Origin of the sequence: Aeromonas sp. 600276 (assembly GCF_049175815.1) — a bacterium.
Lineage (GTDB): Bacteria > Pseudomonadota > Gammaproteobacteria > Enterobacterales > Aeromonadaceae > Aeromonas > Aeromonas dhakensis.
The window spans coordinates 57,672-115,342 of the sequence record NZ_JAAKVU010000010.1 but is presented as its reverse complement, the minus strand read 5'-3'; the positions used below and the strand labels follow the sequence as shown (position 1 = coordinate 115,342).

The following is a 57,671-nucleotide window of genomic DNA, read 5'->3' as shown; positions in this document are numbered from 1 at the left end:
AGCGGTCGTCGTTGATGCCGAGTTTGGCCAGTTCGACAAATTTCTGATCTTGCGGCTTGTCGAGTTTCTCGGCGCGGGAGATGCGGGTGTATTTATGCTGACGGGTCGTGATGGCGCTGTTGTCGGCATTGTTCCAGGCGAGCTGGACTTCGCTGACCAGATCATTACTGGCCTTGATCCCGGCAGGCTGATTGAATCTTGGGTACTGCACCTTGATGGTGGAGTTGGCGATGCGCAGTCTAAGGCTGGTCAATGAGTCGAAGGAGGCAATGTTGTTGCCGCACAGCGAGAGATATTTCGGCATCGCCTTGTCATATTTCGGCTGATCCTGCCCATCGTAAAAATGCATCGAGAGCTGGGTATTGCCGCTGGAGTAAGAGGTCGCTCGCTCGATGTTCTTGCGCTGGGACAACATGAAGTTGTCGGGTGAGCTGCTGGCCCCGACGGAGAGGGTCATAAAGGTATAAGAGTCGCTGGTGGAGGGCTGATAGAGATTATTGGTGCCCCGCAGGGAGTAACTGCGATATTTCGGGTCCGAATACATGTAGGAGTAGAGATCCATGGTACCAGCAGAGGCGCCTCCTTCCGCATTGACGCCGGTGTCATTGAAGTTGTGCCCGAACAGCAGGGTGGCGCCTTGCGGGGTATTGAGGCGATACATCTGGCAGCCATCGATGATCCGCTGGTATTCCAGTGTGGCGAAGTGGTGGGCAATGGTCTGTTCGGCCATGGCAGGTGCAGCCAGCATGGTCAGAGCGGCGAAGAAAGCGCGTTTCATATTGTCGAGTCCCGAATAAAAAAGAGCGCACAGTCTAGATCAAGTCAGTCATCAATTGTGCTCCATATGGGTATTGAATTGCCTCTCTCGACTGGTTTTCATACGAGGCTTTTTGTGGGTGAAAATTCAGCGGCATAGCTGCGTGAACCCGGTCATGTCGGTTGACCTGCCCGCATACGTCGGGTTAGCCTCTTGGCTCTTCTGATATATGAGTACTTCCTCCGATGCGCATTTAACCTGTCCGCACCCCGCTGTTGATTCCTCTCCCGCCAGGGAGAACGGGTGCGTCTTACCGTGACAGGTTGATGCTGATTCCTCTGCTGTTTTCCCACTTGTGGACACGTGTCCCTGTCATTTGGCTTGGCTCTTGGCCTGCGGCTCCCGCATTGGCCCACAGGAGTTCAGATGACCCATATCGCATGTCATATCAACGCCTTGCAGCTGCCCTTCGGCGCTTGCACTGTGCCCCTTACCTTTACTTTGCCCGCTGCGGGCTGCACCCTCATCGGCCGCAACGGCATCGGCAAGAGCCTGCTGCTGGAACTGCTGGCGGGCCAGCTCCGCGCGGCTTCTGGCAAGGTCGAGTGGTTGACCCCCATCAGCTGGTTGTCCCAGTTTGCGCCCGCGCAGGATTATGCCGACGGAGCCAGCGTGGCCGACGTGATCGGCTGGGGCGAGCCGCTGCGGGCCCTTGAGCGCATCGAGCAGGGGAGCTGCGCCCTGGACGATTTTGAGCGGCTGGCTGATCGCTGGCACCTGCGCAGCGATCTTGCCGACCTGCTGGCAGAGGCGGGCCTCAGACTCGATGCCCATGCCCCGGTCAGCACCCTGAGCGGCGGCCAGCTCACCCGTTTGCGCCTGCTGGCGCTGTTTGCGAGATCTGCTCACTTTCTGCTGCTCGATGAGCCGGACAACCACCTGGATGCCAGTGGCATCGCGTGGCTGAGCCAGCGATTGGCCAGCCACAGTGGTGGTTATCTGCTGGTAAGTCACGACCGGCGCCTGTTCAATCAAGGGAGCCAGATACTGGAGCTGAGCGAGCAGGGGCTGCAGAGTGCCAGCCTCTCGTTTGAGGCATTTGTGGCGCAGCAGGCCGAGCTGCATGCTGCCCGCAGCGCCCGGCTGGCGCAGGCGGAGCGCCGTGAAAAGGCGGCGGCGCGCAGTGTGCAAAAGGTGCGCGAGCAGGCGGCCAGACGGGCCAGCCAGGGGCGGCGCGAGCGCGGCTCCCAGGCCAAGATCCTGCTCGACTTCAAAGCGGAACAGGCGGGCAAATCCCTTGGCAAGGTGCTGGAACGCCATGAGCGAGGCCACAGTGCCCAGGTGGAGGCGCGCGCCGAAGCGGCGGCCGCGCTGGCGGCGGTGCAGCCGCTTGTCATGCAGTGGCCGGAGGGCGGCGATCGCAAGGGGGCGGCCCAACCGCTGGCGATCACGGCGGCGCGCCACAGGCGCTGGCATGATCAGCAGGTGAACCTGGTGTTGCAACGTGGGGCTCGCTGTCTCTTGGCCGGTGGCAACGGCAGCGGCAAATCGAGCCTGCTGCAGATGCTGCGCGGGGAGCTGGCACCCGAGGCGGGCAGCTTTCGCATCAATGGCCGGCTGGCGTGTCTTGATCAGGGGCTGAGCCTGATTGCGCGAGACCTCAGCCCGCTGGCCAACCTGCTGGCAGTGGCGCCGACACTCTCCGAAAGCGAGGCGAGAACCCGGCTGGCGGGTATCGCACTGCGCGGCGATCGCGCCCTGATGCCCTGCCATGGGCTGAGCGGTGGCGAGCGGCTAAAACTGGGCCTCTTGATGGTACTGGCGCAACTGCCCGACCTGCTGCTGCTGGACGAGCCGGACAACCATCTGGATCACCCCTCGCGTCAGTTGCTTATTCAGGTGCTGGCCGACTATCCGGGCACCTTGCTGCTGGTTTCCCACGATCCCGAGTTTGTAGCCGGGGTAGGGGTTGAAAGGGAGTATTGGTTGGAGGGGGAGAAGCAGACGCTGAAAAGCGTATAAGCCTCTGCACAAGTTCAAGGTGTCGGTGGACGAGATCCTGGAGCTGGGCGTGCCGCTGCCCGGCCCGCTCGCCAAGCACGCCGTGCTGCCGCTGCTCTCTGTTAATTTGCCTGCGGAGTTTACCCGGTTAAGATCGTTTTTGGTGGGCTAACTGCCGTGTCGAGATAACCGAAATAAATAAAAATCCCCCGGTAACGGGGGATTTTTATTTTTTGCATAAGGAGGGGGCTCAACCCCGATCCGCTGTTTGTTCAGGTGTTGGTCGACTACCCATGCACTCTGCTGCAGATCTCCCACGATCTCTAGTTTGTAGCTGGGATGTAGACTGAAAGTGTGTATTGGTTGGTAGGGAAATTGGGTGAGGCTGCGAGCCAGCTGAGAGTGGCTCGATCAAAAGGTGGTAGTGTTGGATTCTTATTTTAAATTAATGGCAACGAAATCTCGGATAATGGAATAGTCTCCTGGTATATTTTGCGTGATAGTCCTGTCGCATAATATTTTAAACCCATGAGTAGATGTGGTGGTTGTTAACTCAATAGATGCAGCGTCAATTCGCATTAATAGCATCCATATCGAGTCTTGTGATGTTGGGTTTATTGGATAGTGTGCAAAGCATGTACAGTGGGCTATGTTTATTTTTAATTTATTGAACCCGGTCCCAACTTTATTAGCAAATGCTTTTGATGCTTTTCCTGATGTGAGGTCTAGAGCTATTGATGCAGTCTTAGGTGGTGAGGTGAATGTTGAATGCAAATCCTTTAAATATTGATTTATAAATATTTGTGGTGGGTTGTCAGAAAGGCATAGAAAATATCTTGCCGATGAGGTTTTTGAATTTGCCTTATTATTGTAAGCATCTGGTTCGGGTGGTAATGATATAAGTCTAATAAGGTCCGCAACAATTTCTGCAGAGTTTGATGAAGCGCATGTGTCTTGACCCGCACCTGTTTTTTTGTAAGATTTTAAAAATTTTGCCTCAACATAGTTTCTGTAACGCCAGCCATAGTTCGATAATGCTTTGGAACCGATTTTAGAACCACCATAATCGAGAAAAATATCGCAATGTCTATTAGTGCCATTGGGCGGTAGTGGAACTGTTGCTGATGCAAAATTTTTTTCCATCTGTATTCTCTGTATTGGGTCAACAATATTTTTAGAGTGTAATGCATTTAGAAGGGAAAAAGAAAAACTACCAACAGCATTGGCTTCACGTTTCACTTTTTGAAAGCCATAACCTGCAACAGTTTCTGGTAGGATTGAAAATGCACTTTCTATGAGCATAGAGGTGGTACCCTGATAGTTCTTTGTGGAATTTAAGAGTGATTATGCAGCTACTGATAAATAAAGCTACAAGTTCATATAGACAATCAAAGTTGTTTTAATGTCCATATTTTTATAGGATGGTTATCATCAGTAATAATATTCATAATAGGAGTTTTTTGTTTGCATTAGAAAATTATTACCTTTGTAGTAATTCCTAAGTGTAGATATGTAGCTAAAATCACCGTATAAAACCTAATGTCATTAGTGACTAAATAATATGGCCTGAAAGCATAAATAGCATGTAATACATCATATATTTTTCCAGTTAATGTAGCTTCATTACTTTTACCTTCTTGATGATGACTTTTTTAGTTAGTCCAGAGGGGTATCAAAGTTCAGCCCCTATTTAATGAAGCACGCTCTGTACAAAACTAATAAAGTTACTGTGTTTAAATGTATTCTCTGGCTCTATGTTTGACAATCGTCTTGGACCAAGATTTTATTTTTTGATGTATCTATTTTTTTTGAAAGTTTCCCTCTAGTATTTTGTTATTTATTAGTCCAAGATGGAAAACATCATTTCTTTTTGCAAAGTCGGTTAAATCTAGATATCTAATGACATATTGTAAACAATCATGTCTCATTCTTTTTTAAGGGGAGGGGGGAGCATAAGTTTCTTCTCGTTAAAGCGAAAGGATAAGGCGTGTAATGCCTCAGTTGTTTTGTCATGTTGACCTAGTAAACAGAGATGGCACATCCAAATCAATGCTACCGCCCCTGGATTACAGCTTCCAATGCGCTCCATCAACCAGTGGTCGGGGCCCGGATGGTACTGTAGGCGCCGAATGACCAGCATATCCTCAAGCCTCATACGCAGACCAGTCAAAAATTGACGTAACTATCAGGAATATCTACGTTTTATGCGCTGGCTCAAGAAATCGCTGTGGTAGGGAACAGGATTCCCATGGCCCTTGATTTTATTGGGGGCGGCGGGCGTGGCGGGGACAAGAGTGGCTGGCTTGCCGTTAAGGAGGGGCTGGTTGGGGAGAATCCCGCTTAGCCAATCGGCGCTATAGTGCGGCTATGGTGCCCTGTGTTCCGTGGTCTTTGCTGGCGAGGCGGGGGATCTGCGGCAACAATCAGCTGTTGTCATAACAGTTGCTTGCAATCAGATCATCATGCAAACAGGTCACCATGCCAACACATCACAATAAGGAACGTCATATGAAGCGTATTGCCATCCTGTTCGGCCTGCTCTGCGGCAGCGTGCTGCTGGCCAATCCGGTCTTTGCCAACGACGCAGCCCAGTTGCAGTGCGAGGCGCAGGCCGCGGCCAAAAAGCTTAACGGCGCCGCCAAGACCAGCTTTGTCGGCAAGTGTGTGAAAGATGCCGCTGGCGCCGCAACCGGCGCGTGCGAGAAGGCGGCCGCCGACAAGAAGCTGGCCGGTGCGGCCAAGAACAGCTTTATCCAGAAGTGCGTGAAGACGGGCGCGGCAGTGGATCCGGCAGCCAAGTGCGAGAAGGCGGCGGCCGACAAGAAGCTGGCTGGCGCGGCCAAGAACAGTTTTGTCCAGAAGTGTGTGAAGGATAGCGCCGCCAAGTAAGGCATTTTCTCATCCGGTGTGTTTGCGGGGGGCCATCAGGCCCCCCGCGCTTTTTGGGGGGCAGGGGCGTTATCGCTGGGCGAGTGACGGCTCGCTTGCCGCAAGGGCAGGGCTGATTAAGGGCGGAACAGCGGCGGCGCAGGGGGGGCATGCGGGGCGGCCCTGGAGAAGTTGCCGGAACTGGGATCTCGATCGGGGCAACAGGACTTTTGTCCTGCAAGGGGCGAGGGGGCGGGGGCTAGGATGCCCTCATCCACACGAGTCAAACTGGAGCACAACAACAATGACCGCTCATATCAATGCCAACCCGGGCGATTTCGCCGAGACCGTCATCATGCCGGGGGACCCGCTGCGGGCCCGCTATATCGCCGAGACCTTTCTGACCGATGCGCGCGAGGTGACCAATGTGCGCAATATGCTGGGCTACACCGGCTACTACAACGGCCAGCGCATTTCGGTGATGGGCCACGGCATGGGGATCCCCTCCATGGTGCTCTATGCCCACGAGCTGGTGAACGACTTCGGGGTCAAGCGGATCATCCGCATCGGCAGTCTGGGGGCGACCCAGCGCCACGTGCAGATGCGTGACGTCATTCTGGCGCAGGCGGCGGGCACCGACTCCCCGACCAATGCCAAGCGCAGCGCCGGTTACCAGATGGCCACCTCGGCCGACTTCGCCCTGCTGCACAAGGCGTTCACCAAGGCGCAGGAGAAGGCGATTCCGGTCAAGGTGGGCAATATCTTCACCGGCGATCTCTATTACGATCCGGACGACAACCTCATTCCGGCGCTGGAGAAGTTCGGCGTGCTCGGCATCGACATGGAGGTGGCCGGTCTCTACGGGCTGGCCCATCAGCAGGGGATCGAGGCGCTCGCCATCCTGACTGTCTCCGACCACTGCCTGACCGGTGAAGAGACCACTGCCGAGGAGCGGCAGCTCTCTTTCAACCAGATGATCGAGCTGGCGCTGCACACCGCGCTGTAAGCGCCGCAGCCCGCCCAACCCTGCACGCACCCTGACCCCCAAGAGAGATCCAATATGAACAATAAGCTCTCCCTCACTGCCATCAGCTTCCTGGCCAACTTCGTGATGGCCGGTTTTGCGACCCAGTTCGGCATGCTGATCGACCCCATCGCCGCCAAGTTCGGCGCCGACGTCAATCAGGTGGCCTCCATCTTCTCCCTGCTCAACGGCGGGGCGCTGGCGGGCACCATTGCCGCCTTCTTCCTCATCGAGAAGGTGGGCCTCAAGCGGATGACGCTGCTCTGCTACGGCCTGATCGCGCTGGCGGCGGCCTCGCTCCATCTGACCGGCTCGCTCTATGTGGTGATGGCGGCCATGACGGTGATCGGCCTGTGTGGCGGGGTGGGGCTCTGCATTGCGGGGACTCTGGTGGTGAGCGTCTGGCAGGCGCGGATGCAGAGCACCATGCTGGTGGTGCAGGATGCCACCTTCAACGTGGCCGGGGTGGTCTTTCCTCTTGTCACTACCTACACCCTGACTCACGCCATGGCGTGGAGCTGGAGCTATCTGGCGGTGGGGGTGGTGGCGCTGGCGACCATGCTGGTGGCGGTGCTGACCAACTTCCGCAGCTGCGAGGCGGGCGGCGAGAGCGCCGGCAACGAACACTCGGAGTGGAACCTCGGCATCATCAGCGGCGGGCTGGGGCTTTTTCTCGGCATGCTGGCGCTCTACACCTTCCTCACCTGGGCGCCCATGTTCGTGAAGAACAAGTTCGGCATCCCCTTCGAGGAGGCGGGCAACATCATCACCCAATACTGGACGGCGGCCCTGCTCGGTGCACTGGTCTCCACCGCCATCGTGACCCGCATTGCGATCCGCACCTTCCTGCTGGTGATCATCACGCTGGCGATGGGGATGACGGCGCTCATCGTCACCACCGACAACCTGAGCCAGCTGCCTTACCTCACCTACGGTTACGGATTTGTCTGCGCCGCGCTCTACAACGCCTTTATCGCCTACGGGGTGTCGTTTGTGCGCCAGGCATCGAGCAAAAATGTCTCTTATATCCTCATCAGCGGCAGCGCGGGGGCCATGTTCAGCCCGGCCATCAGCGCCCTGTTCGAGCAGGTGATCGGCCTGCAGGCGGTGATGTACGCCATCCCGCTTATCTATGGCGTGATCCTCGCCATGCTGGTGGCGTCGCTGCGCATGGCCCGGCCCCAGCCCTGTCTCGCCTGAGCGGGGGAGTAAACAGCAAGAGGGGCGGTATAAACCGCCCCTCTTTTTTGTCTTTAACCGGCGACTGATGCCTGCGATTTATGGCTGCTCCAGAAAGGCCCTGAGCCCAGCCAGATCGCGGATCTGCAACCCCTCCTCACCTCGCTCTACCAATCCTTTATCCATCAACTCTTTCACCGCCCGCCGGTAGACCCGGTCCGTGGTGCCGAAGCGTTCCGCCTCCTGATACCCCTTGCGAAAGCCGCTCACCGGGTTGTGGTGGCAGTGGCTGTGATAGAGGTCGAGGGCGATGTTGTAGCTGATGGGGTAGAGCATGCGGCAGGTGAAGATATCCACCGTGTCCTGATAGTCGATGGCAATGGCGGTGGCAAAGAAGAGCGCCACCTTGGGGTGGGCGACCAGCGCCTGCTCCAGCTGCTCGCCGTCGATGCGGGCCACCTCCAGCGGCTCCTCGGCGATGATGTCGAGCTGGCAGCGGTAGCCGGTGAAGAACTCCATCTCGCCAAACAGCTGGTGGTCGCACTCCAGGGTGCCGAGCTGAAAGCGGCGGCCATTCATGGCGGTGTGGCCCATGGCGATGCGGCCGCTCTTGACCAGCACCAGATCCCGCAGCGGTTCACCCTGGCGCATCAGGGGCTCTCCCTCGGGGATGAGACGCCGCTCCGTGATGCAGGAGCTGACCACCTGTTCGATGAGATCGTGGCCGGCTTGCCAGTGGGGCTGAAAGCGCCCCTTGAGAAGGGGTTTGAGTTGCATGGGGTTCCGGGTCGTCGCCAAACACAAACGGCTATTACACACCCTGCCGCAAGCAGACTCCAGTCCGAAGGCGCTGAGGGCCGGCGCGAGCATGCGAGGGTGTGACGGAGATCGGGCTGGCAGGACTGGGGTGGACACGGCTGGAGCGGATACGGTTGGAGCACTGCCCCGCGCCATCCGGCCCAGATAATCAGACCGGGCTCAGGGCGCCGGCATTGGTCTGCTCGAGGCTGGCGAGGGCAGTGCGCAGCCGGGCCAGGCCGATGGGCTTGTAGAGGCAGTCGTCCATGCCGGCGGCCAGGCAGAGTTCCCGCTCGCGCGCTGTGGCGTGGGCGGTGAAGCCCCAGATAAGCTGCGTGTAACCGCGGGCGCGCAGGCGGCGGGTCAGCTCGAAGCCATCCATCAGCGGCATCTGGCAGTCGGTGATGACGAGATCGAAGGGCTGGCTCTGGCTGGCCTGCAGCGCCTCGGCGCCGTTGCCGCGCACGCTCACCTCGTGGCCCAGATACTTGAGCTGCTGGCGCAGCAGCACCTGGTTGGCGTGGTTGTCGTCCACCACCAGCACCCGCAGCCGGGTTGCCGCAACCGGCCGGGGGGAGGGCACAAGCAGTGGCCCGGCCGGCGGCGACGCGGCGTCGAGGGGCTCGAGGGGGGCGGCCAGCGGGGTGAGTGGCAGCCGGATCCTGAGCTCGGTGCCGCTGCCAAGCTCGCTGCTGACCGCTATCTTGCCCCCCATCAGCTGGCACAGCATGCGGGCGATATTGAGGCCAAGGCCGGTGCCGGCGAACTGGTAGGGGTCGTGGGCGCGGTAGAAGGGGCTGAACAGCCCGGGTAGCTTGTCGGGGGCGATGCCCACCCCGCTGTCGCGGATGATGAGGTGCAGCAGCGGCTGCTCCGCACTCCCCGTGAGGCTGGCCTGCAGGCTCACCTCCCCCCGCTCGGTGAACTTGATGGCGTTGCCGAGCAGGTTGAAGACGATTTGGCGCAGGCGCAGCGGGTCGATGAGCACCCGCGGCAGGGGGGGCAGCTCGACCCGGAAGCCAAGCCCCTTCTGCTCGGCCATCCCCTTGCAGGCGCGGGCCACCGAGTGGAGCAGGGGGGCCAGCTCGCACGGCTCGGGGGCCAGGGTCAGCTGGCCCGCTTCGATGCTAGAGATGTCCAGCACGTCGCCGATGAGATCGAGCAGGCCGTTGGCGGATTCGGAGGCGATGCGCAGCTGCTCGCCGGTGTGGCGGGCGAGGGCGGGGTCCTGGCTCGCCAGCTCCAGCATGCCGAGAATGGCGTTCATGGGGGTGCGGATCTCGTGGCTCATGGTGGCCAGAAAGTCGCTCTTGGCCCGGCTGGCGCGGTCGGCCTGCTCCTTGGCGCGGCGCAGCGCCTCCTCCATGGTCTTGCGCTCGGTGATGTCGATCCAGCCGTTGATCACCCCGCTGATGGCGCCGCGGTAGTCAAAGTAGGGCACCATCCAGTGGTAGACGAACTGGCGCGGGCCGCGCTGGCTGAAGATGCGATCCGACAGTATGGGGCTGCCGCTTCGCAGCACCTGCTGAAAATCCTGCTCCAGGGCGGCGATGGCCTCGGCGCCAAGCAGCCCCTTGAGCCCCTCGGCAAACGAGGTGCCGAGCACCCGCTCGATGGGGGCGTTGAGGGTGGCCAGGTACTTGCTGTTGCAGAGGATCACCTTGCCGCTCTTGTCGCGCACGACGATGGGGTGGGGCAGGCTCTCGCCGAGCGCCTCGATGAAACGCACGTGCTCCTCCAGCTGGCGGCGGGAGGCCTGCTCCGAGCGGGCCAGCCGGTTGAGCATGCGGTTGCGGTAAAACAGCAGCAGGGCGACGGCGCACAGCCCCGCCAGCAACAGGTAGAAGTAGGGGGCGTTGCGCTCCATGAAGGTGGGGGCCGGCAGTTTGCGGTTGCGCCACTGGTAACTCATCATCGCCAGCTCGTTGGGAGCGATGGAGAGGATGGTCTTGTCGATGATGTCCATCAGCATCCGGTTGGCGGGCAGGCCTGCAAAGCCCATCCGGATCGGCTGGTCGTCGGCGGGGCCGGCGATGCGGATCTGCTGAAGCCTGCCCCCCTCCACCGCATGCTGGGCAAAATAGAGCGGCACGATGGCGGCATCGAGGCGTCCCTCGTTGACCGCCTCCATCGCCTCGTCGGCGCTCTCCAGAAAGCTCACCTGGCTGTCGCCAAGCCCTTTGGCGATGGGGTTGTAGATGGTGCTGCCCACCCGCTTGCCGGCGAGCTGTGCCAGATCGCCGCTTAAGGCATCCCCCTTGCGGGCCACCAGCACATAGATGTCGTCGGTGGCGTAGGGCAGGGAGGGGCGCAGCCGGTAGCCCTCGGCCACCGGGCGGGAGATGGCACCGATGAGATCCAGCTCCCCCCTGAGCAGGGCCTCCTTGCGCGCCTGCTCCGAGCCGTAACTGACGAACTCGAAGCGCAGGCCGGAGCGCTTGCTGATCTTCTCCAGCATCTCCACCGACATGCCGGTGAGCTGGTTGTCATAGTCGCGCACCCCGTAGGGGTAGAGGTCGTCCATCAGCCACACCTTCACCGGGCCGGCGCTGGCGAGCCAGGCGCGCTCCTCGCGGCTGTAGAGATCGCTGGGGCGCTCGACGATGTCGCGGATGGGGCCGTTCCACTGGTTGAAGATGAGGCTGCGGGTGACGTCGCTCACCCCCTCCAGGGTCTGGTCGAGCAGGGCCAGCAAGCCGGGGTGAGCGGCCGACACCGCGAAGCGAAAGCCGTCCGCCGCAATGGCGGGCTGCGCCTGGCTGCGCTGGCGGATCTTGTCGAAGCGCTCGCTGTTGAGGTAGTGCAGAGAGTGGGGGTCGCTTAGCAGCAGCGGCTCGTGGCCGAAGAAGACCGCATCGAAGGCTGCCACGTTGGAGGGGTAGTTGACCAGCACCAGATCCGGGTAGTAGCGCTTGAAGGCGGCCTCGTTCACATAGCCCCGCACGGTGGCGACCCGCTGGCCCGGCAGCAGCAGCGGCCCCTGTTCGGCGGCGAGGGCCGAGAAGACGGGGGCACTGCTGAAATAGCGCCGGCTGAGGGCGATGCCCGCCTGTTCGGCCGCGCCGAGGTTGAGGTTGCCGAGGTTGACGAGGTCGAGATCCCCGGCCCGCAGCGCCGCCAGCGCGCTGCGCGTGTCGTTGAATGCCCGCAGTTTCACCGGTTTTTGCAGCGCCCTGGCCAGGATGTCGAGGTAGTCGGCGGCGATCCCCTCGAAGTGATCATCGGGCCCGATCATGGCGAACGGGCGATAGTCGTGGCGCAGCACGCCGACTCGCAGCGCCGTCATTTCGGCGAGCCAGGGCTGGTCAGCCGTGCTGGCGGGCGCCGGGGGGCTTTGCAGGTAGGGGCGACTGTGCAGGGTGAGCGCCTGGGCGCAGAGGGGCAGCAGCAGGCAGAGCAGCAGCAGGGGTCGGATCAGGTTCATTGCCAGATTGTGCCCCTCCCGCCGGTTGGATGGTGATCGAAAGCGGCGATTCTACCGAAGAGCGGCGCACAATGAACCTTTAATCAGCAGTTTGTCAGTGCAAACGGCAAGGCCGCTGGCGGGACGGGACTCGCCAGCGGCCTGCTCTTACTCCTGATTTGGACTGGGGCAGGCACGGCTGAGGACTCATCCCCCCTCGCCATCGGCGGCGACTCTGGCCCGTCCTGCCTCTTTGGCCCGGTAGAGCTGGCGGTCGGCCGCCTCCAGCAGCTGTTGCGGCGTGCCGGTCTGGCTGGGGATGGCACAGACCACGCCAAGGGAGATGGTCACCACCCTGGCCACCTCGGAGGCGAGGTGCTCGATGGCCAGCTCGCGCACGGCGCTGCACATGCTGTCGGCGAGATGGACGGCGCTGGCCAGGGGGGTGTTGGGCAGCACGCAGGCAAACTCCTCACCGCCGTAGCGGGCCACCAGATCGTGCGGCCTGCCCAGCCGCTCGGCCAGCACGGCGGCGATGGCCTGCAGGCAGTGATCGCCGGCCTGATGGCCATAGCGGTCGTTGTAGCGCTTGAAGTAATCGACATCGAGCATGATGAGGGAGAGGGGGGTGTTGTCCCGGCAACCCTGGCGCCACTGCCGCATCAGCTCATCATCGAACTGGCGCCGGTTCGGTATGCCGGTGAGGCCGTCGAGCATGGCGAGGTTGCGCAGCAAGTCCCCCTGCAGCTTGAGGGTGATGTGGGTCTTCACCCTGGCCCTGACGATGTTGGGGCTGATGGGCTTGCTGATGAAATCCACCGCGCCGAGCGCCAGGCCGTACTCTTCGTCCGTCTCCTCCTGCTGGGCCGTGACGAAGATGACGGGAATGTCCCGGGTGTCGGGATCCGCCTTGAGTTGCTGGCAGACCTCGTGGCCGCTCATGCCGTCCATGATGACGTCCAGCAAGACAAGGTCGGGCAGCAGGCTGCGGCAGAGGGCAAGTGCCTGCTCCCCGCTGGTTGCCATGAAGATCTCGCACTCTTCGCGAAAGAGCTGGTGCAGCAGCCTGATGTTGATCGCCTGATCATCGACGATCAGCAGTTTGGGGCGACGGTTGGTGGGCAGGTTCCAGGGGACCATCTTGGGCTCCATCATTGGTTGTCGCATAGGGCGTGTCCCAGCTTGAGGGCGGCGCCGAACTCCAGGTTGTCGATCAGGCCGGCAAACTGGCGAAAGGCGGTGTGCAGCTGCGGCGGCGTCTTGGGCGCCAGGGCCTCGGTCAGCTCGACCGCCGCCAGATTGCCATCCTCCAGCAGTGCCAGGATGTGCTGCATGGCCTCCCGCCATTCGGCGAGGGACAAGGCATCATCGGCCGGCTGCGTGGTGGTGTCGGGGGGCGGAGCGAAGGCTTTTTCGAGGCTCTCAAGGCTGAGCCGCACCGTCTCCTGCAACAGCTGCAGCCAGCCGGCGTCAGCCAGCAGCGCAGCGGCCTGCGGCTGGTCGGCGTGGAGCAGGGCCTGCTCCTGCGCCTTGGCCAGGGTGGCCAGTCGGCAGGCCCCCATGGTGCTGGCACTGCCCTTGATGGCGTGCAATATGCGACAGGCCTCCGTGACCTGGCCAGCGGCGATGGCCTGGTGCAAGGCCTCCAGCTGTTCTGCCATGTCGGGGCCGAACAGGCCCAGGATCCGTTGCAGCAGCTCGATATCGTTGTCAAAACGCTGGCGTATGACGGATTCGGCCTCCAGCAGGGCTTCGCTGGCTGCGGGGGACGGGGGCTGGGCAAGGGCTGGCTGGCCAGCCTTGCCAAGCTGGGCCAGCAAGGTGGAGACCAGCTGTTCGAGGGCAATGGGCTTGCCCACATGCTCATTCATGCCGGCAGCCAGGCAGAGCTGGCGATCCGCTTCCGAGGCATTGGCGGTCATGGCGATGATGGGCAGGTTGGCAAACTGCGGGTGGGCCCGGATCTGGCGGGTGGCCTCCAGCCCGTCAATATCCGGCATCTGCATGTCGATCAGCACGGCATCAAACGAGGGGGCTTGCTGCAATACCATGGCCACCCCGTCCCGCCCGCATTCGGCCAGCAGCACCCTGGCCCCTTCGCAGCTCAGCAACTCGCAGGCGACCTGGCGGTTGAGCAGATTGTCCTCCACCACCAGCAGGGTGAGGCCACTCAGCCGGCGGGTGTGCTGGGCAGGGAGAGCGGGCGCGACGTCCTGGCCATTGAGGGCCTGATAGATGGCCTCTGCCAGCTGCTTGGGAGTCACGGGTTTGGTCAGCAGACTGACGAAGGGGGTGGCGCCCGACTGGTGCGACTCGGTGAACACCTCGTGGCCGTAGGCGGTGACCATGATGACTCCGGGGACAGGGTCTTGCCCGGCCTGTTGCCGGATCTGGGCGGCGGCGTTCAGTCCATCCATGCCCGGCATGCTCCAGTCCATCAGCACTATGTCGAAGGGACGGCCCAGAGCACGGGCCTCGCCGACCCGGCGGACGGCTTCTGCCCCCGAGTGGACCAGCTCGGCCTGCCAGCCGAGCTGCAGCAGGGTGCGTTGCAGCAGCTCTGCCGCCAGCTCGCTGTCGTCGACCACCAGAATGTAGGGGGGCGGTGCCATGTCCGGGCAGGCCTCCTTGAGAGACTGGGGGGCGGCCTGTGCCAGGGTGATGTCGAACCAGAAACGGCTGCCACGGCCAGGTTCACTCTCGACCCGCAGCTCTGCCCCCATCAGCTTGAGCAGGCGTTTGCAGATCACCAGCCCCAGTCCGGAGCCGCCGAAGCGACGGGTGGTGGAGGCCTCGGCCTGGGTGAAGCTCTCGAAGATGCGCTCCAGCTGGTGGGCGCTGATGCCGATGCCGCTGTCGGTGACGGCCACGCGGATGGTGACCGTCTGCTCATGGCGGGCCAGCTGCGCCATGGTGATCACCACTTGCCCCTTGATGGTGAACTTGAGGGCATTGCCCGCCAGGTTGGTGAGCACCTGCTGCAGGCGCATGCTGTCACCGATCAGGTGATTGGGCAGGTGGGGGTCGATATCGAACATGACCTCGATCTCTTTCTGGCGCTGGTTGCCGTCCAGTACGATGGCCAGGTCCCGCATCAGCAGCTCGATGTCGAAGGGGTGCAGATCGAGCTGCAGCTTGCTGGCCTCGATCTTCGAGTAGTCGAGAATATCGTTGAGCAAGCCCAGCAGGGAGTTGGCCGCCGAGTGCGCCTTGACCACATAGTCGAGCTGGCGGGCGGTGAGCTCGGTGTACTGGATCAGCTGCAACATGCCGAGCACGGCGTTGAGGGGGGTGCGGATCTCGTGGCTCATGTTGGCGAGGAAGGAGGACTTGGTCTGGCTGGCGGCATCTGCCTGCTCCTTGGCATAGAGCAGGCGGGACTCCAGCTCGGTCTGGGCTGTGATGTCACGGTTGAAGCCGATGACGCGCAGCGCCTGACCGCTGCTGTCCCGCTCCACCTTGGCCCCGGCCTGGATCACCCGGTGATCGCCGTTGTCCTGCATCACCCGAAAGACGGGGTCGTAGATGCCGGTGCCGGCCACGGCGCGGTTCAGGCTGGCGGTGGTGGCCGCCAGATCGTCCGGGTGCACCCGGTTTGCCCAGTGCTGGTAGTTGAGCCCCTCGTCCCTGAGCGTCAGCGGCAGATCGTAGAGCTCGAACATGCGGTTGTTCCAGCTCAGGGCGTTGCTGCCGAGCTCCCATGACCAGATCCCCAGCTCGGCCACGTCGGCCGCCATCTGCAGCTGATCGCGGGTCGACAGGATCTCGTTGCGCTGGGCCAGCTGCTGGGTCATGTCGGTCATGATGCAGACGAACATGCTGGAGCCCGCCGCCTGCATCCGGCCGATCGACATCTGCAGCGGGAACTCGCTGCCATCGCGCCGCCGCCCGATAAACTCCCTCTCCATCAGGGCGGCCAGCTGACTGTCGCTGAGGGCACCGAGGGGAGCTTCACCCAGCGCGTGCTCATCGCTGCTTTGCAACAGGGTCTGCACCTGTCGGCCCTGGATCTCGCCGGCCTGATAGCCAAAGGCGGTCTGACCGGCCGGGTTGAGGGAGTGAATGCGGCCGTCAGGATCCATGGTCATGATGGGGTTGACGGCGGTGTCCAGGATGGCGCGGGTGATCTCGAGACTCTCGGCCAGCTTCTTCTCGGCCGCCTTGCTGTCGGTGATGTCCAGGCCGATGCCAAGGTAGCCCCGGCTGATCCCCTGTTCATCACGGATGGCGGTGATCACCAGGGTGACGGGGAAGCGGCTGCCATCCTTGCGCACATAGGTCCACTCCCGGCTCTCCGCCCCTTCCCGTTCCGGTTTGTAGACGAATACCTGGAAGCCGCTGATCTGCTCGCCGTACTGGGCGCTGAGCTCGACACTGCGGGCCTGCATCTCGTCGCGGGTGTGGAAGATGCCGGGGGTCTCCTTGCCGACCACGTCGGCGGCGCTGTATCCCAGCAGCTGCTCGGCCCCCTCGTTGAACAGGGTGATGGTGCCCTCCAGGTCGGCCGCTATGATGGAGATCGCCGAGGCGGAGCGCAGGACGTTGCTCAATAACACGTTGATCTTGCTCAGCTCAGCCGTGCGCTCTGCCACCTGATGTTCCAGATTGGCGTTGAGCTCCAGGATCTTGGCCTCTGCCTGTTTCTGGGCAGTGATGTCCCGGATGGTCTCTGAGGTGCCGACCAGCTTGCCCCTATGGTCATAGATGGGGGCGATGGAGATGGAGAGATCCAGCAGATGGCCGTCCCTGTGCCGACGCCGGGCGGAGAAGCTCGGGATCCGGACGCCCTGCCTGAGGTCGGTGAGCAGCGCCTTCTCGCTGGCGCTGTCGTGATCCGTCTGAAACAGCGCGCTGTCGGTACGGGTCAGCGCCTCGCCGGCCGGGTAACCGAACAGATCTTCGGCCCCCTTGTTCCAGCTTACGATGACGCCGTTCAGGGTCTTGGCGATGATGCCGTCACTGGCACCGGCCACGATGGCGGCCAGCCTGGCCTGTTCCTCAATGAGTTGCAGACGTTGCTGTTGCCCCTGAGCCCGCATGCGCGCGAGCAGGGTGAGCAGCAGAGTGAAGAGGCCGCCGGTGAACAACACCACATAGGGGGAGGTCTGGTTGAGCTGCGCCACGAACAGGGGGTGGGCGTCGAGCCTGATCTGCCAGCGGCGGCCATGAATTTCCCGCTCGGCGGCTCTGGACATGGTGATGTGGTGCGGATTGCGCGACTCATGGTCGATGGCACTGGTATAGAAGGGCTGGATATGCCGGGGGTCGGTCACATCGATCAGTCTGATGTGAAAGGCCGGGCTCTCCAGATGCAGGGCGTCCAGCAACTCTTCCATCAGCAAGGGGGTATAGCTCCAGCCAAACCCGGCGGCCTCTCGCTCCGTGGGAGTGGCAGGGGTGGTCACGGTGCGGTAGATGGGCATCAGCATCAGAAAGGATTGTCTTGGCTTGCCCGTGGCCTGTACCAGGGTGATGGGGGGGGTCAGCCGTACCTCGCCGCTGCGGATAGCGGCGAGGGCCGCCTCACGGCGCGAGGGCTCCGAGGCGATGTCCAGCCCGATGGCCGCCTTGTTGCGTGATAGCGGCTCGATAAACTGGATGATGAAATGTTCACCCCGATAGGGCGAGAGCAGCTGAAGGGTGAACCCTGGCCGCCCATCTCGTTGGGCGCGCAGGATGAAGTTGTCCAGCTCGGCATCCTTCACTCGCCTGATGAAGCCAAAACCCCGGGCACCGGGGAATTCACGGTCCACATCCCTGGTCAGGCTGTAACGAACGAAGTCCTCGTTGTCGAAGGCATGTTCGCCGGCGGTCAGGATGGCGCCGCGTACCCCTCTGAGACCGTACTGATACAGATCTAGTCGCGCCTTGACGGTATCTGCGACGTGCTCCGTGGCCGCCGTGATGCTGGCTTGTACCTGCTTGTCATTGCTGTAATGGAGGAGGAGGGTGCCGAGCAGGGAGAGCAGCAGGCCGATGATCAATACCAGGCCTGCACTGCGGTTCAACCCTAAAAAGGGGTGGTGATTGCGCAAGCTGAAGCCTCCTTGCCTCGCTGATGACGTAGAGCACACCCGATACGACGATTGAGTCGCGTTAATGCATTGAAAGTAAACCCTGATATCCCGCATTCAAAACGCAGAGCGCGAAGGGGGGCGCTCTGCGTCGATCCCAATTGGTATCAAATGAGTTGCAACATAACTTAGCATTAATCGCAGGCGTTTGTATCCGATTCTCCTGCTCGTCACCTTGGCCTGAACGGCAGCCGCGTCTATGCAAAGCGGTAGGAGCCCATGTAGAGGCTGCCGCCATCCCAGCTGTCGTGCAGCTTGACCGGCTTGTCCTGGCCGGCGGCGCCAAGCGCCACGAACAGCGGGCGCAGGTGATCGTCGTGGGGGTGGGATTCCACCGCCCCCGGCGCGCGGGCGCGGTAATCTTCCAGCGCCGCTCTGTCACCCTCGGCCATGGTCAGCTCCAGCCAGTCGACGAAACTGCGGGCCCAGCCCGGCACCGGCGAGTTTTCCGGCCCCAGCGCCCGCAGGTTGTGGGTGATGGCGCCGGAGGCCAGGATGCCGATCCCCTGGGCACGCAGCTGCTGCAGCGCCTCCCCCAGCTGCCACAGCTGGCGCGGGGTGAAGCTGGCCGGGATGGAGAGCTGCACCAGCGGGACGCTGCTGGCGGGGTCCATCAGCGAGAGCGGCGACCAGACCCCGTGATCCAGCTCGCGGCGCACCGGCTCGGCGGGCAGGCCCGCCAGCAGCAGCTGATCGCTCACCGCCTCCTGCAACCAGAGCGGGCTGCTGGCCGGCCAGCGGATGTGGTAGAGCGGCTCGGGGAAGCCGTAGAAGTCGTACATCAAGGCTGGATTGGGCTCGACGTTGATCTGCAGCTCGCTGCGGGTAAACCAGTGGGCCGAGATGACCACCAGCCCCTTCAGATCGCCAAGGCGCAGATTTTTGAGGAAGTGGGTCGCCGGCTGGTCGCGCAGAACCAGATCCGGGGCGCCATGGGAGATGAACCAGACGGGGGCGATAGACATGACAGACTCCATATGCGTTGTACCGGTGCCAGGGCACCGAAAACGGTGGGCCAGGGCGACATGCCGCTGACGATATGGTCATTATCTGCCCCGAAATGTAAGTTAACAATCCAGCTCTGTAAATAAGCACTGTTCACTATTGGTTGATAGTGATGGGTGGGAAGGAGGGGAGAGCACCAATAACAAGGCCGGCGCAGTGGCCGGCCCTGAGGGAGTTGACGGGGTTACTGAATACCCAGCAGCTCCACGTCGAAGATCAATACAGATCCCGGCGGGATCTTGCCGGCGGCGCGATCGCCGTAGGCGAGGTTGGCGGGGATGTAGAAGCGGGTCTTCTCCCCTTCCACCATCAGCTGTACCCCTTCGGTCCAGCCCTTGATCACCTGGTTGAGGCCGAACTCGATGGGCTCGCCGCGGGCGACCGAGCTGTCGAAGACGGTGCCGTCCAGCAGCTTGCCTTCGTAGTGTACCTTCACCTTGCTGGTGGCGGTGGGGTGAACGGTGCCGCTGCCGGGGGTCAGTACTTCGTACTGCAGGCCGGAGGCGGTGGTGGTCACCAGGGGTTTTTCCTTGTTGGCGGCGAGGAACTCGGCCCCCTTGCGCACATTCTCTTCCGCCAGCTTCCTGTTGTTGCTGCTCGAGTAGAAGTAGTAGGCGACGCCGGCAACCAGCAGCGCGATCAGAACGAGTTTCATCGGGTATCCCTATGTCGTGAAATGCCGGGAGGGCAGTGAGTGCGGCATCTTATCCCAGCCGGGGCGTCAGGGCGAGCCGGGGCGGGGCAGGATGTGACCGGACGGGCAAATGAGCAGGGGGAGGCGACTGGCGCCTCCCCCTCGTCGTCAGGGTGGTCGTTACTTGGCGGCCACCATCATCAGGGCAGGCAGGGCGAAGAAGAGGCCCGCCACGTAGCCGAGCGCCAGCAGCTTGTTCTCGCTGCCGACCCGGGCCAGCCCCTCGGCCGCCTTGACCGGCAGCTCGCGCAGGAAGGGTACCCCGTAGATGAGCACCACGGCGAACAGGTTGAACAGCACGTGCACCAGGGCGATGGTCAGCGCCAGCTTGGCCCCGGCACCACTGATGGCGGTGGCGGCCAGCAGGGCGGTGATGGTGGTGCCGATATTGGCGCCCAGGGTGAAGGGATAGAGCTGACGGGTGCTGAACACGCCGCCGCCGGCCAGCGGGATCATCAGGCTGGTGGTGGTGGAAGAGGACTGCACCATCACGGTAACCAGGGTGCCGGAGGCGATGCCGGTCAGCGGGCCGCGGCCCAGCGCCTTGTGTAGCACCTCTTTGGCACGGCCGACCAGCACCCGTTGCAGCACCTTGCCGAGCCAGGTGACGCAGCCGAGGATCAACAGGATGCCGATGACGATGGTGGCGATGGCCGGCCCTTTGCCCGGCAGGAAGGCCACCAGGTCGTCGATGAAGTTGAGGGCCGGGGAGATGAGGGGCTTCATGAAATCCATCCCCTTCATCGACATGTCGGCGGAGCCGACCAGCAGGGTGGCCAGCGCCTCGGCACTCTTTTGCAGCAGACCGAACATCAGCTCCAGCGGCAGGAAGATGAACACCGCCAGCAGGTTGAAGAAGTCGTGCACGGTGGCGGCGGCAAAGGCGCGGCGAAACTCGCCCCGATCCCGGATATGGCCGAGGGAGACGATGGTGTTGGTGATGGTGGTGCCGAGGTTGGCGCCCATCACCATGGGGATGGCCATGCCGATGGGCAGGCCGCCGGCCACCAGACCGACGATCACCGAGGTGACCGTGCTGGAGGATTGCACCAGGGCGGTGGCCAGGATGCCGAGCAGCAGGGCGACGAAGGGGTTGTTGGCGAAGGCGAAGATCTGGGCCGCGCCCTCGGCGCCGCCGGAGAAGCCTTTGAAGCCGTGGGAGACGGCGCCGACGGCAACCAGGATCAGGTAGATCAGGGTGATCACAGCGAGCCAGTTGAACAGTGGGCCAGTACGACGGGTCTGCTGTTGTGCAAAAGATGGGGTGCTGTGCATGAAGCCTCTTGGGACAGTCTGCTTGAAAATGGACGGGCGCATTACAGCAGGGCTCCATGACAGAAATATGACAAAGTGACACTTTTGTGATGATTTGATGACATGGCCGGGTGGGGAAGATGGGACAGAAGGTGTCGGATTGGGCCGGGATCTCGCCCCGTTTGGCTGCGAATGTGTCTGGCGGCTTGCAGCCGGGGCACAGGGCGTTATGCTGCGGCCTTCCTTATCTCAACCAGCGTGGTGTTGTTATGCGTGCATGGGTGTTGTGTCTGTCCCTGGGTCTGCTGTCTGTCGGTGCCCAGGCGAGCGTGTTGAAATCCGAGTGCAACCTCGACAAGGCAATGAAGAACGAGGCGCTCAATGCGACCCTGGGGGTCAAGGGCCGCTGTGATACCGACAAGCTGGTGCGCCAGCAGAAAGAGAAGGCCGGGGCCGAGGTGAAGAAGCACACCACGGACGTGCTGGACCAGAAAACCGCCGGCATCAAGGAGGGCAAGAGCCAGCTGCAGGGGACCCAGCAGAAGGTCGATCAGGCCGGCCAGCAGCTCAAGCAGACCCAGCAGGATGTGAAGGCGGTGGCCAAAGATCCGCTCAAGGCGGCTGCCACTGCGGTGATCAACCAGGGTTGAGCCCGGCCGCCGCGAGGGCGGTGATCAGATGAGGTGCACGAAGAAGGGGAGCCATGGCTCCCCTTCTGCTTGGTTGGTGCTGGCCGCTTACTGCGAGTCGGCCGCCTCTTCGTACTGACGGAAGGGGATGCGGAACACCGCGAGGCGCAGGAACAGGTAGGTGACGCCAAGGCCGGCCCAGATCAGGCCCAGCTCCAGCGAGCTCTGCTCCAGGTTGATCCAGAGCGCGCCTATGGTGGCGGCGCCCAGCAGCGGCAGCAGCAGGAACAGCAGGTGCTCCTTGAGGCTCTTGTTGCGCTTCTCGCGCACCCAGAACTGACCGATGACCGACAGGTTGACGAAGGTGAAGGCCACCAGGGCACCGAAGTTCACCAGCGCCAGCGCCATGTCCAGATCGAACGACACCGCGGAGAGGGCCAGGGCACCCACCATCAGCACGTTGATGGCCGGGGTGCGGTATTTGGGGTGGATGTAGCCGAATACCCGCTCCGGGATCATCCGATCGCGCCCCATCACGTAGAGGATGCGCGACACGCCGGCGTGGGCGGCCATGCCGGAGGCCAGCACGGCTACCGTGGTGCACACCAGCACCACGCTCTGGAACAGGGTGCCGCCGACGTAGAGGGCAATCTCCGGCAGCACGGCGTCCGGCTCCTTGAAGCGGGCCAGATCCGGGAAGTAGAGCTGCAGGAAGTAGGAGACGGTCACGAAGATGATGCCGCCGATCAGCGCAGTCAGCACGATGGCGCGCGGGATCACCTTGCCGGCGTTCGGGGTCTCTTCGGAGAGCGAGCTCAAGCCGTCGAAGCCCAGGAACGAGAAGCAGAGGATGGTGGCGCCGGTGAACAGCGGCACCATGCCGGCCGACTCGAAGTGGAACGGACGGCTGCTCAGCAGGGTCGCGGCCCCTTCACCCTGATAGATGCCCCAGCCCATCAGGCCGAGGAAGACGGTGATGATGGCCAGCTGGATGAAGACGATGACGCCATTGAAGTTGGCCACCAGATTGATGCCGCGCAGGTTGAGGAAGGTCATCACGGTCACCAGACCGAAGATGAAGATCCAGGGCTCGACGCCGGGGAACATGGCGGTCAGGTAGATCTTGGCCAGCAGGATGTTGATCATCGGCATGAACATATAGTCGAGCAGGGAGGACCAGCCGACCATGAAGCCGATGTAGGGGTTGAACACCTTCTGGGCGTAGGTATAGGCAGAGCCCGCGGAGGGGAATTTGCGCACCAGGTGGCCGTAGCTGATGGCGGTCAGCAGAATGCCGCCGAGCGCCAGCAGATAGGCGGTGGCAACGCGGCCTTCGGTAATGTCACCGACGATGGCGAAGGTATCGAATACCGCCATGGGTGTGAGGTAAGCCAGACCCATCACCACTACCTGGAAGAGGGTGAGCGTCTTGAGCAGCTTGGCACCGGCCATCACGCTTTCTCCTCTGTGATCGCCAGGTCGGCGAAGGGGGACGGGATCAGGGACGCAGCGCGTCGCTGGACACAGGGGGCGCCGGTCTGTGGCACAGACAAGTGGCGCACGCCGGCGGGGACCGGCAGGAAAGCAATGAAATGCCCCATGTATTTCCTCACAACGTCGGGAGATTGCCTGGCAATCTCGGTATCAATTCCGGTACAAAGTCCGGCCTCTTGGTGAATGTGGTTTACCCCTTAAAAACGAAGAACCGATGTTGCAAAAAACATCGGCTCTCAGGGGCGGCGTATTGTGCCCTCAGGGGGGGGAGGACACAAGCAAAAATGCCCCCGTCAGGGGATTTTGTTGACCTGGGTCAGGTCGGGATTGAGCCCCCGGCTGGCAGCCTGTGCTGACAGGGGCGCGAGCGGAGCCGCTCTGGTGCGAAGGGCACTGTCACGGCGGATGAACAGGGGTAAAAAAACGCCCGCGAAAGGCGGGCGCAGTAGTCATGAGAAGGGGGCTCAGGAGGCGTCGGTTTCGGGCCGGCGCAGCTGGACCCGGAATACCGTCAGGCGCAGCAGCAGATAGAGGGCGCCGAGGGCGGCCCAGATCAGCCCCAGCTCGAAGGAGGCCGGCTCCAGGTTGAGCCAGAGCACGCCGATGCAGGCGGCGCCGCACAGGGGCAGCAGCAGGAAGATCAGGTGATCCCGCAGCGTCTTGTTGTGACCGAGCTTGACGTAGAAGTGGGCAATCACCGCCAGATTGACGAAGGTGAAGGCCACCAGGGCGCCGAAGTTGATCAGTGCCAGCGCCATTTCCAGATCGAACGACACCGCCGAGAGGGCCAGGATCCCCACCAGCAGCACGTTCAGCGCCGGGGTCTGCCAGGTCGGGTGGATATAGGCGAAGAAGCGGCTCGGCAGGGCGCGATCCCGTCCCATCACGTAGAGCAGGCGCGACACGCCGGCGTGGGAGGCGAGCCCCGAGGCCAGCACCGCCACCGTGGTGCACACCAGCACCACTGCCTGGAACAGCTTGCCGCCCACATAGAGGGCGATCTCCGGCAGTACCGCATCCGGCTGCTGGAAGCGGGAGATGTCCGGGAAGAACAGCTGCAGGAAGTAGGAGACGGAGATGAACAGCACACCGCCGATCAGCGCCGTCAGCACGATGGCGCGGGGGATCACCCGATCCGCGTTCGGCGTCTCTTCCGACAGGGTGGTGATGGCGTCAAAGCCGAGGAACGACAGACAGAGGATGGAGGCGCCGGTGAGCAGGGGGGCTACCGCCATCTGATCGGAGAAGAAGGGACGGCTGCTCGCCACCGTGCCGAGCCCCTCGCCATGGTAGACACCCCAGGCGATGAGGCCGATGAAGACGGCGATGATGCTGAACTGCATGATGACGATCAGGCTGTTGAAGTTGGCCACCAGCTTGATGCCGCGCAGGTTCAGGAAGGTCATGACGGCGGCCAGCCCCAGGATGTAGGTCCAGGGTTCCACGCTCGGGAACAGGGCCTCCATATAGATCTTGGCCAGCAGCATGTTGATCATCGGCATGAACATGTAGTCGAGCAGGGAGACCCAGCCCACCATGAAGCCCACGTAAGGGTGGAACACCTTCTGGGCATAGGTGTAGGCGGAGCCCGCCGAGGGAAACTTGCGTACCAGGTGGCCGTAACTCATGGCGGTGAACAGCATGCCGATGAGGGCAAACAGGTAGGCGGTCGGCACATGGCCTTCGGTGATTTCGGTGACGATGCCGAAGGTGTCAAAGACCGCCATGGGGGTCAGGTAGGCCAGCCCCATGATGACGACGTGCCACAGCTTCAGGCTTTTTTTCAGGCCGACGGGTTGGGCATTCATTGTGCTTTCCCCTCAATCCGGGCCGAAGGGATCAGGCTGACGGCATCAACCTGGGCATAGGGGGCGCCAGCAAGGCGGCGCAGACCGGCGCGGGCCGGCAGGAAAGCAGTGAAATACCCCATGGTGTTCCTCACTAGAGAAGCGGGTGTCGTGAGATGGCAACCCATCTCGCTATCTTTTCCGGTCGGTTCCGGCCTCGTTGTGGATTTGTTTGCCGCAAAAAAAGAACCTGACTCAGCAAGTGGTCGGTCCTTTTACGCGGCGGCGCATTGTGCATTCGTGTTGCCCCCTTGACAAGCATATCAAGGGGGCAAAAACGCATTTTTTTGCACTAATGGGCGAATGCTCTGTTTCAGATCAGGCGTGAGCCGCCTGCAGGGCCTGTTCAAGCAGGGTCAGCCCCTCCTCGATGATGGCCGGCGAGGCCGTCAGCGGCGCCAGGAAGCGGATGACGTTGGCCCGCACGCCGCAGGCCAGCAGCACCAGCCCGCGCTTGCCCGCCTCGGCCACCAGTCGCTTGGTGAGCTCGGCATCCGGCTGGTTTGCATCGCGCTGCCTGACCAGTTCCATGGCCACCATGGCGCCGGGGCCACGGATGTCGCCGATGCAGTCAAAACGCTCGGCCAGCTGCTGCAGGCGTGCCTTGATCTGCTCGCCCTGGGCCTGGGCCTGCTGGTTGAGACGCTCCTCTTCGATCACCTCCAGCACCGCCAGGGCGGCGGCGCAGGCGATGGGAGAACCGGCGTAGGTGCCGCCCAGGCCACCCGGCTTGGCGGCGTTCATCACCTCCGCCTTGCCCACCACGGCGGAGAGCGGGAAGCCGCCGGCCAGGCTCTTGGCGAGCGTCATGATGTCCGGCTCGATGCCGCTGTATTCGGTGGCGAAGGTCTTGCCGGTGCGACAGAAACCGCTCTGGATCTCGTCGCAGATGAGCAGGATGCCGTGCTGATCGCACAGCTGGCGCAGGCGCTGCATGAAGCTGGCGGAGGCGGGGTAGAAGCCCCCTTCACCCTGCACCGGCTCGATGATGATGGCGGCCACCCGGGTCGGTTCGATATCCGAGCTGAAGCAGAGATCCAGCGCAGCCAGCGCATCGGCCTCGCTCACTCCCAGATAGTCGCTCGGGAAGGGCAGGTGATAGACCTCCCCCGGGAAGGGGCCGAAACCGGTCTTGTAGGGCACCACCTTGCCGGTGAGCGCCATCCCCATCATGGTGCGGCCGTGAAAGCCCCCCTTGAAGGCGATGGTGCCGCTGCGGCCGGTGTGGGCGCGGGCGATCTTGATGGCGTTCTCTACCGCCTCGGCGCCGGTGGAGAGAAACAGGGTGCGCTTCGGGGTAGGGCCGGGCACCAGGGCATTCAGTTTTTCCGCCAGCTCGATATAGCCGGGGTAGGGGGTGACCTGGAAGCAGGTGTGGCTGAACTTCTCCAGCTGCGCGCGCACCGCCGCCACCACTTTCGGGTGGTTGTGGCCGGTGTTGAGCACGGCGATGCCGGAGGCAAAATCGATGTAGCGGTTGCCCTCCACATCCCACAGCTCGGCGTTTTGTGCCCGGTCGATAAACACCGGCAGCAGGGTGCCGACGCCGTTGACCACGGCGGCTTCGCGGCGCGCTTGCCACGCCTTGTTTGATGCTGACTGACTCATCTTTCCTCCCTGAGGGGCCGGGGGCCCCTGTCTCAATGTGGCGAGGCCCCTTGGGAGCACTCACTTCGTCCTTGTTAAGCGATATGGCTGCGCCGGCGGGGGGTAGGCCCCTGTTGCAGGCCCGGCCGCCGGCGCAAGATGTGACTGCCTAGCGGATGCCGCCAAAGCAGAGGTATTTGGTCTCGAGGTACTCCTCCAGCCCCTCGGCCGCCCCTTCACGACCCAGGCCCGACTCCTTGATGCCACCAAAGGGGGCCAGCTCGGTCGAGATGATCCCCTCGTTGATGCCGACCATGCCGTATTCGAGCTGCTCGGCCACCCGCCAGACGCGGGCGATGTCGCGGCCATAGAAGTAGGCAGCCAGACCATAAGGGGTGTCGTTGGCCAGAGCGATGGCCTCGGCCTCGGTGTCAAAGCGCACCAAGGGCGCCACCGGGCCGAAGATCTCCTCCTGCAGGATGGGGTTGGTTTTATCCACCTTGCCCAGAATGGTGGGCTGGTAGAAGAGCGGGCCGGCGGGGTGGGCTTCGCCCCCCATCAGCAGCTCGGCGCCGGCGGCGGTGGCCTGTTTGACCAGCTCGGCCACCTTGCTGGCGGCGGCCGGGTTGATGAGCGGGCCTATCTGGGTGCCTTCGCTCATGCCGTCGCCTACCTTGAAGGCCTTGACGGCGGCGGTGAGCTTCTCGGCGAAGGCGTCGTAGATGCCAGCCTGCACCAGGATGCGGTTGGCGCAGACGCAGGTCTGGCCGGCGTTGCGGTATTTGGAGGCGAGCGCGCCGGCGATGGCAGCGTCGAGATCGGCGTCGTCAAACACGATAAAGGGGGCGTTGCCGCCGAGCTCCAGCGACAGCTTCTTCATGGTGTCGGCGCACTGGCGCATCAACAGCTTGCCGATGCGGGTGGAGCCGGTGAAGGAGAGCTTGCGCACCGTCTTGTTGTTGCACAGCTCGTTGCCCACCGCCGCGGCCTGATGGCTGGTGACGATGTTGATGACCCCGGCCGGGATCCCTGCCTGTTCTGCCAGCGCCGCCAGTGCCAGTGCACAGAGCGGGGTCTCGGCGGCCGGCTTGATGACGATGGTACAACCGGCAGCCAGCGCCGGGCCCGCCTTGCGGGTGATCATGGCGATGGGGAAGTTCCAGGGGGTGATGGCGGCGACTACCCCCACCGGCTGCTTGATGGTAGCCAGCCGGCGGTCGCTGGAGAAGCCAGGAATGGTACGGCCGTAGGCGCGTTTGCCCTCTTCCGCGAACCACTGGATGAAGCTGGCACCGTAGGCTACTTCCCCCTTGGCCTCGGCCAGCGGCTTGCCCTGCTCGCAGGTCATGATGCGGGCCAGTTCCTCCTGGTTGGCCATGATGAGCTCGAACCAGGCGTAGAGTCGGTTGCTGCGCTCCTTGGCGGTGAGCGCCGCCCAGCCCGGCTGGGCCGCGTGGGCGGCGGCGATGGCGCGGCGGGTGTCGCCCTCGTCCATGTCGGGCACCTGGGTAATGACCTGGCCGGTGGCCGGGTTGTGCACCTCGAATCGGCGTCCGCCGCTGGCTTCGCACCAGCGACCATCTATATAGGCAAGGGATTTGATCAGGGAGAGTGCGGGTTGTGATGCTGACATAGATAGCAAGCCTCGATTGTGGGTCAGGGGGCCGGCTCATCCTGTGCCGCCACCGTATAGAATAATAAGCACAGGAAGACCATAAATTGAGCTGAAATGTTTTTCAAGTGTTAAATATATTTGAGTAAACTGTGTCTCGCGTGCTAGAAATGGAGCTGTTGGAGCGATTTTACCGGTTTCTGTGGTGCAGGGTGTGCAAAATAATGAACGGAGTGCACTGTGCAGGATAACAAACAGGTCGGTCGGATTGACTCGCTATTTTAACCGGGGCCGCCAATGGCTCCTACCAGGCACACAGGGAGGTGGCCGAATGCAGCAACCACAGGGCGAGACGCGCTGGCAGTCCATGACCGACAACCCGCTGGCGCAGAGTACCCAGGCGCAGAGCATGGGGGAGCGGTTGGCCGCCACTCGCCGCCGGCTGGGGCTCTCCCAGAGGCGGGTGGCCGAGCTGAGCGGGCTGACCCATGGTGCCATCTGCATGATAGAGCAGGACAAGGTGAGCCCGTCGGTGGCCACTTTGCAAAAGCTGCTCAGCGTCTACGAGCTGCCGCTGTCGCGCTTCTTCGCCGAAGAGGAGGTGGCGAGCACGCCGAGCGTGGTGATCAGGGCCGAGCAGCTGATCGAGCTGGGCAGCCAGGGGGTCTCCATGAAGCTGGTGCACAACGGCAACAACCGTCGCCAGCTCGGCTTCATGCTGGAGACCTACGCCCCCGGCACCGACACCGGCGGCCAGGTCACCCATCTGGGGGAGGAGGTGGGTACCGTGCTGGAGGGGTCGGTGATCCTGACGGTGGCGGGCCAGACCTATCAGCTCAGTGCCGGGGACAGCTACGTGATCGACACGGGCGAGCCCCACAGTTTCAGCAATCCGTCGGGGCAGGTCTGCCGCATCGTCAGCGCCCACACCCCGGCCAACTTCTAGTGTCGAGACATCGTCTCGTTTGGGAAAAGAACTTGTAAGGAAACAGGGATCATGACCGAACATGTAAACAGTTACTACGCAGCCAGTGCCAACCAACACGCGCCCTATCCGACGCTGACCGAACAGCTGGAGTGTGACGTCTGCGTCATCGGGGCGGGTTATACCGGCCTCTCCAGCGCATTGCATCTGGTGGAAAAGGGCTATTCGGTGGTGGTACTGGAGGCGGCCCGGGTGGGTTTTGGCGCCAGCGGGCGCAACGGCGGCCAGATCGTCAACTCCTACAGCCGCGACATCGACACCATAGAAGCGAATTGCCCGCCGGAACAGGCCAGGCTGCTCGGTTCCATGCTGTTTGAGGGGGGCCAGATCATCCGCGAGCGGATCAAGCGCTACAACATCCAGTGTGACCTGCAGGAGGGTGGGGTGTTCGCCGCCGAGACCGAGAAGCAGTTGCACGAGCTCAAGGCGCAGCAGGCGCGCTGGGAGAAGTGGGGCAACGACAAGCTGGAGCTGCTCGATGCCGACGGTGTGCGCGAGGTGGTAGCGAGCGATCGCTACGTCGGCGCCCTGCTCGACAAGAGCGGCGGCCACATTCACCCCCTCAACCTGGCGCTGGGGGAGGCGGAGGCGATCCGCTTGCAGGGGGGCAAGATCTTCGAACAGTCCGCCGTCACCAGCATCACGCCGGGTCAGCCTGCCCTGGTCAAGACCGCCAAGGGGGCGGTCAAGGCGCGCTACGTGGTGGTGGCCGGCAACGCCTACCTCGGCAATCTGGTGCCCGAGCTCGCCGGCAAGAGCATGCCCTGCGGCACCCAAGTGATCGCCACCGAGGTGCTGGGGGAGGAGCGGGCCCGCTCGCTGTTGCCGCAAAACTACTGTCTGGAAGATTGCAACTACCTGCTCGACTACTACCGCACCTCTGGCGATCACCGGCTGATCTATGGCGGTGGCGTGGTCTATGGGGCGCGGGATCCGGCGGACATCGAGCGGCTGATCATCCCCAAGATGCTCAAGACCTTCCCCCAGCTGGCGGACGTCAAGGTGGAGTACACCTGGACCGGCAACTTCCTGCTCACCCTGTCGCGGCTGCCGCAGTTTGGCCGCATCGGCCACAACATCTATTACATGCAGGGCTACAGCGGCCATGGCGTCACCTGTACCCATCTGGCGGGCAAGCTGCTCTCCGAGGTGTTGAGCGGTCAGGCGGAGCGCTTCGATGCGTTTGCCAAGCTGCCGCACTACCCCTTCCCGGGTGGCCGCCTGTTCCGCATCCCCTTCACCGCCGCCGGCGCCGCCTGGTACACCCTGCGCGATCGGCTGGGGGTATGAGCCGGCCCGTGCCGGGCTCACTCTCAAGGAAAAAGAAACACCGCCAGCTGGCGGTGTTCTTCTTTATATGGGCGCTTATTGGGCCAGGGACTTCAACTGCTGCTTGTCCGGCGGGTTGTTCCAGTCGATGGGGCCATGGGTGAAGCGGTACTGCAGGCGGGGCAGGCTGGTCTCCAGCCACTCATCCCGAAAATAGGCGTAGCCCTGATCCCAGTCCGGGTCGTTGGCCCAGCCGGTCTGCAGGAAGTAGAGTCGGGTGCCCTGACCTTCCGGCACGAAGCGCAGGCAGACCTGGGTCTTCTGTTGGCGGATATGGGGCAGGGAGGGGGGGAAATTCCAGCTGAAACTGAGCAGGTCGTGGGGCATGACGGCCATCACCCGGCAACCTTCGCTGCCACGCTCGCCCAGCGGGGCATCGGGTCTGAAATAGATTTCGAAGGGACCATTCGGTTCCGGCACCATCAGGCATTCCGGCGCCAGAAAACTGCGCAGGCCGCTTTCGGTTGTCCAGGCACGCCAGACGTCGTCGATATGGGCCGGAACAAAGATATTGCCTTCTATCTGCTTGTTATCCATAAATCAGCGAGCCTCAAAACATCCATACACGGGACTCAGGCAGTATAGTCCCATGGCTCATGAAATGGACAGAGGTGTGTCACACCCCTGCCATTGCGGCGGCGTTATTCTGTGTCGGCGATTTGACAGGGCCCCCGTGTTCCATGGAGAGTGGGGTGGTACTCATATGACAGGGACAGTTTGATGATCAGAGCCATGCGAGAGACGGATATTCCCCAGTTGGCGCAGCTGTTTTTGAAAGGGCGGCGTCAGACCTTTCACTGGGTCGATCCCGCCCAGTTCCGGCTGGAAGATTTTGACGAGCAGACCCGGGGCGAGCAGATCTGGGTGGCCGAGCAGGGGGGGACACCCTGCGGCTTCATCTCCATCTGGGGCGATGAGAGCTTCGTGCACCACCTCTATGTTTCGGCCGACTGGCATGGCCAGGGCATGGGACGGGCCCTGCTGCAGCACGGGCTGGCTCCCTTCAACAAGCCAGCATCCCTCAAGGTGGCCACCAACAACACGGCGGCGCTGGCGTTTTATCACCGGCTGGGTTGGCAGAATACGGCGGAAACCGGTCACTGCGAGATCACCGGCCCCTGGCGGCGGCTGATCCTGGAATAAGCCGGTTTGCCATGTCCAGTTTGCCAATCCACACAGGAGAGGTTGCCGGCAGCCATCGCCGGCAATATATAGTGTCAATTGTCTACCTAGAGTCTCGTGTGAGTGGCGGAAAAATTAACAGCCGTAGCTAATTGTAAAAATAGCTGGCATCACCTGCCGGAAAATATGACAAGCTGTGCCGGATCTATTTGCCATGCGTTACATGGGGGAATTGCATGGTAAACGATCTTGCAGGCGGGCCAATGAGTAATGGCTGAATAAAGTGGCCGCAATATTCAGCCAGAACTTTTTTGTTAAGAAAGTGACAGCTCTTATAAAAACATTATGTTGTTCTCAAACAGCCGTGCTATTCTCAAGCTGTGTTATCCCTGTGACAAACAAAAATAATTCTGTGAGGAAGTAATGAACGAGTTTCTGAAAGTTCTGCTGAACATTCGCAGCCTGCGTGCGGCCATCCGTGAATTGCCGTTTGAACAGCTGCAAGAAGCAAAAGAGAAGTTCGATCTGGTATATAACGAGCGCGCCGATTCTGTTGAACAGGAGCGTGCCGAGCAGGAAGAGCGTCAGCGCAAGCTGAACGAGTTCACCGAAATGCTGCAGCAGGCCGGTATCGATCCCCGTGAACTGCTGAACAGCGCTGCCGCCCCGGCTGCCGCTGCCGGCGCAACCAAGAGCAAGCGAGCTCCGCGTCCTGCCAAGTACAAGTACCAGGAAGATGGCCAGGAGAAGACCTGGACCGGTCAGGGCCGTATGCCCAAGGCCATTGCCGAGCAAGTTGCGCTGGGCAAGGATCTGAATGATTTCCTGATCTGATCCCTTCGGTCGATCATGAATGATGCCGCCCATGAGGCGGCATTATTATTTGTGCTCATTGAAAGCCGCCCCTGTCAATTCCCCATGCTGTTTTATCCGACTGGTTTTTGTCGCATGATGTCACCCCTATTTGTTGCCGCCTGATTGAACGATTAATTTCCAGTTGGCTGGTTTTTTCATCACCGACATCGTTTTTATGGTGTGACTGGCTGCTTTCTTCTCCTCCTGTTGCTGGACTCATATAGCCCGTCAAGTATTAGGTAGGTCATTCCAGGGCGATACCATCGGCATTAAGAGATCGCCTGTTTCGGGCGCCTTGCCCCTCACTTTGGTTGTTGTCCATGGCATTAATCGGTCTGCCCACTGTCAGCGACCTGATTGGACGAACCACAGCGTATTACCCCGGTTGTTTTATTGCGGCAGGCGCCGGATACCTGCGCACTTTTTATGGGAAAGAGATGCCTTGGGCATTTAATCGGTGGTATGGCGGGGAGATTGGAAAAGGAGAGTGGGGAAATAATAAGGCTCCCGTTACGGGAGCCTTATTCACCCTATGGATTCAACTTGCCAGCTGGGCTGGCCAGCGAACAGGGTCCGGCCGGGGCTGTCCCGGATATTGGCGGCGCCGCTCGACGGCATCCGCCAGCATGGCGAGCAGGGTCTGGGTATCGTCCCAGCACAGGCAGGCATCGGTGACCGACTGGCCATAGACCAGTTCGCTCAGCGGGGCCGGTTTCTGGCTGCCACCCTGCAGGAAGCTCTCGACCATGACGGCGGCGATGGCGTCGCTGCCTTCTGCCAGCTGGCGGCAGAGCTCTCCCGCCACCCGGATCTGGTTCTTGTGCAGCTTCTGGCTGTTGCCATGGCTGCAATCCACCATCAGTCGGGGGGGGAGCCCCTGCCGTGCCAGCCGCTCGGCCGCCTCTTCCACGTCGCTCTGGTGGTAATTGGGGCGGGTGCCGCCGCGCAAAATGATATGGCCGGCCGGGTTGCCTTCACTCTTGATCACCACCATGCCGCCCTGGCTGCCGGGGGCGGTAAACAGGTGGGAGGCTTCGCTCGCCTGAATGGCATCGATGGCCACCCGGATGTTGCCGTCCGTCCCGTTCTTGAAGCCGACGGGGCAGGGCAGGGCCGAGGCCAGCTGCCGGTGAACTTGCGACTCGGTGGTGCGGGCACCGATCGCCCCCCAGCTGATGAGATCGGCCAGGTAGAGGAAGCTGGTGGTATCGAGAAACTCGGTGGCGGTGGCCAGCCCCAGCTGGTTGATGTCGAGCAGCAGCTGGCGCGCGAGCCGCATGCCGTGGTTGATGTCGTTGCTGCCATCCAGATGGGGATCGAACACCAGCCCCTTCCAGCCCACCGTGGTGCGGGGCTTCTCGAAATAGGTGCGCATCACTATCTGCAGCCGATCCTGATAGGCGTGGGCCAGCGAGGCCAGCCGTCTGGCATAGTCGAGGGCGGCGAGGGGATCGTGGATGGAGCAGGGGCCAATCACCACCAGCAGGCGATCGTCCTCTCCTGCCAGGATCCGGCGAGCCTGCTGGCGGTGCTGGTCGATCCGGGTCGCCAGCTCGGCGGGACAGGGATGAAGTGCCAACAGGTCGGCAGGAGTGGGGAGTGCCTCCACCGCGAAGGCGCGCATTACCGAGTTTAAAACTGCCATCTGGATTACCTTGCTGTGCATAGGAGTGAGTGACGTGCACTCCACACCGGAACCCGGACGGGAGCTGCAATGGGGCGTCATCACCTGTTATTGTTGAGAGTGATTATCATTATCTTGTTGTCGGCCGCAAATGCAAGCACAACCGAGTGGCACACCAGAATGGGGGGAGAGCGCCGGCGGGCAAGGCCGCTCCAATGGCAATCAAGCCCATGACCAGCAGGCCATGGGCTTGATATTTCAGGACAAAATCAGCTGATTCAGCTGTCCATCACGTCGTGACGGGCATGGTGATAGGCCTCTTCATCCTTGCCGTAGCGCCAGTAGGGCACGGCGTAGACCCGGGTGCGATCCACCTCGAGCGTGCGCCGTACGTGGCGGCGCATGGGGACCACCAAGCCCTCTTCCCCGCCAAACCAGAAGTAGCTCTGTTGCTCCTCCAGCGGCAGGGCGGTGAAGTACTTCACCAGCGGCGCCGTCTGCTCGGGGGTGCCGACAAACCAGCGCAGGCTTACCCCGGCGGGCAGCGACAGATCCTGCACATCTTCCTGATAGGGCACCAGCAGGGCGATGTGGCCGCGGGCATCGGCAGGCATCACCTCAATCATGGCGCTGATGGCGGGCAGGGCGGTGAGATCCCCCACCATGTAGTAGTAACTGGCCGGTTGCAGCATGGGATCCGGGCCACCCGGGCCCGAGATGGCCAGCAGATCGCCCGGCTTGGCCTGGCTGGCGAAACGGCTGGCGGGGCCGCCATCATCGTGCAGGGCGAAGTCGATATCCAGCTCCAGCGCCTCGCGGCGAAACGCGCGAATGGTGAAGGTGCGCATGATGGGACGCTGGCTCGGGTCTTCCCAGCGCGGCCCCTGCGGGGTGGGGGTGGGCAGCACGGCATGGGCCTGACCCGGCTGGGGCAGCATGATCTTGATATGGGCGCCGCCACAGGTGAAGGGGTAGTCAGCGAGCTCCGGGCTGGTCAGGCAGATCCGGCGCAGGTGCGGGCTCACATCCTGAATGTGCTTGACCGTGAGCAGGCGGGGGCGGTTGACCGGGGCGGACTGGGACATGGGCATACTCCTGACTGATAATGGCGCCCATTCTTCATTAAATGAAAATTATTATCAATTGGTTTGTGTGACAGAGTCAGAGAGGGGAAAGCGAAGGGAAGTTCAGTGGCGTGCAGAAAAATAGCCCCCCCTCGCCATGGGGCGAGGGGGGGGCTCTGGCTCAGGGGCGATCGCTGCCCCCCAGCGCCTTGTAGATCCTGGCCATGGTGTTGAGCTGCTCCTTCTGCTGGCCGAGCAGGGCGAGCTCGGCGTCCCACAGCCGGTTCTGTTCATCCAGCCAGGGTTGTACCCCGGTGGCGCCGGCCTGGTAGCGGGCTCTCGCCAGCCGCTCCGCCTCTTTGGCAAAGTCCAGCTGCTCGGCCAGGTAGCTCAGGCGTTGCTCGCCGTGGTGGCGGGCGGTCAGACCATCCTCCACCTCCACCAGCGCGCCGTAGAGCTGCTTGCGAAACTCCGCTTCGGCTATCTGGTAATCGAGCTCGGCGCCGGCGATGGCGAGCCGGGTCTTGTTGTACTCGAGGAAGGGCAGCGCCAACGTGGCGCTCAGGGTGCCCACCGGGTTTTGCAGCACCTGGGTCAGGGTGTCCGAGCTGCTGTTGGCGCCGCCGGTCAGCTTCAATGTGGGGTAGAGACCGGTGCGGATCTCGTCCCCCTTCGCCAGGGTCTTGCGCAGGCGCAGCTCGGCGGCACGCACGTCGGGACGCCGCGCCAGCACGTCGGCCGGAATGCCGACCGCCAGGGTGGGGATGGCGGCCGTCGGCAGCGCCTTGGGCTCGAACGCCAGCGGACCGCTGCTGCGACCGAGCAACAGGCGCAGGGCATTGCGGGCCTGCTCCTGCTGCATCAGGAGCGAGCTGAGCTCCGCCTGCTTGCCGGCCTTCTGCTGGCTGGCCTGCACCAGATCGAGCCGGGTCACGGCGCCGGCCCGGTACTTGGCCTGGGTCAGCTGCTCGGCGCGCTCATAGTTGGCGAGCTGCTGCTGGCCCAGGGTAATGGCCGAGCCGAGGTAGGCCAGCTGCCAATATTGCTCGAGCGCCTTGCCGATCAGCATCAGGCGAGTGGCGGCCAGATCCTGGGCGGACGCCTCGGCCTCCCAGCTCGCCTGATCCCGCACCGAGGCGAGCCGGCCCCACAGATCCACCTCGTAGCCGAGGGTCAGGGAGGGGCCCATGCTGCCTTCACTCTTGCCGCTTTTCAGATTCTTGGTGCCATTGCCGCCGAGGCTGGCATCGAGCGAGGGGGTCAGGTTGGTGTCGGCCAGATCGGCACTGAGCAGGGAGCTGCGCAGGCGCAGGCCGGCGACCTGCATGTCCGGGTTGGCAGCCAGCACGGCCTCGATCAGCCGATTGAGCTCGGGATCGTGGAAGCCCTGCCACCAGGGGCCGGCCAGCTGGCGGGTGAGACCGTCCTCCGGTTGCTGCCAATGGTCGGCCAGTGCCAGCTCCTGCCGCTGATAGCTGCTCTGCTGACTGCAGGCGCCGAGGCCGAGCGCCAGGGTGAGGCAGAGCCCCAGTTTGGATAAGTGGTACATCGTCATTCCCTCGCCAGCGCCTCGACCGGATCGAGCCGGGCGGCATTGCGGGCGGGCAGATAGCCAAACAGGATCCCGATGAGCGAGGAACAGCCAAACGCCATCAGGATGGAAAAGAGCGAGAAGTGCATCTGGATGCTCTCCACGAACAGAGAGAAGAGCAGGCCGATGAAGAGGGAGACCCCCACCCCGAGCATGCCCCCCAGCAGGCTCACCATCACCGCTTCGATCAGAAACTGCTGCAGTATGTCCGACTGGCGGGCACCGACCGCGATGCGGATGCCGATCTCGCGGGTGCGCTCCACCACCGATACCAGCATGATGTTCATCACCCCGACGCCGCCGACGATGAGGGAGATCACCGCGATGGCGGAGACCAGCAGGGTCATGGTGGCGGTGGTCTTCTCCACCGACTTGATGATGCTGTCGCTGCTGAAGGTGAAGAAGTCCTTCACCCCGTGGCGCTGGGTCAGCAGCTCGATGGCGGCCTGTTCGGCCAGCGCCGGTTGCACCCCGTCCTTGACCCGGATGGTGAGCTGGCTGAAGTGGTTCTGGGAGATGAGGCGGCTCATCACGGCGCTGTAGGGCAGCCAGACGTTCACCGACTGGCCGCTGCGGCCAAACCCGGTCTCCTCTTCCACCACGCCGACGATGCGCACCGGCAGGGTGCCGACCAGCACCACCTGACCGACGGGATCCTGTTTGCCGAGCAGGCTCTCTATGGTCTTGCCGTCCACCACCGCCACCGCGGTCCGATTCTGGATGTCGCGCTCGTCAAACAGCCGGCCGTTGGTGAGTTTCATCCCCTTGACCCGGAAGAAGTCGCTGCCGACCCCGACTATGCTGCCGCTGTTGGTCTTGTTGCGATAGCGCAGCTGGCCGGAGGCGGCGATCTGGGGGCTGGCCCCTTCCAGGTAGGGTTGGCCGAGCAGGGCGTCGAGATCCCGCTTGTTGAGGGTCTGGATGCTGGCGGCCTTCTCGTCCCCCCAATCCTTGCCGGGGAAGATGTCGATGGTATTGGTGCCCATGGCGTTGATCTGGTCGATCACCTTGGCACGGGCCCCCTGGCCGAGCGCCACCACGCTCACCACGGCGGCGATGCCGATGATGATGCCGAGCATGGTGAGGAAGGTGCGCATGCGATGGGCCAGCATGGCGTGCAGCGCCATGCGTGCCGCTTCCCGGTAACGATCCCAGTCGTGGCCAGCCCCTTCCTTGCCGGCGGGGGTGGCGGTCGGGGTCACGGGGGCGGCGGCCGGTTTGCGGCCGCTGTCCTCCTGCACCCGGCCATCCTTGAGAGTGATGATCCGGTCGGCGTGGCTGGCCACCTCCATGTCGTGGGTCACCAGGATGATGGTGTGGCCCTGGGCGTGCAGCTCCCTGAGGATGGCCATCACCTCCTTGCCGCTCTGGCTGTCGAGGGCCCCGGTGGGTTCGTCCGCCAGGATCACCTCGCCGCCGTTGGCCAGCGCCCGGGCGATACTGACCCGCTGCTGCTGGCCGCCGGAGAGCTGGCTCGGGGTGTGATGGCTGCGCTCGCTGAGCCCCAGTCGCGCCAGCAGTGCCTGGGAGCGGGCCTGGCGCTCGGCCCGTGGTGTGCCGGCGTAGACGGCCGGGATCTCCACGTTGGCGGCGGCATTGAGGTGCGGCAAGAGGTGGTAGCGCTGAAAGATGAAGCCGAAGTGGTGACAGCGCAGTCTGGCGAGGGAGAGGGCGTCCAGGGTGGCGGTGTCCTGGCCGCGGAACAGGTACTGGCCGCTGCTCGGCCGATCGAGGCAGCCGAGCAGGTTCATCAGGGTCGACTTGCCGGAGCCGGAGGCACCGACGATGGCGATCATCTCCCCCGCCTCGATGGCGAGATCGAGGGGATGGAGCACGGTCACTTCCTGCTCTCCGCTCTGGTAGCGCCGCTCGATCCCCTTGAGCTGGATCAGAGGCTCGCTCACAGCATGATCTCCACGTCATTGCCGCTGACCGGCGAACCCTGGTTCAGGGTGACCTTCTCCTGTTCGCTCAGGCCGCTGACCACCTCCACCTTGATGTCATCCTTCATGCCGGTCTTGATGCGGCGAGTCTCCTTCTGGTCATCCTCCTTGAGCAGGGTGACCTCGTACTCGTTCTCCCCGAGCTTCTTGCCAAGGGCGGTCTGCGGAATGGTCAGCACCTGCTTGCGCTCGCCGAGCACTATGGTGACCTGGGTGGTCATGGCGACCCGCAGGGTGTGATCCGGGTTGGGCACGTCGAACAGGGCGTAGTAGTAGACGGCGGCGTTGTTGGTGGCCGTGGTGCTGGTGGCCTGCTCATTGATGTTGGTGGGGGCCAGCTCGACGGTGCGCAGGGTGCCGTGGTAGCGGGTGTCCGGATCCCCCATCAGGGTGAAGTAGACCGGCATGCCGGCCTTGACCCGGGTGACGTCCGCTTCGGAGATCTGCGCCTTGACCGTCATGGTCTCCAGGTTGGCGAGCTTGAGCAGGGTCGGTACCGTCTGGCTGGCGGCCAGGGTCTGCCCCTGGCGGGTCACTATGCTGACGACGGTGCCATCCATGGGCGCCTGAATGCGGTTGTAGCCGAGCTCCGTCTTGGCTCGCTCCACCTTGATCTGGGCATTGTCGACCTCAGCCAGCGCGCCTTGCAGCTCGGCTCTGGTCACGGCCAGCTGGGCTTCGGCGCTCTCCAGATCGGCGCGCGAGCTCGCCTCCTGCCTGAACATCTGCTGCTGGCGACGCCAGCTCAGCTCGTTCTGCTTGAGCTGGGCCTGCTTGATCTTGAGCTGGGCGCGGCGGCTGGCGAGATCCGCCTCGGCGGTCTTGAGGTTGTTCTGGGCGATCAGCGGATCGATCTCGGCCAGCAGGTCTCCCTGCTTGACCTTCTGACCTGCCTCTACCGCCAGATAGGTGACCTGGCCCGAGACTTGGGCACCGACGTCTACCTGCTCGATGGCCTGCAACACACCGCTGGCCAGTACGGTCTGCTCCACGTCCTGGCGGGTCACCTCGGCGGTCAGTACCGGCTCGGGTGCCTTGCTCGGCCAGGCCAACCAGCCGATGGCGAGCACGGGCACGAGGGCGAGCAGGGCAATTTTTCTCTGCTTGGGAGTGATGTTCATTTTTCACCTGAAAGAAGCGAACGAAGGCGTGCAAGGGCAACATCCTGCAGCAAACGAGGCTCAAAAAACAGTGATGAATATGTAAGAAAACATGTAGATAGTCTTGTCACTAGCGTGCCCTGGCCGGGCTTCCTGGCGAGCAGACGGGGCGGGGGGCAGCGGGCGAAAAAGCCCGCTGCGGGCGGTCATTCTGGCACCCGGCCTGAGTCGGCGGGGGCCGGTCGTCAGCCGACGGCCTTGAGTTGTTCGGCGTAGGGCTCGTGGCAGATCTGGATGTCGAGCGGCAGCTTGTAGATGAGCAGGCGGGCCAGGGATCCCTCCATCCAGTGGTGACGGCTGCCGACCAGCAGCAGATCCATCGGGTGAGTGGCCAGCCAGCGTTTCAGGTCGGGCACCACGTCATCGACCACCAGGCACTGGTAATCCACCGGGTGTTGCAGGGTGGTGATGAGCTCGCTGATGATGGCCTTGGCGTCCAGCGTACCCTGGGCGCTGCGCTCCTCTTCCGACAGCGAGAGGCTGTTGCGGCGCATCTTGCTGCTGTGGGTCAGGTGCAGCAAGGTGAGCTCGCCCCCCATTCCTTGTGCCAATTGACTCGCTTTGGCCAGCGTCTCCTGCTCGTAATCCTTGCCTTCCAGCAACAGCACGATATTGGTTGAGGTCATAAGCAGTTCTCCCTTGGCATGGTGCGGGTCACCCGGGACAAATGGCCTGTCCCAGATCACTGTGTACCCGCTCTGTGTCGCATAGCACGAACCTGTCCCTGTGGCTGCCGGTGTCAGCGGGTGTCGCTGATGCAGCGCCAGGGCATGTTCGTTTACATCATCATAACAGACTGAGTTGAATGGAAAATGAAGGAAAAGCGGGGCTGGACGGGCAAATGACGTGCGAGCCGTCAAAAGTGTGAGCAAAGCAGGGATTGGCCCCTCTCTGGAACCATGCCGGAGGGGGTTGGCTGGCAGATGGCAAGATCACAAGAGAGAGGGCGGGACGGGTGAGCAAAACGGCGAGTCCGGCGTGAAGTGGGACTCGCCGGGTCAGAGTGGCTTGCCCGCCAGATAGCTCGTCAGCCAGGGCAGCCCCTCTTTCTTGCGACTGACGGCGCCAATCAGTTGGATGGGGTGGGCGGGCAGGATGCCGTTGCTGGCGAAATGGAGCTGGCTGCCCCCCTGAGCCAGGTCGGTCAGCATCAGGACATAGGCATCCAGCCCATCCTCTGCCAGCCGCAGCTGCATGGCTTGTTCCAGCTCCGCCTGCCGGCTGTGCAGCTGACCCGGATCCATCACGCAGATCTGGCTGACATAGAGCTGGTAACCGGCGATCCGGTACGCCTTCTCGTCGGCGGCGAGCAGCTCGGCCATGGGGGCGTCACCGAGCTGGGTGCGGCGCTCCAGCAGGGTCTGGGCAAATGGCTCCAGCGCCAGATCCGCCTGCGGCAGCAGGGCATGGACGGCGGCGCGATCGCGCGCCGTGGTGGTGGGCGAGGTGAGGCTGAAGGTATCGCTGATGATGGCCCCGAGCAGCAGGCGAGCCTGGGCGCGGGAGAGGGTATGGTAACCCATCAGCTCCAGCAGCACGGTGGCGCTGCAACCCACGGCCCGGATCCAGGCATCGAGCGGCCCACGGGTAATGAGAGTGCCGATGCGGTGGTGGTCGATGAGGCCCTGCACGTCGGCCTCTGCCAGTCCATCCGGCCCCTGCTCCAGCTCGCTGAAATCCACCAGGAACACCTCTTTGTTGGCCACGCTGCCCTGCAGCAGGGGCGGGGCGGCGACGCCGGCGGTTTCCAGAATGAAGCGGGTTTCAGCGATGGGCTCGCCGAGGGCATAGGCCTGGGCAGGGCGGCCCTGGCGATTGAGCCAGTCGGCAGCCACCAGGGCGGTACAGATGCTGTCGCTATCGGGATTCTTGTGACCAAACACGTGGAGCATGGTGCCATTCCTGCGGTTGATGACGTACCTGAGGCAAGATCAAGTATGCGGGGCAAACGGGAAAACAGGGGGTTGCCCTGCTCTGGATTCACTCTATGCGCCGTCCCCGCTCATGGCAACCGGCGCAGGCCGCTCTGCGGCGGGCGAGACCCTGTTGTAAAAGGGGTGGGCACACTTGCTGCTGAATCGTCTTGGGGCTGGGTAGGGAGGCAGACCTGGGCAGCAGATTAGGGCAGGGAGGCAAACTCGGACAGGGAAACAAGCGGAAGGAGATAGCTGTGTGGCAAGCGCCGGGGGATCGCCCATGGCCGCAAGGTTCACGCTGCAAGAGGTGGACAGGGGGATGGGCAAGCAAGGAGATTAGGCCGTGTCTCGATATGAGCGAGAGGCTATGAGGCTTTGATCCGGTCAGGCAGGCTGTGACCATTCAAACCGCCAGGGAGTGATCTCTCCAGGATATGGCAACGGCGGCGCGGTGATGATGCACCCGCCGCGGCGCCGCAAACCGCCGTTGCCAGCTGGCGGGGTTACGCGGGGAACCTGATGAGTGGGCCCCGCGTGCAGCTGGCTGACCTTTGCCTCAGCAGGCCAGCAGTTCGCGGGCGTTGGCCAGGGTGTTGTCGGTGATCTGATCGCCCCCCAGCAGACGGGCCAGCTCGTTGAGACGGGCACTTTGATCCAGCGCCTGCATCTGGGTCTCGGTGGTCTTGCCGTCGGTGTGCTTGCTCACCACCATGTGCTGGTGCCCCTTGCCTGCGACCTGGGGCAGGTGGGTGACCACCATCACCTGGGTCGATTCACCCAGCTGGCGCAGCAGGCGTCCTACCACGGCGGCTGTGGGGCCACTGATCCCCACGTCCACTTCATCGAAGATGAGGGTCGGCGTCGAGATCTTGCGGGCGCTGATCACCACGATGGCGAGGCTGATACGCGACAGTTCGCCGCCGGAGGCCACCTTGCCGAGCGGCTGGATGGGCTGGCCTGGGTTGGTGGTGACCATGAACTCCACCCGGTCGATGCCGAGCGGTGATAGGCTGCTCTGAGCATCGGGGCGCACCTCGATGGCGAAGCGGCCGTCCGGCATCGCCAGCTCGTGCATGCTGGCACTCACCTTGGCGCCGAGCTCCTCGGCATAGCGCTGGCGACTCTGGCTCAGGGCCTCGGCGGCCTGCACGAAGGCCAGGCGGGCCTCGGCCAGCTCGTCTTCCATCCCCTCCAGCCGCTCTTCGTCTGAGTTGAGGCGCGCCAGATCGGCGGCCAGCTCCTGATGGTGCAGGGCCAGCTCCGCCGGTTTGACGTGGTGCTTGCGGGCCAGGTTGATGGCTTTGGAGAGGCGGCTCTCCAGCTCGTTGAAGCGCTCTGGATCCAGCTCCAGCCGGTCCAGGTAGCTGCGCAGCTCGCTGTGGCTCTCCTGCACTCCTATCAGGGCCTCGTTGAGCATGCCGAGCACGTCGCCCAGCCGGCTGTCCATGGCGACCAGCCCCTCGGCCCGATCGACGACAGTCTGCAGCAGACCGGCGATGGTGGTCTCCTCGTTGTCATAGAGCAGATCCAGACAGGCGCCGCACTCCTGCATCAGCTCGGTGCCGTTGGCCAGGCGCTGATGCTCCTCTTCAATCTCTTCAAACTCCCCCGGTTGCAGCGCAAATTCATCCAGCTCCTGTACCTGGTATTCGATGAGCTGGCGGCGGGCCTCCCGTTGCTGCTGCTCGGCCTTGAGCCGGTTGAGCTCGTTCTGCAACTGGCGCCACTGCTGGTAGTGGCGGCGCACCTCATCGAGCAGCAGATGGTGGCCGGCGTAGCCATCGAGCAGGGCGAGCTGGTAATCGGGCTTGAGCAGCATCTGGTGGGCATGCTGGCCATGGACGTTGACCAGCAGCTGGCCCAGGTTCTTGAGCTGGGTGAGGGGCACGGGCACGCCGTTGATGTAGCTGCGCGAGCGCCCCTCGGCGGAGATAACCCGCCGCACTATGCATTCCCCTTCGTTTTCAAGCTCGTTGGTGGCCAGCCAGGCGCGGGCGGTCGGGTTGCCGTCCAGCAGGAAGCGGGCGCTGACCTCGCTCTTGTCACTGTCCGGTCGCACCATGCCGGCTTCGGCACGCTCCCCCAGGCACAGGCCCAGGGCGTCGATGGCGATGGATTTACCCGCCCCGGTCTCACCCGTGATGCAGGTCATGCCCGGTTGCAGATCGAGTTCGAGAAACTTGACGATGGCGAAGTTGTTGACGGTCAGCTGGGTCAGCATGGTCTCATCCTGTATGGGCCAACATTACTGTGTATGCATCCAGTATATACTGGTTTTCCATACAGTAAAGATGTCGCCGCGGGACTGAATGCAAAACGGCCCGCGTCAGGGGCCGTATTGTGAGGACAGGGAGTGCAGGGCTGGGGATCAGAACAGCTTGCTGCCCCAGCCGAGCTTGTTGCGCAGCACGTGGAAGTAGCTGTAATCCAGCGGATGCACCAGATGCAGCTTGTGGCTGCTCTTCTTGATGAGGATCTCGTCCCCCGGGTGGACCGCCAGGGTCACCTGACCGTCGCAGCTCACCTGCATGGCGTCGTCCTGATTGTCCGGTGAGACCAGCAGCCGCACCTCGCTGTCGGCGTCCAGCACGATGGGGCGGCTGCTCAGGGTGTGCGGGAACATGGGCACCAGCGTGATGGCGTTGAGCTTGGGGGTGAGGATGGCGCCGCCCGCCGACAGGGAGTAGGCGGTGGAGCCGGTGGGGGTGGCCACTATGATGCCGTCCGAGCGCTGGCTGTACATGAAGCTACCGTCGATGTAGACCTCGAACTCGATCATGTGGGCAATCTTGCCCGGGTGCAGCACCGCCTCGTTGACCGCCAGGTTGTTGGACTTGCGCTCGCCGTGGCGATAGACCGCCGCCTCCAGCAGGAAGCGATGCTCGCTCTTGTAGTGGCCGCACAACACCTGCTCCAGTGGCAGCAGGTAATCCTGCGGCGAGAGATCGGTGAGAAAGCCGAGGTTGCCCCGGTTCACCCCGATCACCGCCACGTCGAAGCGCGACAGTACCCGCGCCGCCCCCAGCATGTTGCCGTCACCACCGACCACGATGGCGAGATCCGCCTGCTGGCCCAGTTGCACCAGGTCCATCACGTTCTCGTCCATGATGCCGAGGGCGTGGGCCACCCGGCTCTCTACCAGCACCCGAAAACCGCGGGTGGTCAGGTATTGATGCAGGCCGGTCAGGGTCTGGTTGGCCCCTTCGTGGTGGGGCTTGCCAATCAGGGCGATGGTTTTGAACGGAGAATCCATGGTCTGTCGGGTCTGGGATGAGTATTGGGGGGAGTATACCGCGCTTTGGGGGGGATTTGTCTGCTGCCGGCGTGTCCGCTTGCGCCATGGGGCGGGAAAAGGCCGTAAATTGCCTGTCGCGTCACCTCCTTGGCGATAATGGCGCCCTTTTCCCCCTTGAAAGCCAGGGATCCATCCCCATAATAGCGCCAACATAGTCGGCCCGTTGCCGTCCGGTCGCGCAACCGGAGAACGGACCCTCATAAGTAACCCGCAATTGGAGATGTCATGAACCACGAAGAACAAAAGGTTGAAGCGATGGAGCAAGTGGAAGCCCAGCCAGTCGAGCCGACCGATGTAGACAGTGAAGTGACAGCCGAGCAGGCCCGCATTGCCGAGCTGGAGGCGCAGCTGGAAGCTGCCCAGCAAGCCTCTGCCGAAGAGCGCGAGCGCGCCATTCGTGCCGTCGCCGAGATGGAGAACCTGCGTCGTCGCGCGGCGCAGGACGTGGAGAAGGCGCACAAGTTCGCGCTGGAGAAGTTCGCCGCCGAGCTCTTGCCGGTGCTGGACAACATGGAGCGCGCCATCGAGCTGGCCGACAAGGAAAACGACGCCCTCAAGCCGATGATCGAAGGGGTCGAGCTGACCCTGAAATCCATGCAGAGCGGCGTGGCCAAGTTCGGTCTGGCGGCGCTGGATCCGACCAACCAGCCGTTTGACCCCAACGCCCATCAGGCGATGAGCATGGTGCCGAGTGCCGACGTGGCGCCGAACACCGTCATCGCCGTGATGCAGAAAGGCTACGAGCTGAACGGTCGGGTGATCCGTCCGGCCATGGTCATGGTATCCAAGGCCGTCGACTGAGTCGGCGCTTGATGCCCAGGCCCGCCGCTTGGCGGGCTTTTTGTTGTGTATCCCTGCGGTGCGTCATGGCCCGGCCATGACAAAAGGTGGGGTTTTTGCAGGGCGGGGCTTGAAGTGGCCACTTGCGACCCCATATAGGATGCAAGGCCACGGCGGCACAAAAAATTTGATGCCGGGAGCTTGAAAGCCAGATTGGCAGGCCCCACCTAGCCGTTAACGCATTAAGGCGAGCCCCTCGCCAGTTTATTCAAAGTATTTGGAGATTCGTCAAATGGGTAAAATCATCGGTATTGACCTGGGTACTACCAACTCCTGCGTCGCTATTCTGGATGGCGACCATGCTCGCGTGATCGAGAACGCGGAAGGCGACCGTACTACTCCGTCCATCATTGCCTATGCCGATGACGGCGAAATCCTGGTTGGTCAGCCGGCCAAGCGTCAGGCCATCACCAACCCGAAGAACACGCTGTTCGCCATCAAACGTCTGATCGGCCGTCGTTTCGAAGATGACGAAGTACAACGTGACCTGAAAATCATGCCGTACGCCATCGCCAAGGCCGACAACGGTGACGCCTGGGTCGAGGTGAAAGGCAAGAAAATGGCACCGCCGCAGATCTCTGCCGAAGTGCTGAAAAAGATGAAGAAGACCGCCGAAGACTACTTGGGCGAGCCGGTCACCGAAGCCGTCATCACTGTTCCGGCCTACTTCAACGACGCCCAGCGTCAGGCTACCAAGGATGCCGGTCGCATCGCCGGTCTGGATGTAAAACGCATCATCAACGAACCGACTGCCGCGGCTTTCGCCTACGGCGTCAACAAGGTCAAGGGCGAGCGCAAGGTCGCCGTGTATGACTTAGGGGGCGGTACCTTCGATATCTCCATCATCGAGATCGACGAAGTGGAAGGCGAAACCACCTTCGAAGTACTGGCGACCAACGGTAACACCCACCTGGGTGGTGAAGACTTTGACAACCGCGTCATCAACTACCTGGTTGACGAGTTCAAGCGCGAGCAGGGCATCGACCTGCGCAACGACCAGCTGGCCCTGCAGCGTCTGAAAGATGCCGCCGAGAAAGCCAAGATCGAGCTCTCTTCCGCCCAGCAGACCGACGTCAACCTGCCGTACATCACTGCCGATGCCACCGGTCCGAAGCACATGAACATCAAGGTGACCCGCGCCAAGCTGGAATCCCTGGTGGAAGACATGGTTAAGGACTCTCTGGAGCCGGTTCGTGTCGCCCTGAAAGACTCCGGTCTGGCAGTTGGCGAGATCGACGACGTGATCCTGGTTGGTGGTCAGACCCGTATGCCGCTGGTTCAGAAGACCGTTGCCGAGTTCTTCGGCAAAGAGCCGCGCAAAGACGTCAACCCGGACGAAGCCGTGGCCATGGGTGCTGCCATCCAGGGTGCCGTGCTGTCCGGTGACAAGACCGACGTACTGCTGCTGGACGTTACCCCGCTCTCTCTGGGTATCGAAACCATGGGCAGCGTGATGACTGCGCTGATCGAGAAGAACACCACCATCCCGACCAAGAAGTCCCAGGTGTTCTCCACTGCCGAAGACAACCAGTCTGCCGTGACCATTCACGTGCTGCAGGGTGAGCGCAAGCGCGCCAGCGACAACAAGTCTCTGGGCCAGTTCAACCTGGAAGGCATCCGTCCGGCTCCGCGTGGTCTGCCGCAGATCGAAGTGACCTTCGACATCGATGCCAACGGTATCCTGCACGTCTCTGCGAAAGACAAAGAGACCAACAAAGAGCAGAAGATCACCATCCAGGCTTCCTCTGGTCTGTCTGATGACGAGATCGAGCGCATGGTACGCGAAGCCGAAGCCAACGCTGCCGAGGACAAGAAGTTCGAAGAGCTGGTGCAGGCTCGCAACCAGGCTGATGGTCTGGTCCACTCCGTGCGCAAGCAGGTTACCGAAGCCGGTGAAGCCCTGCCTGCCGACGACAAGACCAAGGTTGAAGCTGCGCTGAGCGAGCTGGAAACCGCCATCAAGGGCGACGACAAGGCCGTTATCGAGGCCAAGCAGCAGGCGCTGCTGGAAGCGTCCCAGAAGCTGATGGAGATTGCCCAGCAGCAGGCTCAGGCGCAAGGCGCCGCCGGTGCTGACGCCGGTCAGTCCTCCTCTTCTGCCAAGGCTGACGACGACGTGGTCGACGCCGAGTTCGAAGAAGTGAAAGACGACAAGAAATAAGCCCGACCCAGATGGGCGAAGTCCGCTTCGCCCATCGGCTCAGAATCTGTTCACGGTCTGTCACGAGAGGCCGTCAGCAAGGTAAAGCGCAGCGCAGGAACCGGAGTGTATGTGAATACATGAGCACTCTTGGTTACAAACAAGCGAGCTGCACATGAGCCTTGATCACGGCTTCGTAGTAAGAGTGTGAGCAGATTCGTCAATGAATTTACGGGCGTTGGGTAACCAACGCCCGTCTGCGTAACTGCTGATATAGCAACAGGATAAGTATGTCGAAGCGCGATTTCTACGAAGTGCTGGGGGTATCGAAAGATGCCGACGAGCGCGAGATCAAGAAGGCGTACAAGCGTCTGGCCATGAAGTATCACCCTGATCGCAACCAGGGGGATGCCGGTGCCGAAGAGAAGTTCAAAGAGGTCAAGGAAGCTTACGAGATCCTGACCGATGCCAACCTGCGTGCCCGCTATGACCAGTACGGCCACGCCGGCGTGGATCAGAGCCAGGGTGGCGGTGGCCACGGTGGCTTTGGCGGTGGCGCCGATTTCGGCGACATCTTCGGCGACGTGTTTGGCGATATTTTCGGTGGCAGCCGTGGTGGTGGCCGTCGCGGCCCGGCCCGTGGCTCCGATCTGCGCTACACCATGGAGCTGACCCTGGAAGAGGCGGTGCGCGGGGTCTCCAAGGAGATCAAGGTACCGACTCTGGTCCACTGTGAAGTGTGCAACGGCTCGGGAGCCCACACCGGCAGCTCTGCCCAGACCTGCCCGACCTGCCACGGCTCCGGCCAGGTGCAGATGCGTCAGGGCTTCTTTGCAGTGCAGCAACCCTGCCCCCACTGTCACGGTCGCGGCAAGATCATCAAGGATCCGTGCCGCAAGTGCCATGGCGAGGGTCGCTACCAGAAGACCAAGACCCTGTCGGTCAAGATCCCGGCTGGCGTCGACACTGGCGATCGCATCCGCCTCTCCGGCGAAGGGGAAGCGGGGGAGGCCGGCGCACCGGCGGGCGATCTGTACGTACAGGTGCACGTCAAGGAGCACGAGATCTTCGTGCGTGACGGCAACAACCTCTACTGCGAAGTGCCCATCAGCTTTACCGCGGCAGCCCTCGGCGGCGAGATCGAAGTGCCGACCCTGGATGGTCGGGTCAAGCTCAAGGTCACTCCTGAGACCCAGACCGGCAAGATGTTCCGCATGCGGGGCAAGGGCGTGAAGTCCGTGCGCTCCGGCCAGGTGGGGGATCTGATGTGCAAGGTGGTGGTGGAGACCCCGGTCAAGCTGACCGAGCAGCAAAAAGAGCTGCTGCGTCAGCTGGATGAATCCTTCAGCGGTGCTGCCGCCAAGACCCACAAGCCGAAATCGGAAGGCTTCTTCGAAGGGGTGAAACGCTTCTTCGACGATCTGACCAGCTGATGTTCGCGACCCAGATATCAAGAGCCGGCCCTGTGCCGGCTCTTTTTTTGCCCCGGCTTTAGCAAGATCCCCGCTTATTGAGTGGATCCCGATGAGGGATCTTCCTCACAACTTCCGCCAATTCCTGCTGTACGAATGTTATCCCGCTCACACTTGAGCTGAAACGGTTTAGCTAGTGTATTGAGTTAGCTAAATTGGTTTAGCTATGCTCTCGTCGTCGATAACAACAGCGCCCGGACGGGCGACAGATGACAGGTGAGGACGATGACGATGTGCAAGTACAAGTTGGCGCTGGCGGTAGCGCTGGGATTGGGGATGAGCAGCCCGCTGTGGGCGGCGGATGGCGGTATCGAGGCCCGTCTGGCGGCGCTGGAGGCACGGGTGCAGGCGGCCGAGGCGCGCGCCAACGCCGCCGAAGCGCGGGCCGATGAGGCCCAGAGCAAGGCAAACGAAGCCCGCGAGACGGCCGTGGTGGCCAAGGCCCAGAGCGAGAAGGTGGACAAGCAGACCGCCGGGGCCCAGGGTTTCGAGTTCCACGGCTATGCCCGCTCGGGCCTCTTGGTCAACGGCAATGGCAACGGCGGTCGCGGCGGCCCCTACATCACCCCGGCCGGCTCGGTGGGCGGCGCCGTGGGTCGCCTTGGCAACGAGGATGACACCTACATGGAGGCCAATCTGCTGAAGACCCAGACCTTCGCCGATGGCAGCTGGGCCCGCTACAAGCTGATGCTGGCGGACGGGGTGGAGACCAGCAACGACTGGACCGCCAGCGATTCCAGCCTCAACACCCGCCAGGTGTTTGCCGAGATAGGCGATCTGGCGAGCTTCGACGGTCCCTTCAAGCATGCTGTGTTGTGGGCGGGCAAGCGCTTTGACCGGGACAACTTCGACATCCACTGGCTCGACTCGGACGTGGTGTTCCTGGCCGGCACCGGCGGCGGCGTCTACGACGTGCAGCTGGCTGACAGCTGGAAGGCGAACTTCTCCCTCTACGGGCGCGACTACGGTGACATCAGTGCGAGCGGTCTCTCCGACATCGAGAGCTACATCCTCACCATGAACAACCGGGTCGGCAACTGGCAGTGGATGCTGAACGGCCTGTCGGCCAAGGACAACGAGGCGCGTATCAACGACGGCGGCGCCGGCAGCGAGGCGGCGAACAAGGGGGCGCATACCCTGCTGGCCTACCACGCCGACAGCTTCTTTGGCATCAACCCCGGCTTCTCCAAGGCGGCCGTGCTGTATGGCCACGGCCTGGGTGCCGAACTCAAGGGGCTGGGTTCCGACAGCGAGCTGCTGGCGGACGCCGATGCGGTGCGAGTCGCCGTGTTTGGCGCCACCGATCTTGCGCCCCGCTGGCGTATCGCCCCGGCCCTGCTGGCCGAGCAGAGCAAGGATCGTTACGTGAAGGGGGACGAGTACCGCTGGGTGACCCTCAATGGCCGGTTGGCCCAGGTGCTGAGCCAGAACGTCGAGCTGGTCTACGAGGCCACCTGGCAGTACATGGATCTCGATCCCAAGGGCTACAAGGGGCGTCAGGCGGTGAGCGGCGACTTCACCAAGCTCACCTTCGCGCCCACCTTCAAGGCGCAGACCGCCGGCTTCTTCGAGCGGCCCGAGTTGCGGATATTCGCCACCTTGATGGACTGGTCCTCCGAGCTCGACCACTACGCCAGCACCGATGCCATGGGCCAAAGCAACTTCACCGCCGGCGGCGAGTGGAACTTTGGCGTGCAGATGGAAACCTGGTTCTAGTTCGTTATCCCGATCACAAAAATGGCAGCCGGCGTCGGGATCTGTTGGTTGGCTAAAACGGTTTAGCTGATAATGCCAGCCAACAAAACAGAGTCCGGGTTTGACAGTCGATCCGATGCAGCAGTGGAGTAGCAAGGTGACGAATCGTGTGTGGGTAATGGGGGATGCGGTGGTGGACTTGATCCCGGAAGGGGAGCAGCACTACCTCAGGTGTCCGGGCGGCGCGCCGGCCAACGTGGCGGTCGGGGTGGCCCGGCTTGGCGGGGCGTCGGCCTTTATCGGCCGGGTCGGCGCCGATCCCTTCGGCCGCTTCATGGCCGATACCCTGGCCAGCGAAGGGGTCGACACCCGTCACTTGATCCAGGATCCGGCCTATCGCACCAGCACGGTGCTGGTGGAGCTCGATGAGGCAGGGGAGCGCAGCTTCACCTTTATGGTGAGGCCCAGCGCGGATCAGTTCCTGACACCCGCCGATCTGCCGGTCTTCCAGGCCGGGGAGTGGCTGCTCACCTGCTCCATCGCGCTCGCCAACGAGCCGGTGCGTGGCAGTTGCCTGCAGGCCATGGCAGCTATCAAGGCGGCAGGTGGCCGGGTCTGCTTCGACCCCAACCTGAGGTCCGAGGTGTGGGGCAACCCCGCCGAGATGCTGCCCGTGGTGCGCGAGGCCATCGCGCAGGCGGACGTGGTCAAGCTCTCGCTGGAGGAGCTGCAACTGCTAAGCGGTCTGGACGATCTGGCAGCTGGGCTCGCCACCATTTCAGGCCCGGTACTGGTGCTGGTGACCCGGGGGGCGGCCGGCGTGGTGGCTCGTCTCGGCGGCGATCTGCTGGAGTGGGTGGGGCCCAAAGTGACGCCCATCGACACCACGGGGGCGGGGGATGCCTTTGTCGCCGGTCTGCTGGCGGCCTTGGCCGAACGGACCTCGCTGCCCGCTCTGGATGAGCTGCCTGCCATCCTGGCCCGGGCCCACGGCTGCGGGGCGCTGGCTACCACCGCCAAGGGGGCGATGACGGCGCTGCCGAGTCGCATCGAACTGGATGCCTTTTTGCGATCGGGTGCAAGCGGCTGTTGATCCGCGGCTAGAAGCCCGGGTCGACAGACCCTACTCTCATGTGACATGGGCCTGCCGATGGCGGGCCATAAGAGGAAGAATATGAATATCAGTGCGATAGCCAAGGATCTGGTGCCCCTGCTCGGGGGCAAGGAGAACATCGTCAGCGCCGCCCACTGCGCCACCCGGCTGCGGCTGGTGCTGGCGGACGACAGCAAGGTGAACAAGGCCGCCATCGACAAGCTGGAGGGGGTCAAGGGGTGCTTCAGCAACGCCGGCCAGATCCAGGTGATCTTCGGCACCGGCCTGGTCAACAAGGTCCATGCGGAGTTCGTGGCCCTGACCGGCACCGGCACCGCCAGCAAGGCGGAGCTGACCGACCTGGCGACGGCCAAGCTCAACGTGGCCCAGCGTCTGGCGCGGACCCTCTCCAACATCTTCGTGCCCATCATTCCGGCCATCGTCGCCTCCGGCCTGCTGATGGGGCTGCTCGGCATGGTGCGCACCTATGGCTGGGTCAACGCCGACAGCGCGCTGTTCATCATGCTGGACATGTTCAGCTCGGCGGCCTTTGTCATCCTGCCGATCCTCATCGGGTTCACCGCGGCGCGCGAATTCGGCGGCAACCCCTATCTGGGGGCGACCCTCGGCGGCATTCTCACCCACCCGGCCCTGACCAACGCCTGGGGCGTGGCGGGGGGCTTCAAGACCATGGACTTCTTCGGGCTCGATGTCGCCATGATCGGCTATCAGGGCACTGTCTTCCCGGTGCTCTTGGCGGTCTGGTTCATGTCCCACCTGGAGAAACAGCTGAGAAGGCGCGTCCCCGATGCCCTGGATCTCATCCTCACCCCGTTTTTGACCGTCATCATCACCGGCTTCGTGGCGCTGCTTTTCATCGGCCCCGCCGGGCGGGTGCTGGGGGATGGCATCTCCTTCGGCCTGAGCGCCCTCTATGAGCAGGCCGGCTGGCTGGCGGGCCTGGTGTTTGGCGGGACTTATTCGCTTATCGTCATCACCGGCATCCACCACAGCTTCCACGCCATCGAGGCGGGCCTGCTGGCGAACCCGGCCATCGGCGTCAACTTCCTGCTGCCCATCTGGGCCATGGCCAACGTGGCCCAGGGCGGTGCCTGTCTCGCGGTCTACTTCAAGACCCGGGACGTGAAGATCAAGGCCATCACGGTGCCGGCGGCCATGTCCTGCCTGCTCGGCATCACGGAGGCGGCCATCTTCGGGGTCAACCTGCGCTACATAAAACCCTTCCTGGCCGGCCTGTTCGGCGGGGCCTGCGGCGGCGCCTACGTGGTGGCGGCCAAGGTGGGGATGACGGCGGTGGGCCTGACCGGCATTCCGGGCATGGCCATCGTCCAGCCCATGAGCCTCATCCACTACGTCATCGGCCTGGTGATCGCCTTTGGCACCGCCTTCGCCGCCTCCTACCTGCTCAAGTACAAGGTGGAGTGATGAAGGAAAGCCATCTCCTCAAACAGGTTGTCCGGTCCCTGCTGGCCGGCCAGCTCAAGGCGGCGGCCGATCCCCATCGGCCCCGCTGGCACCTGGCAGCCCCGGTGGGGCTGCTCAACGACCCCAACGGCTTTATCGAGCACGGCGGGCGTTATCACCTCTTCTACCAGTGGAACCCGCTGGGTTGCGTACACGCCAACAAGGGCTGGGGCCACGTCACCTCCACCGATCTGCTGCACTGGCAGCACGAGCTGCCGGCCCTGCTGCCCATCGAGCCCTACGAGCAGAGCGGCTGCTACTCCGGCTCGGCGGTGAGCGACGAGCAGGGGCGCCTGACCCTGATCTACACCGGCAACGTCAAGTACCCGGACGGCAGCCGCACCGCCTACCAGTGTCTGGCGCGGGACGACGGCATGGGCGGCTTCGAGAAGCTGGGGCCCGTGCTGGACCTGCCCGAAGGCTACAGCGGCCACGTGCGCGACCCCAAGGTGTGGCACGACGGCCGGCAGTGGCTGATGGTGCTGGGGGCCCGCACCCTGGATGACAAGGGGGAAGTGCTGCTCTATCGCGGCGACACCCTGCAAAGCTGGCAGCGGGTGGGCCCCATCGCCGGTAGCGGGCGCGGTGGGCTTGGGGAGTTCGGCTATATGTGGGAGTGCCCGGACCTGTTTGCTCTTGGTGAGCGCCATGTGCTGATCAGCTGCCCCCAGGGCATAGCGCCCCAAGGAGAGGATTATCGCAACCTCTACCAGTGTGGCTGGCTGGCGGGCCACTTCGATGACACTCAGTTCGAGCACGGTGCCTTCCACGAGCTGGACCGAGGTTTCGAGTTTTACGCGCCCCAGACCACCCAGGACAGCCAGGGGCGCCGCCTGCTGTTCGCCTGGCTGGGGCTGCCCGAAGAGAACGAGATGAGCCAGCCTACCGTCGAGCACGGCTGGATCCACCAGATGAGCTGCCCGCGGGAGCTGTTCTGGCAAGGCGACTGGCTCTGCCAGCGGCCGGTGGCGGAGATTTCAGCCCTTAAGGGAGAGCAAACCCGCTTCGAGGGAGCGCCGGACGAGCTGCCTGCCCTGGCCATCGACTCGGCCTGGCTGGACCTGGCCTTGAGCGGGGAGGGACGCCTCGGGTTTGGCGCCGTGGCCGAGCTGGTGTGGCAGCCGGGGCGTCTTGTCCTGCGCCGCCAGAACTGGCAGAGCGGGGAGTGGGAGGAGCGATCCTGCCCCTGGCTGGGTGGCATGACCACTATCTTGTGCGATCGCTCCAGTCTCGAGTGTTTCGTGGATGGCGGTCGCCAGACCCTGTCTACCCGCTACTTTCCCGGTGAAAACCCAATACTTTCCGCACGTTGTGACGGTGATGACAGCAAAATTTGCCTCGATCACTGGCCGCTGGCGGCCTGCCTTGTACAATAGCCCGGTGTCAGTTTGCCGGGAGGTCAGGTGGAGAAGAAAAAACGGATCACGATTGCCCAGATAGCCACGCTCGCGGGGGTCTCCAAGGCCACCGCCAGCCTGGTGCTCAACGGCAAGAGTGCGGAGTACCGCATCGCCGACGATACCCGCAAGCGGATCCAGGCGGTGGCGGACGAGTGCCACTACCAGCCGAGCATCCATGCCCGCTCCCTGCGGGAGGCGCGCAGTTACACCTGGGGACTGGTCATCCCCGACCTCACCAACTTCGGCTTCGCCAGCATCGCCCGTGCCCTGGAGGCCCATTGCCGGGAGGCGGGGATCCAGCTGCTCATCGCCTGCTCCGAGGATGACCCCACCCTGGAGCAGCGGGTGGTGGACAACCTCATCAGCCGCCAGGTGGACGGCCTTATCGTCGCCTCCAGTGGCCACAGCGACGACATCTATGCCCGCATTCACGACCGCTTGCCGGTGGTGCAGCTCGACCGCCACATCGGCGAGTCGCGCCTGCCCATGGTGATCTCGGACGCCTGCAAGGCCACCGCCGAGCTGGTGCAGGACATGGCGGCCAGCTGCGGGGAGGAGATCTATTACTTCGGCGGCCTGCTGGATCTCTCCCCCAGCCGCCACCGGCTGGCGGGCTACGAGCTGGGGTTGCACCGCGCCGGGTTGGAGGCCACATCAGACCGGGTCCGTCACCGCGACTACCAGCCAAGCTCCGGCTATCAGCTGATGGCCGAGCTGGTGGCCGAGCTCGGGGCGCCGCCGAAGGGGCTCTTCACCGCCTCCTTCACCCTGCTCGAGGGGGTGCTGCGCTACCTCAACGAGGCGGGCCTGATGGAGACGGGGATGCGCCTGTGCACCTTCGACGATCACGATCTGCTCGACTGCATCCCCATGCGTATCGATTCCGTGGCCCAGGACTGCCCGGCCCTGGCCCGCGCCGCCTTCGAACTGATGCAACAGCTGATTGCGGGCAATCCCCCCACCCAGACCGCCCAGGTCATCCCCCCCAGGGTGCGCTGGCGCAGCCGTCGCTAACCCGGAAAGATGAAAAAGCCCCGCCAGTGCGGGGCTTTTTGCTGTGGGGCGAGGGCTCGCCTCAATCCGTGGTGCTGGCGCGCCAGAACACCTGCTTGATGTGAGGGTGGATGCCGAGTTTCACCATCAGGGCGTCGAGCTCGTCGCCATCGATGGAGGTGGCCAGCAGCACCGCCGAGATCTCCAGATCCCGCTCGCCGAAAGGCTCGATGTCGAGCTCGCTCAGCGGGTAGTTGGCCTGCTCCAGCATCTCTTCCAGCCAGTGCAGCACCTCCTTCTGGTATTCGCGCTGGGTGAGGGCCGTGACGCGGTAGGTCACCTCGGTGTCTGTATTGTCCACCGGGCGGCGGTTGATCTGGTTCACCAGCGGGCGCAGCAGGGTGTTGGCGGCCAGCACGAACAGGGCGCCGAGGATCGCCTCCATGGCCAGCCCGGCCCCGCTGGCGGCACCGACCGCGGCCACTCCCCACAGGGTGGCGGCGGTGTTGATGCCGCGGATGTTGCCGGATTCGCGCATGATGACGCCGGCGCCGAGAAAACCGATGCCGGAGACAATGTAGGCCACCACGTGCACCACCCCGTAGGTGCCGCCGTGCAGGTCATAGATGCGCTGGGCCAGGTTGACGAACAGGGCCGCGCCCACCGCTACCAGTACATTGGTGCGCAGGCCCGCGGTACGCTGACGATACTGACGCTCCAGCCCCACCAGACTGCCGAGTACGAAGGCGAGCAGCAGGCTGGCCAGGGTGTCGAGCAGGGAAATCATGTCCAATTGTTGCCACATTCTCATGGCGTACTCCTTCTGTTGCAGATGGCCTTCCTGAAGGCGGGCGAGGGTTCCCTTGCCTGATCCCCGTGCGTGAAGGCCATCACCTCATCAAAAAAACGCACGGAAAGCCCGGCCCGGCCATGCAGGATGGCGGGCTGGGCTGCGAAACGGATTGAAAGGGGCCAGCGTGGCTGGCCCCGGTTATGGCTTGCTCAATTGAGCGCCGGTTCGGGGTCGCGGCGCGGATGCAGCTCCCAGCGAACCGGGTGATGTACCCCCACCTGGTGCACGAACTGCACCAAGTAGCGCCGCTGGGGCGGGGTGCAGTGCAGATTGAGCACCAGCTCCCGCCCGCCGCTGCGACCGGGTCGCAGGGACTGCAAGGGGTGCAGGCCCGCCGGTTGCAGGGTGTGGTTCACCAGATCCAGCACCTGCTCCATGTCGGCCCGATCCTCGCAACGGATCTGCAGCCGGTAGTGGTGCTGGCGCCGTTTGCCACGCAGCCAGAGCGGCAACAGGCCGCGACCCAGTCTGCTCAGCAGGGGGTGAGTCCGGTTGGTTACGGACAGGGTTGAAATAAAACGCATAGCAGCCTCCTTGTGGGAAGCAGAAACTATGCAGGCATGGCGGCCATGGCTTTTGGCCAATGGTCA

At 62.9% G+C, this 57,671-nt stretch carries 45 protein-coding genes and 1 pseudogene (1 of these 46 only partly in view); 18 read left to right on the top strand and 28 right to left on the bottom strand.

The genetic code is table 11. The annotated features are described in order from the left end of the window. A protein-coding gene (locus G5134_RS11945) for a hypothetical protein (protein ID WP_421232029.1) crosses the window boundary here: on the bottom strand, nucleotides 1–778 show its 5' portion. Its footprint begins 125 nt before the window's first position; the window shows 778 of its 903 coding nt (coding positions 1–778); it begins with the start codon at nucleotides 776–778; the stop codon falls past the left edge of the window. Nucleotides 779–1,183: 405 nt separating this feature from the next. Between G5134_RS11945 and G5134_RS11940 the strand changes: the two genes are divergently transcribed. Beyond that, nucleotides 1,184–2,779, top strand: coding sequence for an ATP-binding cassette domain-containing protein (locus tag G5134_RS11940; protein ID WP_421232028.1), 1,596 nt, complete (start codon nucleotides 1,184–1,186; stop codon nucleotides 2,777–2,779). Nucleotides 2,780–2,789: 10 nt separating this feature from the next. Beyond that, a pseudogene (locus tag G5134_RS11935) lies at nucleotides 2,790–2,930 on the top strand (threonine synthase); the annotation flags it as partial. Nucleotides 2,931–3,193: 263 nt separating this feature from the next. Here the strand turns inward: G5134_RS11935 and G5134_RS11930 are convergent. Further along, nucleotides 3,194–4,060, bottom strand: coding sequence for a hypothetical protein (locus G5134_RS11930; RefSeq protein ID WP_290034900.1), 867 nt, complete (start codon nucleotides 4,058–4,060; stop codon nucleotides 3,194–3,196). Nucleotides 4,061–5,266: 1,206 nt separating this feature from the next. Between G5134_RS11930 and G5134_RS11925 the strand changes: the two genes are divergently transcribed. The 3 genes from G5134_RS11925 to tsgA all read left to right on the top strand — a co-directional run bounded on the left by G5134_RS11925 (nucleotide 5,267) and on the right by tsgA (nucleotide 7,850). Next, a complete protein-coding gene (locus G5134_RS11925) occupies nucleotides 5,267–5,647 on the top strand; it encodes a hypothetical protein (protein ID WP_162901839.1) in 381 nt (126 codons plus the stop codon). 283 nt (nucleotides 5,648–5,930) lie between these two features. After that, a complete protein-coding gene (deoD, locus tag G5134_RS11920; RefSeq protein WP_017780915.1) occupies nucleotides 5,931–6,632 on the top strand; it encodes a purine-nucleoside phosphorylase in 702 nt (233 codons plus the stop codon). Between the two features lie 54 nt (nucleotides 6,633–6,686). Beyond that, nucleotides 6,687–7,850 (top strand): MFS transporter TsgA, encoded by a 1,164-nt coding sequence (gene tsgA, locus G5134_RS11915; RefSeq protein ID WP_195878891.1) that lies wholly within the window; start codon nucleotides 6,687–6,689, stop codon nucleotides 7,848–7,850. A gap of 78 nt (nucleotides 7,851–7,928) precedes the next feature. Here the strand turns inward: tsgA and G5134_RS11910 are convergent, their stop codons facing one another. The 7 genes from G5134_RS11910 to G5134_RS11880 form a co-directional block, all read right to left on the bottom strand. After that, nucleotides 7,929–8,606 (bottom strand): Crp/Fnr family transcriptional regulator, encoded by a 678-nt coding sequence (locus tag G5134_RS11910; protein WP_045789323.1) that lies wholly within the window; start codon nucleotides 8,604–8,606, stop codon nucleotides 7,929–7,931. 190 nt (nucleotides 8,607–8,796) lie between these two features. Next, entirely contained in the window at nucleotides 8,797–12,051 is a 3,255-nt protein-coding gene (locus G5134_RS11905; protein WP_421232027.1) for an ATP-binding protein, read from the bottom strand. Between the two features lie 186 nt (nucleotides 12,052–12,237). Further along, nucleotides 12,238–13,170, bottom strand: coding sequence for a diguanylate cyclase (locus G5134_RS11900; RefSeq protein WP_408814121.1), 933 nt, complete (start codon nucleotides 13,168–13,170; stop codon nucleotides 12,238–12,240). An 11-nt stretch (nucleotides 13,171–13,181) separates the two neighbouring features. Beyond that, nucleotides 13,182–18,065 (bottom strand): PAS domain S-box protein, encoded by a 4,884-nt coding sequence (locus G5134_RS11895; RefSeq protein ID WP_421232026.1) that lies wholly within the window; start codon nucleotides 18,063–18,065, stop codon nucleotides 13,182–13,184. 236 nt (nucleotides 18,066–18,301) lie between these two features. Continuing rightward, nucleotides 18,302–19,069: a DODA-type extradiol aromatic ring-opening family dioxygenase gene (locus G5134_RS11890; RefSeq protein ID WP_017765719.1), complete on the bottom strand. Its 768-nt coding sequence runs from the start codon at nucleotides 19,067–19,069 to the stop codon at nucleotides 18,302–18,304. A gap of 224 nt (nucleotides 19,070–19,293) precedes the next feature. After that, entirely contained in the window at nucleotides 19,294–19,764 is a 471-nt protein-coding gene (locus G5134_RS11885) for an FKBP-type peptidyl-prolyl cis-trans isomerase (RefSeq protein ID WP_010633350.1), read from the bottom strand. 159 nt (nucleotides 19,765–19,923) lie between these two features. Then, on the bottom strand, nucleotides 19,924–21,078 hold the full coding sequence (locus G5134_RS11880) for a sodium dependent phosphate pump (RefSeq protein ID WP_010633351.1): 1,155 nt from the start codon (nucleotides 21,076–21,078) through the stop codon (nucleotides 19,924–19,926). Nucleotides 21,079–21,326: 248 nt separating this feature from the next. On the opposite strand from G5134_RS11880, the gene G5134_RS11875 reads away from it, so the two are divergent. After that, nucleotides 21,327–21,707 carry a hypothetical protein gene (locus G5134_RS11875; protein ID WP_421157437.1) on the top strand — a complete coding sequence of 127 codons (381 nt, stop codon included), beginning with the start codon at nucleotides 21,327–21,329 and terminating at the stop codon, nucleotides 21,705–21,707. An 87-nt stretch (nucleotides 21,708–21,794) separates the two neighbouring features. Here G5134_RS11875 and G5134_RS11870 read toward each other — a convergent pair whose 3' ends face one another. From G5134_RS11870 to G5134_RS11845, 6 genes are all read right to left on the bottom strand, one after another. Further along, nucleotides 21,795–23,138, bottom strand: coding sequence for an APC family permease (locus tag G5134_RS11870; protein WP_005303054.1), 1,344 nt, complete (start codon nucleotides 23,136–23,138; stop codon nucleotides 21,795–21,797). Beyond that, a complete protein-coding gene (locus G5134_RS11865; RefSeq protein WP_005303052.1) occupies nucleotides 23,138–23,287 on the bottom strand; it encodes a hypothetical protein in 150 nt (49 codons plus the stop codon). Before G5134_RS11865 ends, G5134_RS11870 begins: the two co-directional genes overlap by 1 nt. Before the next feature lie 357 nt (nucleotides 23,288–23,644). Further along, the gene (locus G5134_RS11860) at nucleotides 23,645–24,988 is read right to left on the bottom strand and encodes an APC family permease (RefSeq protein ID WP_005303048.1); all 1,344 of its coding nucleotides are present in this window, start codon (nucleotides 24,986–24,988) and stop codon (nucleotides 23,645–23,647) included. Further along, a complete protein-coding gene (locus G5134_RS11855; protein ID WP_005303046.1) occupies nucleotides 24,985–25,110 on the bottom strand; it encodes a hypothetical protein in 126 nt (41 codons plus the stop codon). The genes G5134_RS11860 and G5134_RS11855 overlap by 4 nt, the downstream gene beginning before the upstream one ends. A gap of 235 nt (nucleotides 25,111–25,345) precedes the next feature. Beyond that, nucleotides 25,346–26,635, bottom strand: a complete 1,290-nt coding sequence (gene gabT / locus G5134_RS11850) for a 4-aminobutyrate--2-oxoglutarate transaminase (protein WP_421232025.1) — start codon at nucleotides 26,633–26,635, stop codon at nucleotides 25,346–25,348. 148 nt (nucleotides 26,636–26,783) lie between these two features. Then, nucleotides 26,784–28,247 carry an NAD-dependent succinate-semialdehyde dehydrogenase gene (locus G5134_RS11845; RefSeq protein ID WP_421232024.1) on the bottom strand — a complete coding sequence of 488 codons (1,464 nt, stop codon included), beginning with the start codon at nucleotides 28,245–28,247 and terminating at the stop codon, nucleotides 26,784–26,786. Between the two features lie 310 nt (nucleotides 28,248–28,557). Here G5134_RS11845 and puuR point away from each other — a divergent pair, with 310 nt between their 5' ends. Both puuR and G5134_RS11835 read left to right on the top strand, forming a co-directional pair. Then, complete coding sequence (puuR, locus tag G5134_RS11840; RefSeq protein ID WP_421144773.1) at nucleotides 28,558–29,172, top strand: HTH-type transcriptional regulator PuuR; 615 nt, start codon at nucleotides 28,558–28,560, stop codon at nucleotides 29,170–29,172. A 51-nt stretch (nucleotides 29,173–29,223) separates the two neighbouring features. Next, on the top strand, nucleotides 29,224–30,501 hold the full coding sequence (locus tag G5134_RS11835; RefSeq protein WP_005303038.1) for an NAD(P)/FAD-dependent oxidoreductase: 1,278 nt from the start codon (nucleotides 29,224–29,226) through the stop codon (nucleotides 30,499–30,501). A 75-nt stretch (nucleotides 30,502–30,576) separates the two neighbouring features. Here the strand turns inward: G5134_RS11835 and G5134_RS11830 are convergent, their stop codons facing one another. Then, a complete protein-coding gene (locus G5134_RS11830; protein ID WP_005303036.1) occupies nucleotides 30,577–31,077 on the bottom strand; it encodes an SRPBCC family protein in 501 nt (166 codons plus the stop codon). Nucleotides 31,078–31,260: 183 nt separating this feature from the next. Here G5134_RS11830 and G5134_RS11825 point away from each other — a divergent pair, with 183 nt between their 5' ends. Further along, nucleotides 31,261–31,683 (top strand): GNAT family N-acetyltransferase, encoded by a 423-nt coding sequence (locus G5134_RS11825; RefSeq protein ID WP_010633357.1) that lies wholly within the window; start codon nucleotides 31,261–31,263, stop codon nucleotides 31,681–31,683. Between the two features lie 402 nt (nucleotides 31,684–32,085). After that, nucleotides 32,086–32,496, top strand: coding sequence for an H-NS family nucleoid-associated regulatory protein (locus G5134_RS11820; RefSeq protein ID WP_005303032.1), 411 nt, complete (start codon nucleotides 32,086–32,088; stop codon nucleotides 32,494–32,496). Between the two features lie 55 nt (nucleotides 32,497–32,551). Here the strand turns inward: G5134_RS11820 and G5134_RS11815 are convergent, their stop codons facing one another. From G5134_RS11815 to nadK, 10 genes are all read right to left on the bottom strand, one after another. Next, nucleotides 32,552–32,737, bottom strand: coding sequence for a hypothetical protein (locus tag G5134_RS11815; RefSeq protein ID WP_201891893.1), 186 nt, complete (start codon nucleotides 32,735–32,737; stop codon nucleotides 32,552–32,554). 318 nt (nucleotides 32,738–33,055) lie between these two features. Then, the gene (locus G5134_RS11810; RefSeq protein WP_005303029.1) at nucleotides 33,056–34,162 is read right to left on the bottom strand and encodes a 3-deoxy-7-phosphoheptulonate synthase; all 1,107 of its coding nucleotides are present in this window, start codon (nucleotides 34,160–34,162) and stop codon (nucleotides 33,056–33,058) included. A gap of 257 nt (nucleotides 34,163–34,419) precedes the next feature. Next, entirely contained in the window at nucleotides 34,420–35,226 is an 807-nt protein-coding gene (locus tag G5134_RS11805; RefSeq protein ID WP_421232023.1) for a siderophore-interacting protein, read from the bottom strand. A gap of 160 nt (nucleotides 35,227–35,386) precedes the next feature. Beyond that, nucleotides 35,387–36,760, bottom strand: coding sequence for an efflux transporter outer membrane subunit (locus G5134_RS11800; RefSeq protein ID WP_421232022.1), 1,374 nt, complete (start codon nucleotides 36,758–36,760; stop codon nucleotides 35,387–35,389). Then, nucleotides 36,757–38,700: a MacB family efflux pump subunit gene (locus G5134_RS11795; protein WP_421232021.1), complete on the bottom strand. Its 1,944-nt coding sequence runs from the start codon at nucleotides 38,698–38,700 to the stop codon at nucleotides 36,757–36,759. Before G5134_RS11795 ends, G5134_RS11800 begins: the two co-directional genes overlap by 4 nt. Continuing rightward, nucleotides 38,697–39,860 (bottom strand): macrolide transporter subunit MacA, encoded by a 1,164-nt coding sequence (macA, locus tag G5134_RS11790; RefSeq protein ID WP_017780716.1) that lies wholly within the window; start codon nucleotides 39,858–39,860, stop codon nucleotides 38,697–38,699. The genes G5134_RS11795 and macA overlap by 4 nt, the downstream gene beginning before the upstream one ends. A 224-nt stretch (nucleotides 39,861–40,084) precedes the next feature. Further along, a complete protein-coding gene (locus G5134_RS11785; RefSeq protein ID WP_005303019.1) occupies nucleotides 40,085–40,525 on the bottom strand; it encodes a universal stress protein in 441 nt (146 codons plus the stop codon). A 372-nt stretch (nucleotides 40,526–40,897) separates the two neighbouring features. After that, entirely contained in the window at nucleotides 40,898–41,791 is an 894-nt protein-coding gene (locus G5134_RS11780; RefSeq protein ID WP_065016938.1) for a DHHA2 domain-containing protein, read from the bottom strand. 580 nt (nucleotides 41,792–42,371) lie between these two features. Further along, nucleotides 42,372–44,036, bottom strand: a complete 1,665-nt coding sequence (recN, locus tag G5134_RS11775; RefSeq protein WP_065016939.1) for a DNA repair protein RecN — start codon at nucleotides 44,034–44,036, stop codon at nucleotides 42,372–42,374. A 147-nt stretch (nucleotides 44,037–44,183) separates the two neighbouring features. Next, the gene (gene nadK / locus G5134_RS11770; protein ID WP_005303013.1) at nucleotides 44,184–45,068 is read right to left on the bottom strand and encodes an NAD(+) kinase; all 885 of its coding nucleotides are present in this window, start codon (nucleotides 45,066–45,068) and stop codon (nucleotides 44,184–44,186) included. Nucleotides 45,069–45,335: 267 nt separating this feature from the next. On the opposite strand from nadK, the gene grpE reads away from it, so the two are divergent. From grpE to G5134_RS11730, 8 genes are all read left to right on the top strand, one after another. Then, nucleotides 45,336–45,911 carry a nucleotide exchange factor GrpE gene (gene grpE, locus G5134_RS11765; protein WP_005303011.1) on the top strand — a complete coding sequence of 192 codons (576 nt, stop codon included), beginning with the start codon at nucleotides 45,336–45,338 and terminating at the stop codon, nucleotides 45,909–45,911. Between the two features lie 271 nt (nucleotides 45,912–46,182). Then, entirely contained in the window at nucleotides 46,183–48,111 is a 1,929-nt protein-coding gene (gene dnaK, locus G5134_RS11760; RefSeq protein WP_005303009.1) for a molecular chaperone DnaK, read from the top strand. Nucleotides 48,112–48,380: 269 nt separating this feature from the next. Beyond that, complete coding sequence (gene dnaJ, locus G5134_RS11755; protein WP_005303007.1) at nucleotides 48,381–49,523, top strand: molecular chaperone DnaJ; 1,143 nt, start codon at nucleotides 48,381–48,383, stop codon at nucleotides 49,521–49,523. A 264-nt stretch (nucleotides 49,524–49,787) separates the two neighbouring features. Continuing rightward, the gene (locus tag G5134_RS11750; protein ID WP_082969896.1) at nucleotides 49,788–51,278 is read left to right on the top strand and encodes a carbohydrate porin; all 1,491 of its coding nucleotides are present in this window, start codon (nucleotides 49,788–49,790) and stop codon (nucleotides 51,276–51,278) included. A 115-nt stretch (nucleotides 51,279–51,393) separates the two neighbouring features. Next, nucleotides 51,394–52,350: an aminoimidazole riboside kinase gene (locus tag G5134_RS11745; RefSeq protein ID WP_082969897.1), complete on the top strand. Its 957-nt coding sequence runs from the start codon at nucleotides 51,394–51,396 to the stop codon at nucleotides 52,348–52,350. A gap of 81 nt (nucleotides 52,351–52,431) precedes the next feature. Then, nucleotides 52,432–53,796 carry a sucrose-specific PTS transporter subunit IIBC gene (locus G5134_RS11740; protein ID WP_065016942.1) on the top strand — a complete coding sequence of 455 codons (1,365 nt, stop codon included), beginning with the start codon at nucleotides 52,432–52,434 and terminating at the stop codon, nucleotides 53,794–53,796. Continuing rightward, nucleotides 53,796–55,211 carry a glycoside hydrolase family 32 protein gene (locus tag G5134_RS11735; protein ID WP_065016943.1) on the top strand — a complete coding sequence of 472 codons (1,416 nt, stop codon included), beginning with the start codon at nucleotides 53,796–53,798 and terminating at the stop codon, nucleotides 55,209–55,211. The genes G5134_RS11740 and G5134_RS11735 overlap by 1 nt, the downstream gene beginning before the upstream one ends. 27 nt (nucleotides 55,212–55,238) lie before the next feature. Continuing rightward, nucleotides 55,239–56,249: a substrate-binding domain-containing protein gene (locus G5134_RS11730; protein ID WP_065016944.1), complete on the top strand. Its 1,011-nt coding sequence runs from the start codon at nucleotides 55,239–55,241 to the stop codon at nucleotides 56,247–56,249. A gap of 61 nt (nucleotides 56,250–56,310) precedes the next feature. Here G5134_RS11730 and G5134_RS11725 read toward each other — a convergent pair whose 3' ends face one another. Both G5134_RS11725 and G5134_RS11720 read right to left on the bottom strand, forming a co-directional pair. Continuing rightward, nucleotides 56,311–57,039, bottom strand: coding sequence for an MgtC/SapB family protein (locus G5134_RS11725; RefSeq protein WP_005302996.1), 729 nt, complete (start codon nucleotides 57,037–57,039; stop codon nucleotides 56,311–56,313). A gap of 191 nt (nucleotides 57,040–57,230) precedes the next feature. Continuing rightward, nucleotides 57,231–57,605: a hypothetical protein gene (locus G5134_RS11720; RefSeq protein ID WP_017780708.1), complete on the bottom strand. Its 375-nt coding sequence runs from the start codon at nucleotides 57,603–57,605 to the stop codon at nucleotides 57,231–57,233. Nucleotides 57,606–57,671 lie beyond the last annotated feature (66 nt).

Coding starts and splice junctions, on each gene's coding strand:
- G5134_RS11940 (WP_421232028.1), top strand. CDS start 1,184: ATGACCCATATCGCATGTCATATCAACGCCTTGCAGCTGCCCTTCGGC.
- G5134_RS11930 (WP_290034900.1), bottom strand. CDS start 4,060: ATGCTCATAGAAAGTGCATTTTCAATCCTACCAGAAACTGTTGCAGGT.
- G5134_RS11925 (WP_162901839.1), top strand. CDS start 5,267: ATGAAGCGTATTGCCATCCTGTTCGGCCTGCTCTGCGGCAGCGTGCTG.
- deoD (WP_017780915.1), top strand. CDS start 5,931: ATGACCGCTCATATCAATGCCAACCCGGGCGATTTCGCCGAGACCGTC.
- tsgA (WP_195878891.1), top strand. CDS start 6,687: ATGAACAATAAGCTCTCCCTCACTGCCATCAGCTTCCTGGCCAACTTC.
- G5134_RS11910 (WP_045789323.1), bottom strand. CDS start 8,606: ATGCAACTCAAACCCCTTCTCAAGGGGCGCTTTCAGCCCCACTGGCAA.
- G5134_RS11905 (WP_421232027.1), bottom strand. CDS start 12,051: ATGAACCTGATCCGACCCCTGCTGCTGCTCTGCCTGCTGCTGCCCCTC.
- G5134_RS11900 (WP_408814121.1), bottom strand. CDS start 13,170: ATGGTCCCCTGGAACCTGCCCACCAACCGTCGCCCCAAACTGCTGATC.
- G5134_RS11890 (WP_017765719.1), bottom strand. CDS start 19,069: ATGTCTATCGCCCCCGTCTGGTTCATCTCCCATGGCGCCCCGGATCTG.
- G5134_RS11885 (WP_010633350.1), bottom strand. CDS start 19,764: ATGAAACTCGTTCTGATCGCGCTGCTGGTTGCCGGCGTCGCCTACTAC.
- G5134_RS11880 (WP_010633351.1), bottom strand. CDS start 21,078: ATGCACAGCACCCCATCTTTTGCACAACAGCAGACCCGTCGTACTGGC.
- G5134_RS11875 (WP_421157437.1), top strand. CDS start 21,327: ATGCGTGCATGGGTGTTGTGTCTGTCCCTGGGTCTGCTGTCTGTCGGT.
- G5134_RS11870 (WP_005303054.1), bottom strand. CDS start 23,138: ATGGCCGGTGCCAAGCTGCTCAAGACGCTCACCCTCTTCCAGGTAGTG.
- G5134_RS11865 (WP_005303052.1), bottom strand. CDS start 23,287: ATGGGGCATTTCATTGCTTTCCTGCCGGTCCCCGCCGGCGTGCGCCAC.
- G5134_RS11860 (WP_005303048.1), bottom strand. CDS start 24,988: ATGAATGCCCAACCCGTCGGCCTGAAAAAAAGCCTGAAGCTGTGGCAC.
- G5134_RS11855 (WP_005303046.1), bottom strand. CDS start 25,110: ATGGGGTATTTCACTGCTTTCCTGCCGGCCCGCGCCGGTCTGCGCCGC.
- gabT (WP_421232025.1), bottom strand. CDS start 26,635: ATGAGTCAGTCAGCATCAAACAAGGCGTGGCAAGCGCGCCGCGAAGCC.
- G5134_RS11845 (WP_421232024.1), bottom strand. CDS start 28,247: ATGTCAGCATCACAACCCGCACTCTCCCTGATCAAATCCCTTGCCTAT.
- puuR (WP_421144773.1), top strand. CDS start 28,558: ATGCAGCAACCACAGGGCGAGACGCGCTGGCAGTCCATGACCGACAAC.
- G5134_RS11835 (WP_005303038.1), top strand. CDS start 29,224: ATGACCGAACATGTAAACAGTTACTACGCAGCCAGTGCCAACCAACAC.
- G5134_RS11830 (WP_005303036.1), bottom strand. CDS start 31,077: ATGGATAACAAGCAGATAGAAGGCAATATCTTTGTTCCGGCCCATATC.
- G5134_RS11825 (WP_010633357.1), top strand. CDS start 31,261: ATGATCAGAGCCATGCGAGAGACGGATATTCCCCAGTTGGCGCAGCTG.
- G5134_RS11820 (WP_005303032.1), top strand. CDS start 32,086: ATGAACGAGTTTCTGAAAGTTCTGCTGAACATTCGCAGCCTGCGTGCG.
- G5134_RS11815 (WP_201891893.1), bottom strand. CDS start 32,737: ATGAGTCCAGCAACAGGAGGAGAAGAAAGCAGCCAGTCACACCATAAA.
- G5134_RS11810 (WP_005303029.1), bottom strand. CDS start 34,162: ATGGCAGTTTTAAACTCGGTAATGCGCGCCTTCGCGGTGGAGGCACTC.
- G5134_RS11805 (WP_421232023.1), bottom strand. CDS start 35,226: ATGTCCCAGTCCGCCCCGGTCAACCGCCCCCGCCTGCTCACGGTCAAG.
- G5134_RS11800 (WP_421232022.1), bottom strand. CDS start 36,760: ATGACGATGTACCACTTATCCAAACTGGGGCTCTGCCTCACCCTGGCG.
- macA (WP_017780716.1), bottom strand. CDS start 39,860: ATGAACATCACTCCCAAGCAGAGAAAAATTGCCCTGCTCGCCCTCGTG.
- G5134_RS11785 (WP_005303019.1), bottom strand. CDS start 40,525: ATGACCTCAACCAATATCGTGCTGTTGCTGGAAGGCAAGGATTACGAG.
- G5134_RS11780 (WP_065016938.1), bottom strand. CDS start 41,791: ATGCTCCACGTGTTTGGTCACAAGAATCCCGATAGCGACAGCATCTGT.
- recN (WP_065016939.1), bottom strand. CDS start 44,036: ATGCTGACCCAGCTGACCGTCAACAACTTCGCCATCGTCAAGTTTCTC.
- nadK (WP_005303013.1), bottom strand. CDS start 45,068: ATGGATTCTCCGTTCAAAACCATCGCCCTGATTGGCAAGCCCCACCAC.
- grpE (WP_005303011.1), top strand. CDS start 45,336: ATGAACCACGAAGAACAAAAGGTTGAAGCGATGGAGCAAGTGGAAGCC.
- dnaK (WP_005303009.1), top strand. CDS start 46,183: ATGGGTAAAATCATCGGTATTGACCTGGGTACTACCAACTCCTGCGTC.
- dnaJ (WP_005303007.1), top strand. CDS start 48,381: ATGTCGAAGCGCGATTTCTACGAAGTGCTGGGGGTATCGAAAGATGCC.
- G5134_RS11750 (WP_082969896.1), top strand. CDS start 49,788: ATGACGATGTGCAAGTACAAGTTGGCGCTGGCGGTAGCGCTGGGATTG.
- G5134_RS11745 (WP_082969897.1), top strand. CDS start 51,394: ATGCAGCAGTGGAGTAGCAAGGTGACGAATCGTGTGTGGGTAATGGGG.
- G5134_RS11740 (WP_065016942.1), top strand. CDS start 52,432: ATGAATATCAGTGCGATAGCCAAGGATCTGGTGCCCCTGCTCGGGGGC.
- G5134_RS11735 (WP_065016943.1), top strand. CDS start 53,796: ATGAAGGAAAGCCATCTCCTCAAACAGGTTGTCCGGTCCCTGCTGGCC.
- G5134_RS11725 (WP_005302996.1), bottom strand. CDS start 57,039: ATGAGAATGTGGCAACAATTGGACATGATTTCCCTGCTCGACACCCTG.
- G5134_RS11720 (WP_017780708.1), bottom strand. CDS start 57,605: ATGCGTTTTATTTCAACCCTGTCCGTAACCAACCGGACTCACCCCCTG.